The 40,917-nt window shown below is 60.1% G+C and carries 42 protein-coding genes and 2 pseudogenes (1 of these 44 running past the window's edge); 20 read left to right on the top strand and 24 right to left on the bottom strand.

The genetic code is table 11. The features are described 5' to 3' along the window. Positions 1-27: 27 nt before the first annotated feature. The 8 genes from BM70_RS0119580 to BM70_RS0119545 all read right to left on the bottom strand — a co-directional run bounded on the left by BM70_RS0119580 (position 28) and on the right by BM70_RS0119545 (position 6,639). Positions 28-936, bottom strand: coding sequence for a sugar kinase (locus tag BM70_RS0119580; RefSeq protein ID WP_025857553.1), 909 nt, complete (start codon positions 934-936; stop codon positions 28-30). Between the two features lie 104 nt (positions 937-1,040). Beyond that, the gene (locus BM70_RS0119575; RefSeq protein ID WP_025857551.1) at positions 1,041-2,249 is read right to left on the bottom strand and encodes an amino acid deaminase; all 1,209 of its coding nucleotides are present in this window, start codon (positions 2,247-2,249) and stop codon (positions 1,041-1,043) included. A gap of 9 nt (positions 2,250-2,258) precedes the next feature. Further along, entirely contained in the window at positions 2,259-3,023 is a 765-nt protein-coding gene (locus BM70_RS0119570; RefSeq protein WP_025857550.1) for an IclR family transcriptional regulator, read from the bottom strand. A gap of 194 nt (positions 3,024-3,217) precedes the next feature. After that, positions 3,218-3,607 carry a RidA family protein gene (locus tag BM70_RS0119565; protein ID WP_010210958.1) on the bottom strand — a complete coding sequence of 130 codons (390 nt, stop codon included), beginning with the start codon at positions 3,605-3,607 and terminating at the stop codon, positions 3,218-3,220. A 16-nt stretch (positions 3,608-3,623) separates the two neighbouring features. Beyond that, on the bottom strand, positions 3,624-4,406 hold the full coding sequence (locus BM70_RS0119560; protein WP_025857549.1) for an amino acid ABC transporter ATP-binding protein: 783 nt from the start codon (positions 4,404-4,406) through the stop codon (positions 3,624-3,626). After that, complete coding sequence (locus BM70_RS0119555; protein ID WP_025857548.1) at positions 4,403-5,065, bottom strand: amino acid ABC transporter permease; 663 nt, start codon at positions 5,063-5,065, stop codon at positions 4,403-4,405. The genes BM70_RS0119560 and BM70_RS0119555 overlap by 4 nt, the downstream gene beginning before the upstream one ends. A gap of 11 nt (positions 5,066-5,076) precedes the next feature. After that, positions 5,077-5,739 carry an amino acid ABC transporter permease gene (locus tag BM70_RS0119550; protein WP_025857547.1) on the bottom strand — a complete coding sequence of 221 codons (663 nt, stop codon included), beginning with the start codon at positions 5,737-5,739 and terminating at the stop codon, positions 5,077-5,079. Between the two features lie 51 nt (positions 5,740-5,790). Further along, a complete protein-coding gene (locus BM70_RS0119545; RefSeq protein ID WP_025857546.1) occupies positions 5,791-6,639 on the bottom strand; it encodes a transporter substrate-binding domain-containing protein in 849 nt (282 codons plus the stop codon). 452 nt (positions 6,640-7,091) lie between these two features. Between BM70_RS0119545 and BM70_RS0119540 the strand changes: the two genes are divergently transcribed. Together BM70_RS0119540 and BM70_RS0119535 are read left to right on the top strand one after the other, a co-directional pair. Beyond that, on the top strand, positions 7,092-7,340 hold the full coding sequence (locus tag BM70_RS0119540) for a hypothetical protein (protein WP_025857545.1): 249 nt from the start codon (positions 7,092-7,094) through the stop codon (positions 7,338-7,340). Between the two features lie 66 nt (positions 7,341-7,406). After that, positions 7,407-7,748 (top strand): thioredoxin domain-containing protein, encoded by a 342-nt coding sequence (locus tag BM70_RS0119535; protein ID WP_025857544.1) that lies wholly within the window; start codon positions 7,407-7,409, stop codon positions 7,746-7,748. On the opposite strand, the gene BM70_RS0119530 is transcribed toward BM70_RS0119535, so the two are convergent. From BM70_RS0119530 to rpiB, 3 genes are all read right to left on the bottom strand, one after another. Further along, positions 7,732-9,294, bottom strand: coding sequence for a TerC family protein (locus BM70_RS0119530; RefSeq protein ID WP_025857543.1), 1,563 nt, complete (start codon positions 9,292-9,294; stop codon positions 7,732-7,734). The genes BM70_RS0119535 and BM70_RS0119530 overlap by 17 nt on opposite strands. A gap of 333 nt (positions 9,295-9,627) precedes the next feature. Beyond that, a complete protein-coding gene (locus tag BM70_RS0119525; protein WP_025857542.1) occupies positions 9,628-10,608 on the bottom strand; it encodes a sugar-binding transcriptional regulator in 981 nt (326 codons plus the stop codon). A gap of 63 nt (positions 10,609-10,671) precedes the next feature. Then, positions 10,672-11,133 (bottom strand): ribose 5-phosphate isomerase B, encoded by a 462-nt coding sequence (rpiB, locus tag BM70_RS0119520; protein ID WP_016969738.1) that lies wholly within the window; start codon positions 11,131-11,133, stop codon positions 10,672-10,674. 283 nt (positions 11,134-11,416) lie between these two features. On the opposite strand from rpiB, the gene BM70_RS0119515 reads away from it, so the two are divergent. The 7 genes from BM70_RS0119515 to dhaL all read left to right on the top strand — a co-directional run bounded on the left by BM70_RS0119515 (position 11,417) and on the right by dhaL (position 18,689). After that, entirely contained in the window at positions 11,417-12,904 is a 1,488-nt protein-coding gene (locus BM70_RS0119515) for a sugar ABC transporter ATP-binding protein (RefSeq protein ID WP_025857541.1), read from the top strand. Continuing rightward, on the top strand, positions 12,901-13,887 hold the full coding sequence (locus BM70_RS0119510) for an ABC transporter permease (RefSeq protein ID WP_025857540.1): 987 nt from the start codon (positions 12,901-12,903) through the stop codon (positions 13,885-13,887). Before BM70_RS0119515 ends, BM70_RS0119510 begins: the two co-directional genes overlap by 4 nt. Before the next feature lie 34 nt (positions 13,888-13,921). Continuing rightward, positions 13,922-14,929, top strand: coding sequence for a substrate-binding domain-containing protein (locus BM70_RS0119505; RefSeq protein ID WP_025857539.1), 1,008 nt, complete (start codon positions 13,922-13,924; stop codon positions 14,927-14,929). A 135-nt stretch (positions 14,930-15,064) separates the two neighbouring features. Continuing rightward, positions 15,065-15,820, top strand: a complete 756-nt coding sequence (locus tag BM70_RS0119500; RefSeq protein ID WP_025857538.1) for an SDR family oxidoreductase — start codon at positions 15,065-15,067, stop codon at positions 15,818-15,820. A gap of 26 nt (positions 15,821-15,846) precedes the next feature. Then, the gene (locus BM70_RS0119495; RefSeq protein WP_025857537.1) at positions 15,847-16,962 is read left to right on the top strand and encodes a zinc-binding dehydrogenase; all 1,116 of its coding nucleotides are present in this window, start codon (positions 15,847-15,849) and stop codon (positions 16,960-16,962) included. 70 nt (positions 16,963-17,032) lie between these two features. Continuing rightward, complete coding sequence (locus BM70_RS0119490; RefSeq protein ID WP_025857536.1) at positions 17,033-18,034, top strand: dihydroxyacetone kinase subunit DhaK; 1,002 nt, start codon at positions 17,033-17,035, stop codon at positions 18,032-18,034. 7 nt (positions 18,035-18,041) lie between these two features. Next, positions 18,042-18,689, top strand: coding sequence for a dihydroxyacetone kinase subunit DhaL (gene dhaL / locus BM70_RS0119485; RefSeq protein ID WP_025857535.1), 648 nt, complete (start codon positions 18,042-18,044; stop codon positions 18,687-18,689). On the opposite strand, the gene BM70_RS0119480 is transcribed toward dhaL, so the two are convergent. Then, on the bottom strand, positions 18,646-19,542 hold the full coding sequence (locus BM70_RS0119480) for a LysR family transcriptional regulator (protein WP_025857534.1): 897 nt from the start codon (positions 19,540-19,542) through the stop codon (positions 18,646-18,648). The two genes, dhaL and BM70_RS0119480, sit on opposite strands and share 44 nt — an antisense overlap. A 150-nt stretch (positions 19,543-19,692) precedes the next feature. Between BM70_RS0119480 and BM70_RS0119475 the strand changes: the two genes are divergently transcribed. After that, positions 19,693-21,228, top strand: a complete 1,536-nt coding sequence (locus tag BM70_RS0119475) for an MFS transporter (RefSeq protein WP_025857533.1) — start codon at positions 19,693-19,695, stop codon at positions 21,226-21,228. Between the two features lie 55 nt (positions 21,229-21,283). Here the strand turns inward: BM70_RS0119475 and sohB are convergent, their stop codons facing one another. Beyond that, positions 21,284-22,309, bottom strand: coding sequence for a protease SohB (gene sohB, locus BM70_RS0119470; RefSeq protein ID WP_025857532.1), 1,026 nt, complete (start codon positions 22,307-22,309; stop codon positions 21,284-21,286). A gap of 195 nt (positions 22,310-22,504) precedes the next feature. On the opposite strand from sohB, the gene BM70_RS0119465 reads away from it, so the two are divergent. Both BM70_RS0119465 and BM70_RS0119460 read left to right on the top strand, forming a co-directional pair. Continuing rightward, complete coding sequence (locus BM70_RS0119465; protein WP_016977112.1) at positions 22,505-23,215, top strand: histidine phosphatase family protein; 711 nt, start codon at positions 22,505-22,507, stop codon at positions 23,213-23,215. A 56-nt stretch (positions 23,216-23,271) separates the two neighbouring features. Continuing rightward, positions 23,272-23,586 carry an SCP2 sterol-binding domain-containing protein gene (locus tag BM70_RS0119460; RefSeq protein ID WP_025857531.1) on the top strand — a complete coding sequence of 105 codons (315 nt, stop codon included), beginning with the start codon at positions 23,272-23,274 and terminating at the stop codon, positions 23,584-23,586. Between the two features lie 57 nt (positions 23,587-23,643). Here BM70_RS0119460 and BM70_RS0119455 read toward each other — a convergent pair whose 3' ends face one another. From BM70_RS0119455 to BM70_RS0119440, 4 genes are read right to left on the bottom strand one after another with little or no spacing between them, the layout of a single operon-like run. Beyond that, on the bottom strand, positions 23,644-24,132 hold the full coding sequence (locus BM70_RS0119455) for a periplasmic heavy metal sensor (RefSeq protein ID WP_025857530.1): 489 nt from the start codon (positions 24,130-24,132) through the stop codon (positions 23,644-23,646). Continuing rightward, a complete protein-coding gene (locus BM70_RS0119450; RefSeq protein WP_025857529.1) occupies positions 24,129-24,557 on the bottom strand; it encodes a hypothetical protein in 429 nt (142 codons plus the stop codon). The genes BM70_RS0119455 and BM70_RS0119450 overlap by 4 nt, the downstream gene beginning before the upstream one ends. Further along, complete coding sequence (locus BM70_RS0119445) at positions 24,557-25,132, bottom strand: RNA polymerase sigma factor (RefSeq protein WP_025857528.1); 576 nt, start codon at positions 25,130-25,132, stop codon at positions 24,557-24,559. The genes BM70_RS0119450 and BM70_RS0119445 overlap by 1 nt, the downstream gene beginning before the upstream one ends. Before the next feature lie 23 nt (positions 25,133-25,155). Further along, positions 25,156-25,467: a YXWGXW repeat-containing protein gene (locus BM70_RS0119440; RefSeq protein ID WP_025857527.1), complete on the bottom strand. Its 312-nt coding sequence runs from the start codon at positions 25,465-25,467 to the stop codon at positions 25,156-25,158. Positions 25,468-25,705: 238 nt separating this feature from the next. Here BM70_RS0119440 and BM70_RS33360 point away from each other — a divergent pair, with 238 nt between their 5' ends. Then, a complete protein-coding gene (locus tag BM70_RS33360) occupies positions 25,706-25,846 on the top strand; it encodes a hypothetical protein (RefSeq protein WP_177326568.1) in 141 nt (46 codons plus the stop codon). Here BM70_RS33360 and BM70_RS0119430 read toward each other — a convergent pair. Beyond that, positions 25,843-26,091, bottom strand: a complete 249-nt coding sequence (locus BM70_RS0119430; protein ID WP_025857526.1) for a DUF1652 domain-containing protein — start codon at positions 26,089-26,091, stop codon at positions 25,843-25,845. The genes BM70_RS33360 and BM70_RS0119430 overlap by 4 nt on opposite strands. Before the next feature lie 247 nt (positions 26,092-26,338). On the opposite strand from BM70_RS0119430, the gene BM70_RS0119425 reads away from it, so the two are divergent. Then, a complete protein-coding gene (locus BM70_RS0119425) occupies positions 26,339-27,283 on the top strand; it encodes a diguanylate cyclase (protein WP_025857525.1) in 945 nt (314 codons plus the stop codon). A gap of 531 nt (positions 27,284-27,814) precedes the next feature. Here the strand turns inward: BM70_RS0119425 and BM70_RS0119420 are convergent. The 5 genes from BM70_RS0119420 to BM70_RS0119400 form a co-directional block, all read right to left on the bottom strand. Further along, the gene (locus BM70_RS0119420; protein WP_025857524.1) at positions 27,815-28,261 is read right to left on the bottom strand and encodes a GNAT family N-acetyltransferase; all 447 of its coding nucleotides are present in this window, start codon (positions 28,259-28,261) and stop codon (positions 27,815-27,817) included. A 74-nt stretch (positions 28,262-28,335) separates the two neighbouring features. Beyond that, on the bottom strand, positions 28,336-29,244 hold the full coding sequence (locus tag BM70_RS0119415) for an AraC family transcriptional regulator (protein ID WP_025857523.1): 909 nt from the start codon (positions 29,242-29,244) through the stop codon (positions 28,336-28,338). A 36-nt stretch (positions 29,245-29,280) separates the two neighbouring features. After that, complete coding sequence (locus tag BM70_RS0119410; protein ID WP_025857522.1) at positions 29,281-29,976, bottom strand: fumarylacetoacetate hydrolase family protein; 696 nt, start codon at positions 29,974-29,976, stop codon at positions 29,281-29,283. 162 nt (positions 29,977-30,138) lie between these two features. Further along, a complete protein-coding gene (locus BM70_RS0119405) occupies positions 30,139-30,468 on the bottom strand; it encodes a hypothetical protein (protein WP_034104451.1) in 330 nt (109 codons plus the stop codon). A 140-nt stretch (positions 30,469-30,608) separates the two neighbouring features. Beyond that, positions 30,609-33,110, bottom strand: coding sequence for a TonB-dependent siderophore receptor (locus BM70_RS0119400; RefSeq protein ID WP_025857520.1), 2,502 nt, complete (start codon positions 33,108-33,110; stop codon positions 30,609-30,611). 254 nt (positions 33,111-33,364) lie between these two features. On the opposite strand from BM70_RS0119400, the gene BM70_RS0119395 reads away from it, so the two are divergent. From BM70_RS0119395 to BM70_RS32565, 6 genes and pseudogenes are all read left to right on the top strand, one after another. Then, positions 33,365-38,062, top strand: coding sequence for an RHS repeat-associated core domain-containing protein (locus BM70_RS0119395; protein WP_025857519.1), 4,698 nt, complete (start codon positions 33,365-33,367; stop codon positions 38,060-38,062). Then, entirely contained in the window at positions 38,059-38,445 is a 387-nt protein-coding gene (locus tag BM70_RS0119390; protein ID WP_025857518.1) for a hypothetical protein, read from the top strand. The genes BM70_RS0119395 and BM70_RS0119390 overlap by 4 nt, the downstream gene beginning before the upstream one ends. A gap of 128 nt (positions 38,446-38,573) precedes the next feature. Next, a pseudogene (locus BM70_RS32570) lies at positions 38,574-39,380 on the top strand (RHS repeat-associated core domain-containing protein); the annotation flags it as partial. Next, positions 39,377-39,679, top strand: coding sequence for a contact-dependent growth inhibition system immunity protein (locus tag BM70_RS0119375; RefSeq protein WP_025857517.1), 303 nt, complete (start codon positions 39,377-39,379; stop codon positions 39,677-39,679). The pseudogene BM70_RS32570 and the gene BM70_RS0119375, both read left to right, overlap by 4 nt. Positions 39,680-39,834: 155 nt before the next feature. Further along, positions 39,835-40,158, top strand: a pseudogene (locus tag BM70_RS33960) (hypothetical protein); the annotation flags it as partial. Between the two features lies 1 nt (position 40,159). Next, positions 40,160-40,591, top strand: coding sequence for a hypothetical protein (locus tag BM70_RS32565; RefSeq protein ID WP_081782100.1), 432 nt, complete (start codon positions 40,160-40,162; stop codon positions 40,589-40,591). A 90-nt stretch (positions 40,592-40,681) separates the two neighbouring features. On the opposite strand, the gene BM70_RS0119370 is transcribed toward BM70_RS32565, so the two are convergent. Next, positions 40,682-40,917, bottom strand: partial view of an NUDIX domain-containing protein gene (locus BM70_RS0119370; protein WP_025857516.1) — the final stretch only. The gene runs 352 nt beyond the window's last position; the window shows 236 of its 588 coding nt (coding positions 353-588); its start codon lies beyond the right edge, outside the window; it ends in the stop codon at positions 40,682-40,684.

Here is a 40,917-nt window from a genome sequence, read left to right as displayed (position 1 = left end):
CAAGCCCGCTCACTACAAAAGGTCGGTTTACAGGCGGGGAATGAGTGCGCCGGGCACCTGGATGACCCGGCTTGCCAACCGATGCCCGGCCAATGCAGCCTGCTCCGGCGAGTTGCCCTTGAGCCGACTGGCCAGATAGGCGGCACTGAATGAATCCCCCGCCGCCGTCGTATCCACCACCTTTTCCACCTTCAGCGCCGGCACGGCAAAGCGCTCGCCCTTGCAGCGGATCAGGCATTCATCCGCGCCACGCTTGAGCACCACGTCTTCAATCGCCGGATACGCCGCGAACACCTGCTCACTGTCTCCATACCCAAACAACGCACGCTCGTCATCCTCGGTCAGCAAGGCGATGTCCACTTCGGCCAACACCGTGCGATACGCAGCGCGAGCCGCCTCGACACTGGCCCACAGACACGGCCGGTAGTTGTTGTCGAACACCACCTTGCCCCCGCGGCGACGGGTTTCGATCAGCGCTTGCAGCAACCGCCCGCGACCGATTTCGCCCAACACCGCCAGGGTGATGCCACTGAAATACACCACGTCGTAGTCCGGCAAGGCCGCCAGGATCGGTTCGGCGGCAGGCGTGGTGAAACAGTCGCGCACGGCGGCTTCGTTGCGCCAGTAAAGGAATTTGCGCTCGCCATTGGAATCGGTCTGGATGCAATACAAACCCGGCAAACGTCCGGGCAGGCGCTGGACCATGCCCAGGCCGAGGTCTTCATCCGCCCATTGCTGGCACATGGCATCACTGAAACTGTCATCGCCCAGGGCGGTGACGTAGTCGACACTGCCGGTGTCGCCCAGCTCGCGGCGCAGGTACACCGCCGCGTTCAGGGTGTCGCCGCCGAAGCTCTGGTGCAGGCTGCCGTCGGCGCGGTGTTGCAGTTCGATCATGCATTCGCCGATGAGGGCGATGCGAGGGGCTGTGTTCATGCCTTTTAATCTCTGGTGTTCTTTAGGGCCTTATCGCCGGCAAGCCGGCTCCTACGGGGTTACGAATGTAGGAGCCGGCTTGCCGGCGATGGCCGCGACGCGGTCTAGAAGCAGGTATTCAAAGACTCGATCACCTGCAACTGCTCATCCACCAGGCAACCGACCTGCCACTTGTCGAAGGTCAGGCATGGGTGGGAAGTGCCGAACGAAATGATGTCGCCGATACGCAGCTCAACCCCTGGCGCCACGGTCATGAACGCATGCTGGTCCATCACCGCCGTGACCTTGCACGCGCCCACATCATCACCTTCGGCCGGCACAATACCGGCCTTGTAGCGCTTGAGCGGCACCGGCAGGCCGGCGTCGTAGGCCACGTCACGCTTGCCCAGGGCAATCACCGCAAAGCCAGGCTCGGGCAGCGATTGCACATGGGCCCAGACTTCCAGGGCTGGGCGCAGGCCTTCGTTGAGGTCGCTGCGGCGGTCGAGCACGCAGCATTGCGCGTCTTTGTAGATACCGTGGTCATGGGCCACGTAGCTGCCGGGGCGCAGCACGCTGAGGAAACGTCCGGCGGCGTTTTGCTCCTCGAACGACTCGGCAATCAAGTCATACCACGCCGAACCCGAGGCCGTCACGATAGGCTTGGGCAGGTCGAAAGAGCCGTTGTTCTGCAGGTCCACCGCCAGGCGCACCAGGCTGGCGGCGAAATCACGAATGCCGCTGATGGCGTGTTCACCGTGGATCACGCCTTCATAGCCTTCGATACCGGTGAGGGCCAGGGCCGGCTGGGCCTTGATCGCCGTGGCCAGGTCGCGCACTTCCTGCTCGCTGCGGCAACCGCAACGGCCGCCGACCACGCCGTACTCGATCATGACGTTCAGGCGCAAGCCACGGGCAGCGAAGAACAGGCCCAGGTCAGCGACGTTGTCGGGGTGATCGACCATGCAGTGGAAGTCGAAATCCTTGTCGGCCAGCAGGTCGGCGATCAGCGCCATGTTCGGCGCGCCCACCAGCTGGTTGGCCATCAGCACACGGCGCACACCGCCGGCGTAGGCGGCGCGGGTCTGCACCGCGTTGGCCAGGGTGATGCCCCAGGCGCCCTGGGCGATCTGGCGCTGGAACAGCGCCGGCATCATGCTGGTCTTGCCGTGGGGCGCCAGTTCGGCGCCGCTCTTGCTGACAAAGTCCTGCATCCAGCGGATGTTGTGTTCCAGGGCGTCGCGGTGCAGCACCAGGGCCGGCAAGCTGACGTCGCGGACCAAATGGGCACCGACGGCGGCGGCGCCTTTTTCAACGGCGTTGAGGGCAGACATGGAAAACTCCTATTCGTTGATGCGCCGGGCCAGGTTGTTGGCGCTTTCGATCAACACCCGGCGATAGTCGTTGTAGTTTTTGCTGGCATCGGCACGTGGGGCCACGATGCACAGGGTCGCAATGCTGATGCCTTGCGCGTCCCGCACCGGGGCGGCAAAGCAATGGGTAAAGGTGTCGGCCACACTGTCGAAGGAAAAGAACCCCTCGAGGGTCGCCTGGCGGATTTGTGCCAGGAAAGTCTCCAGCGGCAGCCGCTGGCCGTCCGGCAGGATGAAGTCGTCGCGGTCGATCAGGTCGATGATCTGCTGATCACTCAAGTGCCCGAGCAACAGGCGCCCGGAAGCGGTCCACGGGATCGGCGCGTTTTCGCCGATGTCCGAGGAAATACGGAAATGCCGCTCGCCCTCGCGCATCAGCGCCACCGTGTATTTGCGCCCGTTGAGCAGGCACATCTGCGCGGTTTCGTGGGTCTGGCTGACGATCTCCTGCAAGGCGTGGTCGGCCTCGCGGGTCAGGTCGAAATGGCGCAGGTGCGCCTGGCCCAGAAAATACAGCTGGCGGCCGAGGTAGACGTGGCCGTCCTTGCCCACCGTCTCCAGGATGCGCCGCTCAAGCAGGGACGCAACCAGTTCGTAGACGGTGGACTTGGGGCTGCCGATGCCGCTGGCAATATCATTCGGGCGCAGGGGCTGGCCGATTTCCTTGAGGAAATCGAGGATATCGAATGCACGGTCCAGGCCTTTGGCGCGGCGTTTGATGGTGTCTTCGGTCATGGCGGTGTCTGGTCCCATTATTTTTAAAGCCTGTGATCAACCTGTGGTGAGCGAGCTTCTGTGGTGAGCGAGCTTGCTCGCGCTGGGCTGCGAAGCGGCCCCAAACAGGCAGGAGCGCTGCGCACTCCAGCGGGGGACAAGCCCCCTCACCACAAAAGCACCCACAACGGGTCAATCAACTACAAGCCGGGCATTTAGCCTTTTTTCTTGTAGGCCACGCAATCGATCTCCACCTTGCAATCGACCATCATGTTGGCCTGCACACAGGCGCGCGCCGGGGCGTGTTCCGGAGTGAAGTATTCGCCGAATACCTTGTTGAAACTCCAGAAGTCCCGCGGGTCTTCCAGCCATACACCGACGCGCACCACGTCTTTGAGCTCGTAGCCGGCCTCTTCGAGGATCGCCACCACGTTGCGCATGGTCTGCCGGGTTTGCTCGATGATCCCGCCGGTGATGATTTCGCCGTCCACTGCAGGCACTTGGCCTGAGACGTACAACCAACCGTCCGCTTCCACGGCGCGGGCGAAAGGACGAGGTTGGCCGCCGCCGGCAGTGCTGCCGGCACCGTAACGAGTGATGCTCATAAAAATATGCTCCTGATTAAAAACGAATGTTCTTGAGAAATTCCGCCAGGCGCGGCGATTGCGGGCGTTCGAAGATGTCCTTCGCGGTGCCCTGCTCTTCAATGCGCCCCTGGTTCATGAAAACGATCTTGTCCGAGACTTCATAGGCAAAGCGCATTTCGTGGGTAACCAGCAACATGGTCATGCCCTCCTCCGCCAGGCCCTTGATCACGCTGAGCACTTCGCCCACCAGCTCCGGGTCGAGGGCCGAGGTGACTTCGTCGAACAGCATCAGGCTGGGGTTCATGGCAATCGCACGGGCAATCGCCACGCGCTGTTGCTGGCCGCCGGACAGCTGGCCGGGGAAGTGATTGCGACGTTCCAGCAACCCGACGCGGTCCAGCCACTTTTCCGCCAGGGCGACGGCTTCGTCCTTGCCCATCTTCTTGACCTTGAGCAGGCCGAGGGTGACGTTCTGCAACGCGGTCAAATGCGGAAACAGGTTGAACTGCTGGAACGCCATGCCGGTCATCGCACGGTGCTGGGCAATCACGCGCTCGGGATGACGCACGCGTTTGCCGGCGATTTCGCTGTAGCCGATGGACTCGCCATCCAGGGTGATCTGCCCGCCCTGGAACTCTTCCAGCAGGTTGACGCAGCGCAACAACGTGGTCTTGCCCGAGCCGCTGGAGCCGATCAAGGTCACCACGTTGCCGCGCTGCATGGACAGGTCGACGCCCTTGAGCACTTCCACCTGGCCGTATTGCTTGCGCAGGCCGCGAATATTCAGCAGCGGTGGGTTGGTTTGAGGTTGGTTCATGGCAAGGCCACCCGCTTTTCAATGTAGCGCCCGAATAACTCGATGGCGTAGTTGATGACAAAGAACAAAAACCCGGCGAACAGGTAGAACTCCAGGGTCATGAAGGTGCGCGCGATGACTTGTTGGGTACTGAGCAGCAACTCGGCCACGCCGATCACCGACAGCAAGGTCGAGGCCTTGACGATTTCCGTGGAGGAATTGACCCAGGTCGGCAGGATCTGCCGCAGCGCCTGGGGCAACAGCACGTAGCCCAGGGATTGGTAGAACGTCAGGCCGATCGCCTTGCCCGCTTCCAGTTGCCCACGGGGAATGGCTTGCAGCGCGCCGCGCACGATTTCCGAGACGTGGGAGCCGCAGAACAGCGTGAGCCCGACCGCACCGGCCTGGAACGCGGTGATCTGCCAACCGAGTGCCGGGAGCATGTAGAAACACGCCAATACCAGCACAAACACCGGCGTACCGCGAATCAGATCGACGTACAGCCGGAACGGCGCACGCATCCAGAACTTGCCGTAGGTGAGGATCAACCCGGCGACGATACCGATCAGCGTGCCAAAGATAATCGCCAGCGCCGAGACATACACACTGGCCTGGAAGCCCGCCCAGAGGGTGTCCCGGGCGATCCACAACTCATGCAACCAGCTGGGGGATTCGTACATGGAAACCTTCCTTAACGACGGATCGCCAGACGCTGCTCCAGGTAACGGAGCAGCATGGCAATGAGGTAACAGGCAGCCACGTAGAGCGCGGTCGTGACCAGCCAGGTTTCAATCACCCGGTAGCTTTCGACGTTGATCTTGCGGGCGTAATAGGTCAGCTCCGGCACCGCGATGGCGGCGGCGAGCGAGGTGTCCTTGAACAGCGAAATGAAGTTGTTCGACAGCGCGGGCAGCACGTTGCGCAGCATCACCGGCACGGTGATGTAGGCACGGATACGCCACTCGCCCAAACCGATGGCCAACCCGGCTTCGCGCAAGCCCTTGGGAATGTTCAGCAGCCCGGCGCGGAATACTTCGGTCAGGTAGGCACCGGCGTACAACGACAGGGTGATGATGAACGACGGGATCTTGTCCAGACGGATGCCCAGGCTGGGCAAGGCGAAGTAGATCAACAGGATCAGCACGAGGATCGGCGTATTGCGGATCACCGTCACATACACCGAGGCGAGCACGCGCAATGCCTTGTGTTTGGACAGCATGGCAAATGCCATCATCAAGCCGATCACGCAGCCAATCGCGATCGACAGCAGCGCCAGCTCAAGGCCCAGACCGAGCCCCGCCAGCAAGCTGGGGAAGTCGCGCCACACGGCGGCAAAGTTCAACTGATAGTTCATGGTCAGCAGTACCTGATCGGGGCGCCGTCAGCGACGCCCCAGGTTTTCGATTTACTTGAACTCAACCGGGAAGCCGATCGCAGGTTCCGGCAGGTCCACACCGAACCATTGCTTGAACGAGGCCTTGTAGGTCGGGAACTCCACGCCGGTCATGGCTTCATGCAGCGCGGTGTTGACGAAGTTCAGCCAGTCCTGGTCGCCACGCTTGACGGCGCACGCGTAGGTTTGCGGGCTCCAGGCGTACGCCGGGCTGCGGTAGCGGCCTGGGTTCTGCACCATCAAGTACTTGACCGAGGACTGGTCGGTGGCGGCGGCATCGGCGCGACCGGAGTTCACGGCCTGGTACATCAGGTCGACGCTGTCGTACTGGTCGACCTTGGCCTTGGGCAATGCCTGGTGCACCAGCTCTTCGGCGTAGACGTTCTGCAGCACGGCCACGGTGACACCGTCGCCGGCGGCCTGCAGGTCTTCGATTTCCTTGTACTTACTGTTGTTCGGCAGCAGCAGGCCCACGCCTTCGCGGTAGTACGGCAGGGTGAAGGCCACCTGCTGCGCACGGCTGGCGGTGACGGTGATGAACTGGCAACTCATGTCGACCTTGTCGGTCAGCAGGTTGGGAATCCGTGCGTCAGACGACTGCACCACGAACTCGACCTTGCTCGGGTCGTTGAACAACCCCTTGGCCACCATGCGGCCGATGTCGATATCAAACCCCTGCAACTTGCCATCCGCTCCCTGGAAGTGCCACGGCGCATTGGTACTGCCTGTACCCACGATCAGGTGCCCACGCTTGAGCACATCATCGAGCTTGCTGTCCGCCGCTTGCACTACGCTGGCGAGGGAAGCCGATGCGGCGAAGAGAAAAACACACGCTTTGAACACGGAAGGTCGGTGATGCATGACAAGCACTCCAAGAGTTGTGTATTCCGCTATACCGGAACTTAGTATGTAACAACGGAATAGACAGCAGAAAGTGTGCCACACGCGGTAACAGAAAAACATGCAGTGAATAAAATCGTTTGAAATCAGCTGGATAGATATGAGTGATAGATGAGGCGTTGCGCCATTACCTGAAATCGATTTGCTACCCAAGGCCCCACAGGGCGGTGACAGGCCCCCATTGCACGCCCTGCAACGGTGTTACTGCGCACTGTTGCAGTGCGAGAGGCACGTGGAAAAAACGCGATGCCGGGCTAGCCTCAATCTAAATTTTACGCGTTACCTGTAAGAGCCGGCTTGCCGGCGAAGGTCGCCAAGGATGACGCGGGGCAGCAGGAGAGACGCGGCGCCCGGGGATTTTTCGCCGGCAAGCCGGCTCCTACAGGGGGCGGTGCCATGAGGGAAGTAATTTGATGAAGTTCAGCGTTACCCTGTTAGTGTTTTCCCTTCTGGTGGCCGGCAATGCTTCGGCCAGTAATGATCGGCGTGAGTGCAAGGAAGAACTGCGCAAGCTCAATGAGGCCTTGAGCACCCACTACACCGGCCAGAATCATCATGGCTACCGACAGGCGAAAGCCTCCAGGGATAATCTGGAATACAAGAAATGCGCGAGCCAGGCACGCAAGGCGCGGGAACGGGTGGAGCGTGACGACAACCTGTGAAGGTTGACAGTAGACCGGGACGATTTCCCGCCTTAGCGTGAGCCAGGGTTCTAGAGGGAAATGTCGATGAACTACGTCAATGCCGTGATTGCAGACAAGGCTGCGTTTGAGCACGAGCTGGATACGGCACAGCCCGTCTTTGTGGTGTTCATGTCACATGACTGCACCGCGTGCAATGATGCCATGCCGCGATTCATGCGAATCAGCGAGCGCTACAAGGACCAAGTCAAAATCTTGATCCTTGATTGTGTCGACACCCCCCGGCATCCAAGTGTCGACCGTATCCCGATGCTGCTGATCTACCACAATCGTGCGTTGCTCGAAGCCCTTCCCGGCCTTGGCGAGCAAGCGCTGGGACAAGCCTTCGAGCAGTACACCCGACGACCTGCGGTTACGCCTGGGGTATAGGCGCCAGGCACACCTGCGTCACCCGACGTTCCTCAACGGCTGCCACCGTCAGTTGCCAACCCTCATGTTCCAGGCTATCGCCCACCACCGGCAGGCGATCCAGCAGGCTTATGACCAGGCCGGCCAACGTCTGGTAGTCCTCGGTCGCAGTCGCCTTGAAGCCGGTGCGCTGACGCACCTGATTGAGGTTCAGCGCGCCATTGGCGCGAAAGCCAGCGCCCTCTTCGACGATATCCGGGCCCGCGATTTCACTGGCGTCCGGCAGTTCGCCGGCAATGGACTCAAGAATGTCGGTCATGCTCAACACACCCATGAAGTCACCGAATTCGTTGATCACGAACGCAATGTGGGTCGACTCCTGGCGCATCTGTTCCAGGGCATTGAGGATCGAAAAGCTCTCCAGCAGGTTGATCGCCCGACGTGCCAGGTGCTCCAGGTTCGGCTCGTTGCCGGCCAGGTATTCCTTGAGCAACTCCTTCTTGTGCACAAAACCCAGCGGCTCATCGACAGCACCGTTGCGGATCAACGGCAGCCGTGAGTAGGACGAATGCATCAGTTTCAGACGGATACTGTCGGGGTCGTCCGCCAGGTCGATGCAGTCGACCTTGGCCCTCGGCGTCATCAGCGTGCGGATCGGCCGCTCGGCCAGTTGCAGCACACCGCTGATCATCACGCGTTCACGTCGGTCGAACAGCGGTCCTTGCGCCGCATCCGGCTTACCGAGCAAATCGGCGACCTCTTCACCCACCTCTTCTACCGCCAGGCTGCGACCACCCAGCAAGCGCATCACCGCATGAGCGGTGCGCTCACGCACCGGCAACACGCCTTGCGCCGATTTCTTGCGGCGCGCCCGGGCAATCTGGTTGAACACTTCGATCAGGATCGAGAAACCAATGGCCGCGTACAGGTAACCCTTCGGAATATGGAAGCCCAGGCCTTCGGCGGTCAGGGCGAAACCGATCATCATCAGGAAGCCCAGGCACAGCATGATCACAGTGGGATGCGCGTTGACGAAACGGGTCAACGGCTTGCTCGCCACGATCATCAGGCCGATGGACACGATCACCGCAATCATCATCACCGCCAGTTCATCCACCATACCCACGGCAGCGATCACCGCGTCGAGGGAGAACACCGCGTCGAGCACCACGATCTGCGCCACGATCGGCCAGAACATCGCGTAGGCCGCATTACCGGAACGCTGGGCCACATGGCCTTCCAGGCGTTCGTGCAACTCCATGGTGGCCTTGAACAGCAGGAACACGCCACCGAACAGCATGATCAGGTCACGGCCGGAAAAGCTCTTGTCGAACACTTCGAACAGCGGCTGGGTGAGGGTCACCAACCAGGAAATACTCGCCAACAGGCCCAAGCGCATGAGCAACGCCAGGGACAAGCCGATCAGGCGCGCGCGGTCACGCTGCTCCGGTGGCAGCTTGTCCGCCAGGATCGCGATAAACACCAGGTTGTCGATGCCGAGCACCAACTCCAGCACAATCAAGGTCAACAGGCCGAGCCAGGCCGTTGGATCCGCTAACCATTCCATTTAATAGAGTCTCTTATTTATAGATTTCAGAATGCCAGACACGGCAAGGCGCGGTCAGTGGACCGGGACAAGGTTAGCAGTCGGAATACGGGATGTTTCAGAGGGAACAGCGGCAGCAAATGTCTTGGGGAAAGACGACTGGGAGGCTCCGAGAGGGTGTTCATGCAAGTCCTGAATCAACAAAAGGACTTGAATCCTACAGCCGAAGCCAAAACTTCCTACAGCGCAAAACTATTACAAAACCTGTCACAGCAAGCCCGACTTGCCGGCGATGGCAGCCCCAGGATCGCCATCGCCGGCGAGCCGGGCTCCTGCAAATGGATCACTACATCATCAGGATTTTCGCGTCGCATCATCCAGCGCCAAAATCGTGTGGGCATTAGTCACCGTGGTTGCGAGGGTGTTAATCACCCCCGACCGCAACGCCCCCAGCGTCGCCGCCGCCTTGGTGTTCTCGCTGGCAATCGCCACCACGTCAGGAATCCGAAACAGCTCCTGCACCGTCAACCCGATCACCCGCCCCTGGATCGCGTTGACTGCCGGCTGGCCATGGATGTCGATAAAGTCATAGCCCATCATGTCGCCCACGGTGCCGGACAACCGCGCCTGGGCAATTTCCTGGGGCGAGAACCAGCCCATGCGCACCATGTTGCTGTTCTCGCTCATGTCGCCAATACCGATCAAGGCGATATCGGCACGCCGCGCCCGGTCAAGGGTCGAGCGCACCGTGTCGTTATTGATCAACACCCCGCGCAGTTCCGGGTTGGCCACCAGGGCCGGGGCGTACAGGCTTTCGCTTTCTCCGCCAAAGCGCAGGGCCAGGCGCCGGCAGATATGGTCGGGGTTCATGTATTCGCCCGCCTTGAGCGAACCGCCGATCGCACAGACAAACGTGCAGTTGCGCGTCACCGGCAGGAACACGTTATCGGCCACCGCACCGACATTGCGGCCCATGCCCACGGCGACAATCATGCCGTCGCTGAGTGTCTTGTTCAGGTAGTTGGCCACCAGGCTGGCGACGGCCGAGCGCTGGGTGTCGGGCTCACTGTGATCGACCGCGATCAACGCGCGATCCAGCTTGAAGCGCTTGACCAGGGCCTGCTCCAGCTCGTTGTTCATGGCCGGATGCTGCAACACGCGCACCTCGACAATGCCCTCATCGCGTGCACGCTTGAGCAGGCGGCTGACCTTTGCGCGCGACAGGTCGAAGCGCTTGGCAATGGCTTCCTGAGTGACGTTCTCGAGGTAATAGAGCATCGCCACTTCGGTCATCTGATCGATATCGCTGGCTATGCGCTGGGTACTGTCACTCATGGGGACGGGCTTCCGTTTCGGCGTCAAAGGCGCATTCTCCCGACTCTTGCCCCGTTTAGTCCACTACTGATGCCCATCGCGCTCGATCGCATTGATGCGCTCGACCTTGGCCCCGGAACGCGCCGCTTCGAACTCCGACTCCAGGAACGATTTGACGATGCTCTTGGCCAGCTCCGCACCGATTACCCGCGCACCGATGGACAGGATCTGCGCATCGTTGCTCTTGCGCGCCCGCTCCGCCGAATAGGTGTCATGGGCCTGGGCCGCACGAATGCCCAGCACCTTGTTGGCGGAAATGGCCATGCCGATCCCGGTGCCGCACACCAGCACGCCCAGCCGCTGCTGCCCGGCATTGATCGCAGTGGCCACGGCCAGGGCGATGTCCGGGTAAAGCACGGGCGCGGTGGAATGGGTGCCGAAGTCGGTCACCGGATAGCCCAGCGCCTCGATATGGCGCTTCAACAGCTCTTTGAGCTCAAAACCCGCTTCATCGCATCCGATAGCCACCGGGAAAGGTGTGTTCATGGCGTCTGGCTCCGCTGCCGTGATCGTACTTACGACTGATCAAATGATCATTCGGTGAAATTCCGCTCAGACATTTCGCAGTCATCGCCCCCTCCGTGTCAAGCCTGATTTAACTGACTTGCCAGTCAAAGGCGTCTAAAAAGGCCTTATCGACGAAAAAGATGAGAATCATCGCTTTTACATGAAAGAGATTGACTGATCAGAATTTCATTTGATACACATATGATCACAGCGAAACATGACTGTGCGACCTAATAAGAATTCACAGCACGAGGACACGCCGATGGCCACGCCATTACTGCTCCAGGCTGAACACGTCGCCAAGGCTTACGCCGGGGTCCCTGCCCTGCGTGACGGGCGCCTCTCTCTGCGGGCCGGCAGCGTCCATGCCCTGTGCGGCGGCAATGGCGCAGGCAAATCGACATTTCTGAGCATCCTGATGGGCATCACCCAGCGTGACGCCGGGAGCATCCTGCTCAACGGCGCACCGGTGCAGTTCAACCGCCCGAGTGAAGCGCTGGCGGCGGGGATCGCGATGATCACCCAAGAGCTGGAACCCATCCCCTACATGACCGTCGCCGAAAACATCTGGCTGGGCCGTGAACCGCGCCGCGCCGGTTGCATCGTTGACAACAAGACCCTGAACCGCCGCACCCGCGAGTTGCTCGACAGCCTGGAGTTCGAGGTCGACGCCACCAGCCCCATGCACCGCCTGAGCGTCGCGCAGATCCAACTGGTGGAAATCGCCAAGGCCTTCAGCCATGACTGCCAGGTGATGATCATGGATGAGCCCACTTCGGCCATCGGCGAACGCGAGGCAGAAACCCTGTTCAAAGCCATCCGCCGCCTGACTGCCCGGGGCGCCGGCATCGTGTATGTGTCGCACCGCCTGAGCGAACTGGCGCAGATCGCCGATGACTACAGCATCTTTCGCGACGGCGCCTTTGTCGAAAGCGGGCGCATGGCCGATATCGACCGCAACCACCTGGTGCGCGGCATCGTCGGCCAGGAACTGACCCGCATCGACCACAAGGTCGGCCGCGAATGCGCCGCCGACACCTGCCTGCAGGTCGACAACCTGAGCCGCGCCGGTGAGTTCCACGACATCAGCCTGCAACTGCGCCAGGGTGAAATCCTCGGCATCTACGGCTTGATGGGGTCGGGGCGCAGCGAATTCCTCAACTGCATCTACGGCCTCACCGTCGCGGACTCCGGCAGCGTCACCCTGCAAGGCAGGCCCATGCCGATCGGGCTGCCCAAGGCGACCATCAATGCCGGCATGTCCCTCGTCACCGAAGACCGCAAGGACAGCGGCCTGGTGCTCACCGGCAGCATTCTTTCCAACATTGCCCTGTCGGCCTACAAACGCCTGTCGAGCTGGTCGCTGATCAATGCGCGCAAGGAAACCCAACTGGCCCAGGACATGGTCAAGCGCCTGCAGATCAAGACCACTTCCCTGGAATTGCCGGTGGCGTCCATGAGCGGTGGCAACCAGCAGAAAGTGGTACTCGCCAAATGCCTGTCCACCGAGCCGGTGTGCCTGCTGTGTGACGAACCGACCCGAGGCATCGACGAGGGCGCCAAGCAGGAGATCTACCACCTGCTCGACCAGTTCGTACGGGCCGGTGGCGCGGCCATCGTGGTGTCGTCGGAAGCGCCGGAGCTGCTGCATTTGAGTGATCGCATCGCCGTATTCAAGGGCGGTCGGCTGGTGACCATCAGCACCGACACCGCCCTTTCCCAGGAAGCCTTGTTGAGTCTTGCCTCATGAATGCCAAAACACTGTCTACACCCGCCGCCGCACCTATTGCCACGCCACGCAATCGCCTGCGCCTGTCCCTCGACCGTTTCGGCCTGCCGCTGGTATTCATCCTGCTGTGCGTGGTGATGGCGTTCTCCAGCGAGTACTTCATGACCTGGCGCAACTGGATGGACATCCTGCGCCAGACCTCCATCAACGGCATCCTCGCGGTGGGCATGACCTACGTGATCCTGACCAAGGGCATCGACTTGTCGGTGGGCTCGATCCTAGCCTTTGCCGGGCTGTGCAGCGCCATGGTCGCCACCCAGGGTTACGGCCTGCTCGCGGCGGTCAGCGCCGGGATGTTTGCCGGTGCGATGCTCGGCGTGGTGAACGGTTTCATGGTCGCCAACCTGTCGATCCCGCCGTTCGTGGCCACCCTGGGCATGCTCAGCATTGCGCGGGGCATGACCTTCATCCTCAACGATGGCAGCCCGATCACCGACCTGCCCGACGCCTACCTGGCGCTGGGCATCGGCAAGATCGGCCCGATCGGCGTGCCGATCATCATCTTCGCGGTGGTCGCGCTGATCTTCTGGATGGTGCTGCGCTACACCACTTACGGCCGCTATGTGTACGCGGTGGGCGGCAACGAAAAGAGCGCACGCACCTCAGGCATCGGCGTGCGCAAGGTGATGTTTTCGGTGTACGTGGTCTCGGGCCTGCTCGCCGGACTGGCCGGCGTGGTGCTGTCCGCCCGCACCACCTCCGCCCTGCCCCAGGCTGGGGTTTCCTACGAACTGGACGCGATTGCCGCCGTGGTGATCGGCGGTACGAGCTTGTCGGGCGGCACCGGCAGCATTGTCGGCACGCTGTTCGGCGCACTGTTGATCGGCGTGATCAACAACGGGCTGAACCTGCTCGGCGTGTCCTCTTATTACCAGCAGGTCGCCAAGGGCCTGATCATCGTGTTCGCAGTACTGATCGACGTGTGGCGCAAGAAAAAACGCTAGAGAACGACCCACAACAATAACCGGAGTTCTACTCATGAAACTTGGTACCACCTTGGCCGCCACAGCGGCTCTCTCCCTGCTCGCCTGCAGTATCGCAATGGCCGCCGATGGCAAGACCTACAAGGTCGGCGCAGCCGTCTACGGCCTCAAGGGCCAGTTCATGCAGAACTGGGTCCGCGAGCTCAAGGAACACCCGGCGGTCAAGGACGGCACCGTGCAGTTGACCGTGTTCGACGGCAACTACGACGCCCTGACCCAGAACAACCAGATCGAAAACATGGTGACCCAGCACTACGACGCCATCCTGTTCGTGCCCATCGACACCAAGGCCGGTGTCGGTACCGTCAAGGCCGCCATGGGCAACGACGTGGTGGTCATCGCCTCCAATACGAAAGTAGCCGATGCTTCCGTGCCTTACGTCGGTAACGATGACGTGGAAGGCGGCCGCCTGCAGGCCCAGGCCATGGTCGACAAGCTCAATGGCAAGGGCAACGTGGTGATCATTCAGGGACCGATTGGCCAGTCGGCGCAGATCGACCGGGAAAAAGGCGAGCTGGAAGTGCTGGGCAAGCACCCGGACATCAAGATCATCGAGAAAAAGACCGCCAACTGGGACCGCGCCCAGGCCCTGGCGCTCACCGAAGACTGGCTGAATGCCCACCCCAAAGGCATCAACGGCGTGATCGCGCAGAACGACGACATGGCCCTCGGCGCCGTGCAGGCCTTGAAGTCCCACGGGCTGACCTCCAAGGACGTACCGGTCACCTCGATCGATGGCATGCCGGACGCGATCCAGGCGGCGAAAAAAGACGAAGTCACCACCTTCCTGCAAGACGCCCAGGCACAGTCCCAGGGCGCGCTGGACGTGGCGTTGCGCGCACTGGCCGGCAAGGACTACAAGCCGCAGTCGGTGATCTGGGAGCGTTATGCCAAGGACGTGAAATGGGGTGACGGCACGGCGAAGAACTACATCCTGCCGTGGGTGCCGGTGACCAATGCGAATGCGGATGCGCTGTACAAACAGGTCAGCGGCTCCAAGTAGTACACGATCAAAATGTGGGAGCTGGCTTGCCTGCGATGGCATCAACGGGTTGCGACTGACACACCGAGGTGCCTGCATCGCAGGCAAGCCAGCTCCCACATTGGATCTTCAACACCTTTGAAAATGGAGTCATTCATGTCTGGATTCTGGAACCAAGCCTTCGACCTCACCGGCCGTTGTGCGCTGATTACCGGCGGCGCCGCCGGGATCGGCCTGGCCTGCGCCAGCCTGCTGGCCGAACGCGGAGCCCGCGTGGCCCTGCTCGACCGCGACCCCGCCGTGGTCGAAGTGGCCGCCAGCCTCGGTGCCGAGCATCTGGGCATAGCCGTCGACCTCGGCCAGATCGGCCAGATACAACACACCATCGACACGGTTTTCGAACACTTCCAACGCCTGGATTACCTGATCAACAGCGCCGGCGTGGTGCTGCTGGACAAGGCCGTCGATGTCAGCGAAAGCGCCTGGGACACCACCCTGGACATCAACCTCAAGGCCAGCTTCTTCGTGGCCCAGGCCTGCGCCCGGCACATGCTCGCCCAAGGCAGCGGACGCATCGTCAACCTCGCCTCCCAGGCCGCCGTGATTGGCCTGGACCGGCACGTCGCCTACTGCGCAAGCAAGGCCGCCATTGTCGGCATGACCAAGGTGCTGGCCATGGAATGGGCACCCCGGATCACCGTCAACGCCATCTCCCCGACCATCGTCGAAACAGCCCTGGGCAAGAAAGCCTGGGCCGGCGAAGTGGGTGAAAAGGCCAAATTGCAGATTCCGGCAGGCCGTTTCGCCCAGCCGGAAGAAATCGCCGAGCTGGCGTTGTACCTGCTCAGCGATGCGGCACAGATGATCACCGGCGCCAACATGGTGATCGACGGCGGCTACAGCATTCAGTAATTCATTTTTTGTCGTGAGGTTTTGTCATGTCCACCGTCACCGAACGCACACCCGAACAACTGTCCCCGGTCATCCCGAAAACCATGCAGGCCGTGGTCTGTCATGGCCCCGAAGATTACCGCCTGGAAACCGTCGACGTGCCCACGCCCGGCCCCGACGAGATCCTTACCAAAGTCGAGCTGTGCGGCATCTGCATGGGCGATATCAAGACCTATCGCGGCGCCCCCTCGTTCTGGGGTGACGCCGAGCAACCGCGCTATGTGAAACCGCCGATGATTCCCGGCCACGAATTCGTCTGCCGTGTGGTTGCCCTGGGCCCAGGCGCGGAGAAACGTGGCGTCAACGTCGGCGACCGGGTGATCTCCGAGCAGATCGTGCCGTGCTGGGGCTGTCGCTTCTGCAACCACGGCCAATACTGGATGTGCCAGAAGCATGACCTCTATGGCTTCCAGAACAATGTACAGGGCGCCATGGCCCAGTACATGATCTTCACCAAGGAGGGCATCATCCACAAAGTGCCGGACTCCATCGCCCCGGACGAAGCAATCCTGATCGAACCGCTGGCGTGTTCGCTGCACGCGGCGGAACGCGCCAATGTGGATTTCGACGATGTGGTGGTGGTCGCAGGCGCCGGCACCCTGGGCCTGGGGATCATCGGTGCGGTGCGCATGCGCAACCCGAAAAAGCTTATCGTGCTGGACATGAAGCCCGAACGCGCTGCCCTTGCCTTGCGCATGGGCGCCGACGAGGTCTGGAACCCGGCCGAGGTCGATGTATTGGCGAAGATCCGCGAGATCACCGAAGGCTACGGTTGCGACATTTACATCGAGGCCACCGGGCACCACAAGGCGGTGAACCAGGGCCTGGCGATGCTGCGCAAGCTGGGGCGTTTCGTGGAGTTCAGCGTGTTCAATGACGAAGCCACGGTGGACTGGTCGATCATTGGCGACCGCAAGGAGCTGGACGTGCTGGGCTCGCACCTGGGCCCGTACATGTACCCGCGCGCCATCGACTTCATCGGCAACCGCAAGATCGACATGCGCGACGTGGTGACCCACAAGTTTGCCCTGGCAGACTTCAAGGAAGCGTTCGCAGTGATGGAGCGCGGCGACAAGTCGCTGAAGGTCGTCCTGGAACCCTGACCCACAGGCGACACACACCCTGCCATTGATCCATGCTGCCCACTAGAACAAGAACACAGGAAACCGCGTTATGAATCGAGTCATCAACGATCCGGACCAAGTGGTCGAGGACATGCTGCGCGGTATTCTGGTCGCGCACCCCGAACTGCGCCAATACGAGGCCAACCCACGGGTCATCGTCAAGGCCAGGCCTTCGGCCCAAGGCAGCGTCGGCATTGTCACCGGCGGCGGCTCGGGCCATGAACCGGCCTTCCTCGGTTATGTCGGCCCAGGCCTGGTGGATGCGGTAGCCGTCGGCGAGATCTTCTCCTCACCCACGGCCAAGAGTTTTTTCGACGCGTTCCGCGCCGCTGACCAGGGCGCCGGCGTGGCCTGCCTCTACGGCAACTATGCCGGCGACAACATGAACGTGAAGCTGGCGATGAAAATGGCCGCCAGCAAAGACATGCGTATCCGCACCGTGGTCGCCAACGATGACGTGGCATCCGCGCCCAAGGCCGAAATTGCCAAGCGCCGTGGCGTGGCCGGGGAGATCTTCATGTGGAAGATCGGCGGCGCCGCTGCCGCCCGGCACTATGACCTGGACGGCGTGATCCGGGTCGCGCAGAAAACCGTCGACCACTGCCGCTCGATTGGTATCGGCCTCACGCCGTGCACCATTGCGGCGGTGGGCAAGCCGAACTTCCAGATCCCCGACGGCCAGATGGAACTGGGCATCGGCCATCATGGCGAACCGGGTATCGAGGTGGTGCCGATCGAACCGGCCGCCGCCATGGCCGAACGCATGCTCGCGCCGATCCTTGCCGACCGCGACTTCAGCCAGGACGACAGCGTGGTGGTGCTGGTCTCGGGCCTGGGCGCCACGCCGGTCATGGAGTTGTATATTTTCTACGCCGAGGTCGAAAAGCAGCTCAAGGCCAAAGGCTTGAAGATTCACCGCTGCTATGTCGGCAACTACTTCACGTCCCTGGAAATGATGGGCGTGACCCTGACCTTGCTCGGCCTCGACGCCGAGTTGAAAACCCTGATCGACCAACCCTGCCGCTCCATCGGCATGACCCAGGCGGAGTGAACCAACCATGAGCCAGCATTTTTCCACCCGTGACGGCAGCGCCATCGTCGCCGACCTGGTCAGCGTGATCGTGGCCAACCGCGAATACCTCAGCGAAGTCGACGGCGCCATTGGCGATGGCGACCATGGCATCAACATGGCCAAGGGTTTCGCCCATTGCGGGCGCACCATCGAAGGCCGCCAACTGACCCTGGCCGAAGCACTCGACGAGCTGACCCTCAGCCTGATGGAAGGCATCGGCGGCTCCATGGGCCCGTTGTATGGCAGCCTGTTCATCGGCATGGCCGATGAAGTGCGCAACAGCGACGACATCGACGCGGCGACCTTTGCGCATTTGCTGCGCGGCGGCTTGACCTCGTTGCAGGACATTACCGAAGCGGGTGTGGGCGACAAATGCCTGATGGACACCTTGATCCCGGCCGTCGAAGCGTTCGAGCGGGCGCATGCCTCGGGGGCCGTCTTCAGCGACGCACTGGACGCGATGAAAGCCGCCGCATCACAGGGCCGCGACTCGACCAAGGACCTGGTGGCGAAGATCGGCCGCGCCAGTCGCCTGGGCGAACGCTCCCTCGGCGTGCTGGATGCCGGGGCCGTGTCGTGCTGCCTGATCCTTACGCGCCTGGCCGATTCGGTGCAGCCGCGACTGTCTGCTTGACCTGCTGGATATACCGCGCCACCGCCGGCGCTTTTTCGAAGCGCCGGTGAATCAGCGACAGCCACGACGACGCGTCACTGCCCTGAATGCTGCGGTACACCACGCCTGGCAAACTCACATGCCCGACCATTGACGCCGGCACCACCGCCACGCCCTGCCCGAGTGACACCAGCGCCACCACCGCCACCAATCCGCCAGGCTGCGGCCCCAGGCGCGGCGCATAGCCGCCTTGCGCCGCCACATGCAAGGTGCCGCTGATCTGTTCCGGCAAGATGAACGTCTCGTTTTGCAGGTGCTCGCAACCGATGGCCTTGAGCCCCAGCAGCCAGGAGTCCTGCGGCAGCGCCAATACAAACCCTTCACTGTCCAGGCGCACCGCCTCGACACCCTCCGGCAGGGTCATGGGCGAGCGGATATAACCGATATCGACACGCCCGTCCGCCACCGCACCAGGCAACGTCGCCATCGCACATTCGCGCACATTCACACTCACATCCGGAAACGCCTGGCTGAACGCCTGCATTTGCCGCTGCAACAGGCCCGAATACACCGCCGACGCGACATAGCCCAATTCGATATGACCGATCTCGCCACGGCCGGCGCGCTGGGCATTGCGCTGGGCGAACTCGAACTGGCGCACGGTGGCTTCGGCTTCGATCAGCAAGGCGGCACCGGCTTCGGTCAGGCTGACTTCGCGTTGCTGGCGGACGAACAAACGCGCCCCCAACATCGCCTCCATGTCCTGGATCTGGCGGCTCAACGTCGGTGGCGCAATGCCCAATTGCTCCGCGGCGCGCGTGAAATTGCGCTGCCGGGCAACGGCCAGGAAGTAGCGAAAATGGCGGATTTCCATAACAGCATGAGCTCAAAGGTAATGAAGTGCTTCACGCCGGCTAACAAAGACATTGCCCGCCGGGAATAAGCTCGCAGTACTTGAACACTAGAGAGCCCTTGCGATGTCCGTCAACTGCCTTTTCCGTATTGCTTGCAAGGTAATTCAACCATGAGCCGGGTCAGCCCACGCCTCACCCTGCTGACGGCGTCCGGTGTTTGTTCGCTGATCGTGCTCGACACCAACATCGTCGCCGTGACGTTGCCCAGCATCGCCCGCGACCTGGGGGCGAACTTTGCCGATATCGAGTGGGTCGTCAGCGCCTATATGCTGGCCTTTGCCGCACTGTTATTACCCGCCGGCAGCATTGCCGATCGCTTCGGCCGCAAGAAGACGCTGGTATGGGGCCTGAGCATTTTCATCCTCGCGTCCCTGGGTTGCGGCGCCGCGCCCAGCGCCTTGTTCCTGGACATTGCTCGCGCCGTCAAAGGCGTCGGTGCGGCATTGCTATTGACCTCGGCGCTCGCGTCCATCGGCCACACCTTCCACGACGACGTGGAGCGTGCAAAAGCCTGGGCCTTCTGGGGCGCGTGCATGGGTGTGGCGATGACCACCGCGCCGACCCTGGGCGGCCTGATCACCGAGTACCTGGGCTGGCGCTGGATTTTCTATCTCAACCTGCCGGTGGGCCTGGGGCTGATGGCGCTGGTACTGCACGCGATTCCGGAATCCCGCGATACCCAGTCCGCGCGCCTCGACCCGTGGGGCAGCCTGGCCTTCAGCGCCGCCCTGCTGTGCCTGATCTGGGGTTTGATCGAAGCCAATCGCATCGGCTGGGACAGCCCGCTGACCTACGCCCGTCTCACCGGCGGAGCGGTGTTGCTCGGTGTCTTTGTCCTCGTCGAACGTGTGCAGCAGCGGCCCATGGTCGACCTGCAACTGTTCCGTCACCCACGCTTTATCGGGGCCTTGCTGGGGATGTTTGCCTACGCCGGTTGCGCTCAGGTGATGATGACGCTGTTGCCGTTCTACCTGCAGAACGGCCTGGGCTTCTCCGCGATTGCCTCGGGCCTGGGCATGTTGCCGTTTGCGCTGACCATGCTGATCTGCCCGCGCATCGGCGCGCGGTTGGCCGGACGTTTCGCGCCCGCAACCATGATGGCGACCGGCTTGACCCTCGTAGGCTGCGGCAATCTCTTGAGCGCCTGGGCGGTCAATGTCGGCGGCTACCTGCCCTTTGCCCTGGCGATTGCCGTCACCGGTGCGGGCGCCGGCCTGCTCAATGGAGACACCCAGAAAAACATCATGGCCTGCGTGCCACGTGACCGTGCGGGCATGGCCTCGGGCATGAGCACGACGATGCGTTTCAGCGCGATCATGCTGGCGATTGGTGTGTATGGCGCCTTGTTGAGCAGCCATAGCGAGCAGTTGCTGAGCGCGAGTATCGACACCGCGTGGCAGGCGCAGGTGGCGGGGATTGCATCACGCGTAGTTGCAGGTGATATGCCGGCGGCGATGGGCTTGTTGCCGGAATCGGCACGGGCGTTGGTGCAGCCGCTGGCACGGCAGGCGTTTGTGGGTGGGTTCAGCGGTGTGTTGTGGGTGGCGGGGTTGTTGGGATTACTCGGGGCGTTGGTGGTGGGTACGTTGATGCGTAACCCGATACCCTCAGCACCACAACAACGCCCCCTGCGGTCACAGAACTAAATGTGAGCGGGCAAGCCCGCTCCCACAGGAGATCGTCTACCTTCTGGAGGTTGGGTTACCAGAAGCGTTGCTGGGTCAGGCGGCTCCACCAGGTCAGCAGCACGCGGTCCACCGAACCGCTGGCTGCCAGGCCTACGCGCTCCTGCAAGCTCTTGCGCTCGGCATAGTGCAGGTGGAACACCTCGGCGGTCTTGGCCTTGGTCGCCAGGTATTCGTCACTGGTTTGCAGCTCATCGACCAATTGCTTGTCGAGGGCTGCAACACCCAGCCACACTTCTCCGGTCGCCACATCGTCAATCGCCAGCTGCGGACGGTAGCGCGACACGAAGTTCTTGAACAGTTGATGGGTGATGTCCAGGTCTTCCTGGAACTTCTCGCGGCCTTTCTCGGTGTTTTCGCCAAACACCGTGAGGGTGCGTTTGTATTCACCGGCCGTGAGCACTTCGAAGTCGATATCGTGCTTCTTCAGCAGGCGGTTGACGTTGGGCAACTGCGCCACCACGCCAATGGAGCCGAGGATGGCAAACGGGGCACTGATGATCTTCTCGCCAATGCACGCCATCATGTAGCCGCCGCTGGCCGCGACCTTGTCGATGCACACGGTCAATGGCACGCCCGCCTGACGGATACGCGCCAGTTGCGACGAGGCCAGGCCATAGCTGTGGACCATGCCGCCGCCGCTTTCCAGGCGCAACACCACTTCATCCTTGGGCGTGGCCAGGCTCAACAACGCGGTGATTTCATGACGCAGGCTCTCGGTGGCGGAGGCCTTGATATCGCCGTCGAAATCCAGCACGAACACACGTGGCTTGGCCTCGGCTTTCTGCTTGCCCTTCTTCTTTTCGGCCTTGCCTTCGGACTTGCGCAGGGCCTTGAGCTGGTCCTTGTCGAGCAGGCTCGACTCCAGGCGCTCACGCAGGCCCTTGTAGAAATCATTCAGTTTGCTGACCTGCAATTGGCCGGCGGATTTGCGACGGCCCTTGCTGCGCAGCGCGGCAAAGCTGACCAGTACCACCAGAATAGCGACCACCAGGGTGACGGTCTTCGCCAGAAAGCTCGCGTATTCGGCCAAAAAATCCATAGTTCTCCTTACAAGTGCGGTGCGCCAGGCGCGGATTGCCCCAGCATACCGGCGGTATCGCGTTCGAGCCAGTGATCAAACGGCCAGCAGCGACGGGCTCTAACGGGCTTTTAAAACAAGCGTATGTTTTTTCATTGACAGCTCGCAGGCATCCTCATAACCTCGCCAGACTTTCAACGTACCGGGAAAACGGACGTGGGCAGCATTTATCTCATTCGACATGGCCAGGCCTCCTTCGGTGCAGACGACTACGACGTCCTGTCGCCCGTCGGCGTGGAGCAGGCGCAAGTGCTCGGTCGCCACCTGGCGGACATGGGCCTGGTGTTCGACCGCTGCGTGGCCGGCGACCTGCGCCGCCAGCAGCACACCGCCACTGCCGCCTTCGATCAGTACAGCGCCCTCGGCCTGCCGGTGCCGGCATTGGAAATCGACAGCGCGTTCAACGAGTTCGACGCCGACGCAATCATCCGCGCCCTGCTCCCCGACCTGCTCACCACCGAACCCGAAGCCCTGGAGATCCTGCGCAATGCCGCGCAGAACCGCAGCGAATTCCAGCGCATCTTCGCCCTGATCATCGAGCGCTGGCTGGCCGGTACGTATGATCCACCCGGGCTGGAAAGCTGGCTGGGGTTCGTGGAACGGGTCCAGGGCGGCCTGCAACGCATTCTTGAAGCGGCGGACAACACGCAGAAGATCGCGGTGTTCACCTCTGGCGGCACCATCACCGCCCTGCTCCACCTGATCACCCGAATGCCCGCCGCCCAGGCCTTCGAGCTGAACTGGCAAATTGTCAACACCTCGCTCAACCAGCTGAAATTCCGCGGGCGCGAGGTGGCACTGGCTTCCTTCAACAGCCATACCCACTTGCAACTGTTGAAGGCGCCGCAGCTCATCACCTTCCGGTGAACTGCGGCCAACCGTGACCCCAAGGTCACTGGACTCTACCCTAAAGGATCGAAACCATGACTGACGTAGCCAAAGCTGTAGAAGCAATGAAAGCCAAATTCAACCCAGCCGCCGCTGACGGCCTGGACCTGGTGTTCGGTTTCCGTATCGACGACACCCAGAACTTCTCGCTGGTGGTGAAGAACAACACCTGCGAACTGCTGGAAGGCGAAAACCCTGACGCCCAAGTGACCCTGGTGACCGACGGCGAAACCATGGAAGGCATCGTCAGCGGCGAGACCGACGGCATGCAGGCCTTCATGAGCGGCAAGCTGAGCACCGAAGGCGACATGATGCTGGCCATGAAGCTGAGCGAGCTGTTCCCGGCTTGATTCACGGGCAACCCTGAATCCCGATCCCGCCCTTCCCGGCGGGATTTTTTTTGCCCGCTATCTTGAATCCGCTGCCGGCTCCTTGAGCTTTTCTTTGGGTTTGCCCTGCCCCCGCAGGTACAACGCCTCCACCAGCTTCTGCCGCTCGACCTGGGGCAAGGAGCTGGCGAACTGCGCCAGTGCAGTGTCCACCAATGCACGAAGTGCCATATCCGCCTCGCGAGCCTTGGCCAATTCGGTGACCAGCACATCCCGATCCAGCGTCGGCGCTTCCAACTGCTTGATCACCCCCAGGCGCGCTGCACGGCCGGCCATGATCAATGGCTGGCTGTCGGCGCTGTTATGGCGCAACAGTTGGCGCAGCTCTCGGCGCCGCTCCGGCGGTAACTTGACCATGGCTTGGCGCAAACCGTGCTGGTTGACCACCGCTTCGGCAGGCTTGGCATTGGCGATCCAGTGATACAGGCCACCGCCCACCCCGCCGATCAAAAACACATTGAGCAATACCGAGACAAGCAACCACGGTTTCAGGGATTGGGCGGTCATTGCTCGGTGTCCTCGGCGTTGACGGTAAAGACGACTTCCGCATCGCCCTGATCGAAGACGCTAGGCAGCACCTCGGAGGACAACAATGGCAACGGCACGCTCATCGACGCCACCAGCATGCCGGTGACGACCCCGGCAATGCCCACGCCCACCAGGCCTGCGGGAGACAGCCAGCTGGCGTAGCGCGACCAGAACGATGTGCGGCGCGGCGCTGACAGGCGGATCTGGCGGGCCAGTGCCGGGTCGGCGAAGGCCGGTTGATGGCTGTCCAGCTGGGCGTCCAGCCAGCCAGCTTGTTCGAGGGCTTCGCGGGCCCGCGGGTCGCTGTCGAGCAGCGCCCGGGCCGCGCCTCGCTCGGCCAGCGGCCAGCGCTTTAAATCGGCGCCGTAGGCGTCGGCCAGATACGCAAATCGTTCAGGTGTCATCACTTTCCCCTTCCTGGGCGGGCAAGCCCGGGTGTGTCGGCAAGTTGGCTGCGCAACTGGCGTCGGGCCCGCGACAGCAGGCTCTCCAGTGCCTCGACGCTGATATTCATCAGGGCCGCGGCGTCGATGTTCGACAGCTCCTGGTAGTACTGCAACACAATGGCCTCGCGCTGGCGCTCGGGCAAAGCCGCCAGGGCAGCGGCCATGCGTGCGCTACGGTCGGCGGTTTCCAGCTGCTCATCCGGGGATGGGGCGCTGTCGGCCAGCTCAAGCGCCTCTTCCTCGGTCAACGGACGCTCCTTGCGCCGACGCAAACGGTCGTGGCACAGGTTGAGTGCCACCCGGTGCAGCCACGTGTCGAAGCGCGCTTCGCCACTGCGCCAACTGGCAGCCTGGCGCCAGATACGCAGGAAGCTTTCCTGGGCCACGTCCCTGGCCTCGTCGGCATCCCCCAGTACCCGGCTGGCAAGCGCCAACAGGCGCGGTAGTTTGCGTGTCACCATTTCGTTGACGGCTGCAGGTTCGTTGTTACCGATACGCGCCAGCAGTTCAACGTCCGGATCAGTGTCTTTCAATCGGGCAGTTCTCGGCTAAGGGTTCAGCGGATCCAATGCCCTTCACGCCAGTACCAGTTGGGGCCATGCGCTTCCCAATGACCGGGTTCCCAACGCGCGTTGCGCATCACCGGCTGCCAGTGACCGGGCACCCAGCCGTAGCCGCGCCCTTCCCAACGCCAGTGCCCACGGTCCCAGGCGTAGCCCGGGCGCTCCACGGGGATCACTTCCACGCGCTCCGGTGGCGGCGCCTGGCGAATGATGATTTCGGGCTGGGCAAACACAGGGGTACTGACAAACGCGGCAAGGGCCAGCGGAGCCAGCCAGGCAAAACGCAATTTGGCCAGGGTTCTCATGGCAACTCCTTCATGCTGCCCGCGAAAGTGTGGGTGGCTGATGGGTTGAACGGCGGGTGGTGGAAAATCCGTCGCCACGGCGCGCAATTATTTCCGGGCCGTTATTAAAGGACAGTGGACGCGGGCAGTATTGCCCAGGGAATGGCGGGGCTTGATGAAATGTTTGAAAGCTTCGCGACGGATTTATGCGGGTGGCGGCGTTGAAGGATTAACGCTGATCAACCCAAGAGGAAACACCATGTACCGCCGACTTTACATGCTGGTTGCCGCACTGCTGATCGTCAGCCTCAGTGGCTGCGTGATCCTGCCGGAACACCGCCATTGCTGCTGGCGCTATTACGGCGCGCTCGATACGCCGACCCACACCGTCAACGGCTAACCCACCACAGCAAACCCGCGACGCCCGGCCTGGATCTCGGTACGCAACTCGCCAATCAGGTTTGAGATGGAACGGATGCTGTCCAAACCTTCGGGGGACACACCAGTCAGCAGCAGGTCGACCCGGCCGGACACCGGTTCGAAGATGTTGATGCGCAACGAGCCGTCGCTGTTCACGGTGCAAACGCACTCCAGCGGCAGAAAGCCGGAGGCCATGATGCTATTGAATTCATCGAATGAAATCATGATATGTCCCCTTCCCTGGACCTCACCCAGTAGTTGTGATGGAAACAGAGTAGATGAGGTTTTGCGAGGCATGTGGCTATTCGTGGAAAAGTGTTAGCCATGCCTCATTTCGTGTCGGAAACGTCGATTGGCTGGCGCCAGAAAACCCTTCACGCAACCTCTCGTCTGCTGTTGCGGCGAGCACTTGACTCCGTGCGTCGATCAAAAGAGGCTCTTGGCTTTTCGCCATCATCTTGAGCAGCCCACCATGAGCATCGACCCACCGAGCCAGCCCGACAGTGATGTGTACAAGACCTTGCTGGAGTCGACCAAAGCCATCCCCTGGCGCATCGACTGGCAGACCATGACCTTCAGCTATATCGGCCCGCAGATCGAGGCGTTGCTGGGCTGGACCCCGCAAAGCTGGATCAGCGTCGACGATTGGGTCGAGCGCATGCACCCGGACGATCGCGAATACGTGGTGAATTTCTGCGTATCGCAATCCCGCGCCGGGGTGGACCATGAGGCGGATTACCGGGCGCTGACCGTGAAAGGCGACTACGTATGGATTCGCGACGTGGTGCATGTGGTGCGCAAGGACGGCGAGGTCGAGGCGCTGATCGGTTTCATGTTCGACATCAGCGAGCGCAAGAAGACCGAAGAACACTTGGTGCGCCTGCAAAAACAACTCGAGGAATATTCCTACCAGGACGGCCTGACCGGCATCGCCAACCGGCGCATGTTCGACACCGTGCTGGAACGGGAATGGGCCAGCGCCCAGCGCAGCCAGTTGCCCCTGTCGTTGATCATTCTGGATATCGATTTCTTCAAGCAGTACAACGACCACTACGGGCATATCAAGGGTGACGAGTGCTTGCGCCAAGTCGCGCATACCCTGTCACGGGCGGCCAACCGGCCACGGGATTTCATTGCACGCATAGGCGGCGAAGAATTTGTGTGGCTGCTGCCGGAAACCGATGCGGCGTCGGCCCGGCAAGTGGCGCAACGCTGCCTGCATCTGATCCGTCAGCAGCAGATCGTACATGATTTTTCGGCGGTATCGAGCCTGCTGACCTTGAGCCTGGGCGTCGGCACCCGAATGGTAAAACCCGATAGCCCGATGCTGGAGTTTGTCGAAGAAGTCGACAAATTGCTGTACCAGGCCAAACGCAATGGGCGGATGCGTGCAGAGTTCGCCGAAGGTGAAGTTTGACGCTTTGGTCAAATGACAGGCAAAAAAAATCCCAAGTAGCTGATGGAAACTTGGGATTTAAAAATGCATAAACCGTGGGAGGTGAACGCCCGGCTATAGTACCGATTGGAAAAAGCTGTAACAAGATTATTTTTATCCTTTCGTCGGATTAAAAGTGTTGTAAGTCATTCAATAACCACACCTTTTTTAAGGTGGCGAGGTATATAAATGCCACTTTTTGGTGCAACTACCCCTTATATTTCCCTGTATAAGAAAGGGTTATTGAATTAAGGCGGCGTCACACTTTTCGATATACGCCCGTTCAATCGTTCGCAAGTGTCTCGGGTTTCAGGGTTATCGGGCAGTACCGAACGCGCCACACTTTCCACCTGCCGGCAGAGTGCCAAACGCTGGTTGGCGGCTTCCCGCGCGCGATCTACCTGAGCGTTCAGCCAAACAAAATAAACTCCCAGCAAGACCGCGACGCAGAGCACGCCGAACACAAAGTAGCGAAAGCTGTTGGAGGATGACGGCTCGGGTGGACGCATGGCCTTACTGCGCCCTGCTCTTCTCGTAACGGACGTCGTCGCCCTCGACCTGTCCTGTCCGCGTCCAGCCCAGGCGTCGATAAAACCCGTTGGCACGGATTTCGTCGCGCCCGTCGGTCATCAGGAACAACGTGGCATGGTGTTCAAACAACGCAGCTTCGGCCACCGCCATGAGTTGACGGCCAAGGCCCAGGTTCTCATGGGTCGGTAACACGAACAGCGCGAACACCTCGCCCGTGGCCAGGTCGACCATGCTGAAGGCCGCGGGCTGGCCATCCACGTCGGCGATCCATGCGCAGGGCGCTTCGCGGATGCTATCGGCCAGTACCTGCGGCGTGATGCCCAAGTCGGCCATTTGCTCGACACTCAAGTGGTTTTGCACCACTGAAGTGCGGATGTCGAACAGCGTATCGACATCGTCCTGCGTCGCTGCGCGGATTAGCGTTTGCATACTGGCCTCCCTGATAAAGGACGCAATTGTATGCAAATAGAAACACAGTGAATGTCGTGGATTTGTAAAGCGCCCTATACCGCCTCGCCATGCTGCTGGCGACGGAACTGCCCCGGCGTCACCCCATGCGCTTTGCGGAAACAACGGGAAAAGTACGCGTCATCGGTAAACCCGCATCGGTGCGCGATGGTGCCAATCAATTGCGCACTGTTGAGCAACAAGGTGCGCGCCAACTGCAGGCGACGGTCGAGCACCAGTTGGGAAAAGGGTTTGCCGGTTTCCTTGCGCAACAGGTGGGTGAGGTAATTGGGTGACAGGAACGCAGCGGCGGCCGTGTCAGTAAGGTTGAGGCTCGGCTCGTGCAGATGCTCGCGGATGTAGCCCTGCACGCGCGCCAATGCATCCTTGCGCCCGCGCCGCGTGGCATGGTTGGCGGCGAGGGCTTGCAGGGGCTCGGCGTACTGTTCGCAGACCAGGCCGATGAGCTGGAACAGGTAACCCTTGAGCCGTTCACGGGCGCCGAAGGTGCGGTGGGCGTCCAGCTCGCGCATATGCGCGAGCCAGGTTTTCACTTGGTCGAACGCCGCGTCGTCAAGGACGAAATCCAACTGTTCCTGAAAGCGAAACGGTGAGAGTTCGGGGGCTTGCCCGATGGGGATATCTTCGAGGTCCAACGGATCGCAGGTCAGCTGCGGCAGGAGAAACGCCTGGCTGAAGTTGATCAACATGAACTCGCCGTCCTCGGGATGGGGAATCACGTGCAACCGATGGGGCAGGATGAACGCCAGGGCCTTGTGCGGAAACGGCCGCACCGCGCCGCCGATATGCTGCACGGTGTCGCCGCCGAGGTTGATCTGGATCTGGAAATACTCATGGCGATGCGGACGGGTCAGCGCCGCCCTTCCGCGCTTGTCACGGATATAGAAGTCAGGGCGGTCGCTGCGCTGTGCCATGCCGTAGGTGGTGATGCGGGTGCCGGGCATAAGGGTCTCTCGGGTGGCCTGGGCACCACTGTAGCCTCAACCCTGGCCGAGGGTGAAACGCAACTCACCGATACCGTCGATACCGGCAGTGACCACATCCCCCGGCTGCAAAGCCCCGACGCCCGCAGGCGTACCGGTGAAGATCAGGTCGCCGGCCTTCAGCGCGACGGATCTGGAGGCATGGCTGACCACCTCGCTGACAGACCAGATCTGGTCGGCAAGGTCGCCCACCTGCCGTTGTTCGCCATTGACCTCGAGCCAGATTCTGCCGCTGGACGGGTGCCCAACCGCGCTCACTGGATGCAACGCGGTGCTTGGCGCGGATTCATCAAAGGCCTTGGCCCATTCCCACGGGCGCGAGAGCTTTTTCGCCTGGGCCTGCAGGTCGCGGCGCGTCAGGTCGATGCCGACGCCATACCCCCAGATGTGGGAAAACGCCTGTTCCGGGCTGATATCCACGCCGTCCTTGCCGATGGCCACCACCAGCTCCACTTCATGGTGCAGGTCGGCGGTCAATGGCGGATACGCGATCACGCCTTCAGCCGGGACTACCGCGTCAGCGGGCTTCATGAAAAAGAATGGCGGTTCACGCTCCGGGTCATGGCCCATCTCGCGCGCATGTTCGCTGTAGTTACGACCCACGCAGAACACACGGCGCAGCGGGAAGCGTGCAGCGCTGCTCTGCACAGCCAGCGATGGGGTGGGTGCGGGGGTGAACACGTAATCAGTCATGGCCTGTACCTCTTCGTTTACCTGGCGCCAGTATGGCCAGGGTTGCCGGCACGAAGTTGGACAGGCTTACGCAGATTTTGCACTGGCCGGTGCTTGCACCTGCGGGCGCAGATCCAGCAACCAACGCCAGGCATGGCCGGCGTGTGCATAGCAAGGTCCGCTTTATTTGCGCGCGACTTTATAACGCACGCAATCCTGGTAGAAACCCTGGCGAATCGCCTCGGGCTTGAGCCGTGAACGGCTGTCGTAGGTTTGTTCGGTGATGCCCATGGCCATCATGCGCATCCACGATTTGTTGAATTTCATCGTCTGGATCTTCTGCCGTGCCGCGTACAGCGACACGCCCGACAACTTGAGTTCCTGGGCCCTGGCGGCCGTGCCAGCGCCCCAACTGCACATGTACTTGTCACCCTCGCGCAGCTCCCGTGCCTGCACGGCAGCCGCGCCGCCGGCCAGGGAGCAGGCGATCAGCATGATTCCAACAGTGCGCATTTGCATCCCCACCTAACCACCTGAAAATAAAAGCGATTCTGGCGAGGATTTGATCACAGGGGGGCCATTAAATTGCCTTATTGCGCAATGTTTCAGCTGGCTGCCACAGCGCGCAGCGAGGCCGCTGACCGTTCTTCACTTCACCACTGGTAGGTCGCACTCGCCTGCACAGTGCGCTGCGAGCCGTACCAGCACCACGAATAGGAGTAGCAGGAAGCGACATACTCTTTGTTCGCGAGGTTGGTGGCGTTGAGCGCCAGGCGCAGGTTGTCCTTCAGGCTGGTGATGTTCGGGATGTCGTAGTGCACGGCCGCATCGAACAAGGTGTAGCCCGGGACCTTCAGGGTATTGGCGGTATCACCCCAGGAGGACCCGACATAACGTGCGCCCGCGCCCGCGCCAAAGCCCTTGAGGTGGCCGTCGTGGAAGGTGTAGTCGGCCCACGCCGAGGCGGTGTGGCGGGGTACCGCGTAAGTGCTGGTGCCTTCGGCGGCAATGGCCGGGCCTACGCCAATGTCGCTGATGGGCGCATAACGCACGGTGTTGTTGGACTTGCTGATGCGGTTGTCCAGGTAGGCGTAGGCCGCAGTGATATCGAGGTTATCGTTGAGGCTGGCCTTGCCTTCCAGCTCAAAGCCACGCGATTGCACTTCACCGTCCTGGCTCTGGCAGCGCCCGGTGCCACACAGGTGGGTAGGATCCGGGTCGGTGGTCAGCACGTTGGTCTGGCGCAGGTCGAAGATCGCCGCGGTGATAAAGCTGTTGCTGCCCGGTGGCTGGTACTTGATGCCGATTTCATACTGCTTGCCTTCGGTCGGCTTGAACACCGAACCGCCGTAACCGGTCCCCGATTGCGGGTTGAAGGACTCCGCGTAGCTGGCATACGGCGCCAGCCCATTATCAAAGAGGTAGACCAGGCCGATACGCCCGGTAAACGCCTTGCTGTCCAGGGACGACTTGCTCTTGACGCCGCTGCTGATGGTCTGGGTGCTGTTATCGGTGCTGGCCCAGTCATAGCGACCGCCCAGCAGTAGCACCCACTTGTCCCACTTCATCTGTTCCTGCAGGTACACGCCGGTCTGCTCGCTGCGCGATGTACCGTCGGTGGTGTAGGCCGGCACCGGGACTGCCGCGCCGTAGACCGGATCGAAAATATCCAGGGTCGGGCCTGCGGTATACACGCCCGAACCCGATTTGGTGTCGGTGCTGTTGTTCTGGTAGTCGAGCCCCATCAACAAGGTGTGCTGCAAGGGGCCGGTATCGAATTTGGCCTGCAGTTGGTTGTCGAGGGTGTAGGCATCCATGTCGACATCGCTGGCGATGGTCGAGCGGCGGATGGTGCGGTAGTCCGTCAGCAGGTAGTTGTTGTAGAGGCTACGATACTGGCCTTCGCTGCGCAGGTAGCGCGCATTCTGGCGCACCGTCCATACATCATCGAAGTGATGTTCGAAGGCCCAGCCGATCGAGTAATACTCGCGGTCGCTTTTCTCGAAGTTCTTTTCGCCATCATAGAAATCCACATCGATGCTGCGCCCGGTCGGGCTGTGCAGCACCGAACCCCAGGCCGGCACCGAGCCGTAGGACGCGCCTTTGGGGTCCTTCTGGAAATGCCCCAGCAATGTCAGCGAGGTGGCATCGTCCGGGCGCCAGGTAAAGGCGCTGGACAGCGACTGGCGGCGCGTCTCGGTGTGCTCTACCTGGCCATCCGCATCGTCGAAAAGCCCCGCGACACGGTAGGAATACACGCCCTGGTCATCCAGCGGGCCGCTCAAGTCGAAGGTGGTGCGCTTCTTGTTGAAGGTGCCGTATTCCACACCCACTTCATGAAACGGTGTGTCCAGCGGGCGCTTGCTGACCATGTTGATCACCCCGCTCGGCGTGCCCTGCCCGTACAGCACCGACGCCGGGCCGCGCAGCACTTCCACGCGCTCCAGGTCGAAGGCGTCTTTCTGCGGCAAGGCATCACGGCTCGACGGCATGCGCAGGCCATCGAGGTAGGTCGCCGGGGCGAAACCGCGGATGGTCAACTGATCGAGACGCGACGCCGTGGCACCACGGGTTTCCGGGATGACGGCGGCGCTGTAGCGCAGGATCTGGTTGAGACTCTCGGCGTTCTGCGCGCGCATCTGGTCTTTGGTGACGATGGAAATCGACTGCGGGGTTTCGATCAGCGCGGTGTCGGTCTTGGTGCCCGACAAACTGCGCGTGGCCACATAGCCGGCGACCGGCCCGGTCGGGCTTTCGGCCTGGTACGCGCCGCTGATGGTGGTGGCCTGCAGCTCCATGGCGCCACCGTTATCCGGGATGGCTTCCAGACGGTAGCGGTCGCCGGAGATCTTCAGCGCTTGCAGGCCGCTGCCGGCGAGCAATTGGTTCAGCGCCACGTCAGTGTCGTATTGCCCACTCAGCCCCTTGCTGCGCTTGCCTCGGGTCAAGCTTGCATCGAAGGCCAGCACCAGGCCCGCCTGCTCGGCCAGGCTATTGAGTGCCTGGCTCAAGTCACCGGCAGGAATCGAGAAGCGGCGCACAGCGCTGCTGCTCTCTTCGGCATAGGAGGACTGGACAGTCAGTAACGGCACGGCGGCAAAAGCCATCGCCACCGACAAGGTCAGTGGATGCAAGGGACGAGCAAGGCGCGACATGGGAAATCCTGCGTAATGGAGGTTCTATTAACCATGACGGCCATGTCGGGAAATCGGGCAAGGATGAGAGCGATTTTTATTTGAGAAGCAATGCTGCAATCAGGTTTGTCGTTTTTTTGTGTAGCCCTTCGGGTTGGTTTCTCACGGTTTTTCCCCCTGTGTAGTCGGCCTTTTCTGAATTTCCCAACCGTTCATCCAGGCGCTTTTTGCTGCGGCATGCTCCGACGCCTTGCCCTTTTGCCGAGACGTCACGGATGACCCACGCTGCCCACATTGCCCTGATCGAACATGAACTGAATGGCTTTCATCAGAGCCTGGCGATTTATCGCCAGCAGATGGGCGCGTGGTATTCGCGTGCGCTGGATTCAGTGAGCCATGGGCTGGACATGCCGTCGCTGCTGGGGATGGACCGGGTGTTGCGGGTAGGCGATTCGCAGCGCTCGGTGAGCCTTTCGGATGCTGACTTTTCCACCATAGCCCAGTGCCCGATGGGCGGCGAGCTGAAGATCGAGAGCCTGTTCGAGTCGGTGTATGACGTGCCGATCGGCGATATCCCGGTCGAGGTCATCGGCCTGGATGACGGCAGCTCCACCGTGATCATGCTGGATGAACAGGGTAAGGGTTCGCACCACTGCGCAGCGGGTGGGCGCTATCAAGTGCGGGTGCAGGGTGGCGTATCCGAGGAACAGGTCGACGCGTTGTTTGCCTCTTACTCCGGGCTGACCGGAGACCTGGAGCAATGGCTTCGGGAGCAATGGTCAGGCTTTAAACCGCACTGGGAACGTTCAACCGTCAGTGCGATTGGCAGCGGCGTGTTGGCGGGCAGTTGGGCGGCGATTCGCGATGTATGGGACAGCATCAAGCTGGTGCAGGCGATGCTTGAAGACCCGCTGACGTTCGTCGAACAACTGGGGGCCGAAGCAGCCAAGTTGGCACAGATCGCCACCGACGCACCCAAGGTCATGGAACAGGCGATGTTACTCGCCAGTGATGAGGCGGCGCTGTACCTGATGCTGCGCACGGCGATGATCTGGCTGGACGCATTGCCGCCCAGCGAGATTGCCGAAGTGGCGGCTGGGTTTCTGGTGTCGCTGCTGGTTGACCTGGTGATTGGCGCAGTGTTGACCATCGCCTTGCCGGCGGCGGGTGTGGCGTATTTGAGCTTGCGGTTGATCAAGTATGGGGCGCGGATTCTTGATGCGGCGGTGGGCTTTGTTAAGGGTCTTTTGGCGATTCTGACCAAGTTCATGCAGGCGGTGGATCGCTACAAGGCGGTGGCGGTTCGCGGGGTGGTCGGCGGGCTCAAGCAAGGCACGATGCAGATGCGCTGGAAGGCGCGGCAGAACGCGGTGCTGAAGCAGAAAGAGCATGTGGATGACGTGCCAGCTGTTGCGAAAAATCCGGCTGGGGATGCGGCTGCATCTTCGGACAAGACCGCTACCAACGGCTGCCCGGTGTCGATGGTCACGGGCGAAGAACTGCTGACCCTCACCGATGGGGCGCTGGACGGGTTTCTGCCGTTTGAGTGGACACGGTTGTACCGCACCAGTGCGGTGGAAGTGGATTGTGGGTTGGGGTTTGGCTGGAGTCACTCGCTGGCGCATCGGCTGGTGGTTGAGGGTGATTCGGTGGTGTGGACCGATCATGAAAACCGCTCGACCACCCTGCCCTTGCCTTCCGTTTCTCGTCCAGCAATCACCAATAGCCTGGCTGAAGCGGCGATCTATTTAGGGTCGTTGCCCGATGAACTGGTGCTGGCTCAGGCGTCACGTTTCTACCACTTCCGCGACGGTGTGCTAACGGCGATCAGCGATGCGTATGACAACCGGCTGCGTATTTGTCGGGATGTTTTGGGGCGTATCGAGCGGTTGGATAACGGCGTGGGGCGTTCGCTGTTGTTGCACTATGCGTCGGGCCGGATCGTGGCGGTGGACTACCAGATTCAGCGCATCGTGGATGAGGGGCCGTATGTTTGGGTGACGGAACAGACCGTTGTTTCCTACACCTATGATGACCTCGGACGACTGATTTCGGCGACCAACGCAGTCGGCGAAAGCGAGGTTTATCGGTACGACCAACAGCACGTGATTCTTGAACGCGGCTTGGCCGGTGGGGCGAGTTTCTTCTGGGAGTGGGAACGGTCTGGCAAGGCGGCGCGGTGTGTGCGGCATTGGGCCAGTTTTTCGCAGATGGACACGCGCTATGCCTGGGATGACAACGGGCAGGTCAGGGTGTTTAACGCCGATGGCAGCCAGGAAGTCTACGTGCATGACCAGCGGGCGCGGCTGGTGCAGCGTGTGGATCCTGACGGGGCCGAGCACTTCAAGTCCTACGATGACAAAGGCCGGCTGACGGTTGAGCAGGACCCTCTCGGGGCGATCACGGCCTACCAGTACGACGAAGCCGGGCGTCTGGTGGCGTTGTTTCCGGGGGATGATGAGCCGACGACCTACGAGCATGACAATGGATTCGTACGGGTGGTGCGGCGTGGTGAAGCCGTCTGGAAGTATGAGCGCAATGATCAGGGCGATGTCACTCGTAAGACCGATCCTGATGGTCACGCTACGGACTACAGCTACAACAAATATGGGCAGCTGATTGGGGTTTGTTACCCGGATCACAGTTGTCAGCGGCTGGTGTGGAATGAGCGTGGGCAGTTGCTTGAGGAGCAGTTGCCGAATGGTGGGATCAAGCGTTATCGCTATGACGATCTGGGGCGACAAATTGCGCGTGAGGATGAGCATGGGGCGCTGACCCAGTATCAGTGGGACAGCGTGGGTCGGTTGACTCGTGTAGTGCTGCCAGGCGGCGCGCACAGAGAATACAGCTACAACGCTTACGGAAAAATCACCTCCGAACGCGATGAACTGGGGCACGTCACCCGCTACGAGTACGCGGACGGTTTGCACCTGATCAGCCGCCGCATCAACGCCGATGGTAGCCAAGTCAACTACCGCTACGACAACGTCCGACTGCTGCTGACCGAGATTGAAAACGAGGTCGGCGAAACCTATCGACTTCAGTACCACAGCAACGGCCTTATCCAGCAGGAAACCGGGTTTGACGGCCAGCGCACGGCCTACGTGTATGACCTTAACGGCAACCTGAGTGAGAAAACCGAACACGGCGATGACGGCAGTCGGCTGGTTACCCGCTACGAGCGCGACCATGCCGGTCGACTCGTAAGAAAAACACTGCCTGATGGTGGTGCTGTCGACTATGGCTACGACCGCCAAGGCAATCTCCTAAGCGTCGAAGACGGCCACTGGGCGCTGGCCTACGAATACGACACCCAAAACCGCCTCACCGCCGAACACCAGGGCTGGGGCACCCTGCGCTACGGCTACGACGCCTGCGGCCAACTGCATAACCTGCGCCTGCCGGACAACAACCGCCTCACCTTCAATCACGACAAAGGCGGTCACCTCGCCACCGTCGAACTGAACGGCGCAGTACTCACCTCACACCTGTTCAACGCCGGCCGCGAACAGCAACGCCAACAAGGCCAACTGCTCAGCACTTACCAACACGACCACCAGGGACGCCTGTTCAACCAGAGCATCAACGACGCCGAAGGCCCGGTGTACCGCCGCCACTACGACTACGACAAATCCGGCAACCTCACCCGCCTGCTCGACACCCGCAAAGGCGACCACCGCTACCACTACGACCCACTCAACCGCCTCACCCGCGCCGACCACACCCAAGGCGAGCAGGAACGCTTCGGCCACGACCCCGCCGGCAACCTGCTCATGCAAGACCGTCCCGGCCCCGACATCGTCGCCGGCAACCGCCTGATGATCCAAGGCGACCACCATTACGACTACGACGCCTACGGCAACCTGATCCGCGAACGCCGCGGCAAAGGCCATCAACTCGTCACCGAATACCGCTACGACTGCCAGCACCGCCTGATCGGCATTAAAACGCCCAACGGCCAGACCGCCAGCTACCGCTATGACCCGTTTGGGCGGCGTATCAGCAAAACCGTTGATGGCATTACGACCGAGTTCTTCTGGCAAGGCGACACACTCATCGCCGAACACCACGAAAACCGCCACCACAGCTACCTTTATGAACCCGACACCTTCCGTCCACTTGCCTTACTGGACGGTTTTGGTCCAAAGGAAACCAAGCCCTACCACTACCAACTCGACCACCTGGGCACCCCACAAGAACTCACCGACCCCGACGGCGAAATCGTCTGGTCCGCGCATTACCGCGCCTACGGCGAAATCAGCCGCCTCGACATCGGAAAAATCGACAACCCGCTGCGCTTCCAGGGCCAGTACTTTGATCAAGAAAGCGGACTGCACTACAACCGCCATCGCTACTACAATCCGGAGGTTGGTCGATACCTGACGCCGGATCCGGTGAAGCTGGCGGGTGGGATCAATGCGTACCAGTACGTACCTAATCCTACGGGATGGGTTGATCCGTTAGGGTTAAGCTCATGCCCAGGCGGAGACGGATGCAAGCCGCAGTCAAAGGTAGAAAGCCAAACTGAACACGTGAAGGTTGATGAACAAGCGCCTTCACCGCCATCATCACGGCGAAAGCAGAGCTATTTATATCGCGGAGACTCAAGAGAGCCAGATGAAATATTTGAAAAGGGATTTGAAAGCAGAGGGACGAGTACAGATCTGTACCTGCACGCCTTAAACAACGCTAGTCCTCCTAGCAATTACGTCCCTACTTCAACCTCAAGGAAGCAGGCATTGGTATTTGCGTCAAGTTATGGATTTGAAGAAGGGTTTCTCTACACGCTTAAAAAAATTCCTGGAAGAGACGTAAACAAAGAACTGGGACCACGCTCCAAACACAAAAACGAAGCAGAAATAGCAATTCCTGGACGTATAGACTCTAAAGACATACTTGGTGCCTCACCAGTCAATGAAGATGGCACTTTCAAGGGATACACTATATTGAACCCTAATAGGGAGCACCCATGAAATCTCGGGAAATCACCATCCTCAAAAATGGCACACGTGAAAACGCAGTGGTCGAATACGAAGGGGGCAAGCCAACCCTTAATCTACTGTTAAGTAACGGGGTGCGAAAAACCTATACAGCACTGGATCTGTACGACAGCTTCGGTCTGTTGAGAGCAGATTTAAAAGACATTAAATTCTTATGCAAGGGTGCCAAAATCAATGTTCATACATCTGGAATGTCCTCCCAGATGTCAAATGGGCTTGTCGCTTACGAACTGACGATGGGACAACCAGATGGTGAACTTGTACATATTTTTTCCTACGAAGAACACGATCTCACCAACGACATACAGGAGCAGCATGACTTTTGTCTACGCTGGGCAAAATCGGTACAAGAGTAAGTTTAGCGCAGAACCACATTAACTGATAAGACCATCACCGTTATTGCCGGCAAAGCCCACCTCTGTGGCGAGCGAGCTTGCTCGCGTTGGGCCGCGAAGCGGCCCCAATCCGCTCACCGCCACCGCGCTATCTCTACGAATCCAACACCTTCCGTCCACTTGGCTTGCTGGAAGGCTTCGGCCCAAAGGAAACCAAGGCCTACCACTACCAACTCGACCACCTGGGCACGCCGCAGGAACTCACCACCCCGGATGGCGAAATCGTCTGGTCTGCCCATTACCGCGCCTACGGCGAAATCACCCGACTAGACATAGGAAAAATCGACAACCCACTGCGCTTCCAAGGCCAGTACTTCGATCAAGAAAGCGGACTGCACTACAACCGCCATCGTTACTACAATCCAGATGTTGGTCGGTACCTGACGCCGGATCCGGTGAAGCTGGCGGGCGGGATCAATGCCTACCAGTACGTGCCTAATCCCACAGGCTGGATAGACCCCTTGGGTCTGAGTTCCAAAGATATAAACTGCCCTGAAGGACCGTATAGCGTAATAGTCCCAGGAGGGGGTTTACGTGCGCATGAGGCGGCCGGAGGCCACTTAATACAAAAGCATATAGGTAGAACTGATCAACAGTTGCTGAATCGTCTGAGGCAAGAACCACATATCCCAGCAGCCTCTACGTTCCACGACCGCGCAACAGCGGAGCGGGAAATATCAACGGTGATAGATGAGAACCAAGATAAAATTGATAACTTTCTAAAAGGCGAACAAAATCAAGCTGTTATTATTCAAGAAACCAAAGGACCTGTAGGCACCTGTTTTAGAAAAAATACTACAACAGCTGTTCCCGGAACGGAAATTTACCTAATTATCCGCAGAAGCCCTAATATGCACACCGGCTATCGAATTCACACTGGATATCCTAACCCATGAACCAAGACTATCCCGAACTACAGCAATTTCTCGCAGCGTACTTCAATCAAGACTGGGTTGACGACCATGAAACAGCAAACGACGTTATTGATTTATTCATATCAGAATCAAATTTAGAAACAAAAACAAAAGTACAACTGGAACTAGACAAACTAATACTCAGCAAAAAGACAGAACAAGAACTTAAAGATTATCTATTTGAAGACATCGGCTGCTACTATTACTACTGCAACGAATGGAAAGACGGACGAACATGGCTCAAGCATATTGCATCAGCTCTAAAACACTCAAAACTATAAAAACAAAGTAAAAATCCACAAGGCTACCTCGATGAAATTAACCAACTTACTGGCGAGGGAATGGTGACTGGAACCTTAGGAGTGCTAGCACCGAATACCTATATCGCGGAGACGACAAAACTCCAGACCATGTCTTTCAATATGGATTCAAAAGCAAGGGAGATAGCAATGACTTATACTTGCACGCACCCGACAGCAACGATCCTCCGAGCAATTTCATAAGTACCTCTCCATCGAAAATTACCGCGATCGATTTTGCGACTAGATATGGAACACGAAAAGGATTTCTTTACGTATTGAAAAAAATCCCTGGTCGAGACGTAAACAAAGAGCTTGGAAAATTAGCACCTTTTGACAACGAGGCAGAAATTGCCATACAAAGTAAAATTGACACAGAAAATATATCGGGCGCAACCCCTATGAGGCGAGACGGGGGGGCTACGTGGGCTATTCAATTCCGAACCCGAACAGGAAAGTAAAATGAAAACAAAAAAAGTCAAAGCAATAATAAATAACGTAGAACAATACGTTACGTTTCAATATGACTCTTCACATATAAAACTTAAATTCTCCGAGGCAGATAATTTCGGAAAAACATATACCGCAGACGACATGTATCTTTGCCTAGCCAAAATCAGAATTGATTTTCCTCATATAAAATTTCTTTGCAAAGGCGCCAAGATAAATGTAAGGCCTTCAAGTATGGCCTCACAAATGAGCGGAGGAATGGTTGCATATGAGTTAACACTTGGAAAACGCACAACACGCGAAGATTTGGTTCATATATTTGACCATGAGGAGTACAACCTGACAAACGACCCACGGGAACAACAAAAATTTTATGAAGAATGGATAGTGTCTATAGGTGCCAACAGACCTGAGCCCTTAGGCTCGAACGACGACACAGACTGATTCTTAGCGGGTGATTTTGGGCTGCTTCGCAGCCCAACGCAGGGCAAGCCTGCTCGCCACAGAAAAGCTTCGAAAGACAACAAAGGGGGCTCACCAACCTTCCTTGAGCATGCGCAACTCAAGATGCTGCAACAGCATGATGGTCTTCCCATCCACAATCTCGCCGTTTTGCACCATTGCCAAAGCCTCATCGAACCCCAGCTCCAGTACTTCGATATCCTCGCCCTCCTCTTCCAATCCACCACCGTTGCTCACCTGGTCGTCAGGCTGGTACTCCCCCATGAAAAAGTGAATCCGCTCGGTCACCGAGCCTGGGCTCATGAACG

Source organism: Pseudomonas sp. CHM02 (genome assembly GCF_000612585.1).
GTDB lineage: Bacteria > Pseudomonadota > Gammaproteobacteria > Pseudomonadales > Pseudomonadaceae > Aquipseudomonas.
The sequence above is the reverse complement of the archived record's forward strand: the minus strand, read 5'-3'. Positions and strand labels throughout refer to the sequence as shown.

Excerpts from the sequence above, each read along its gene's own strand:
- BM70_RS0119390 (WP_025857518.1), top strand. The coding sequence starts at position 38,059 with ATGAAATCTCGGGAAATCACCATCCTCAAAAATGGCACACGTGAAAAC.
- BM70_RS0119455 (WP_025857530.1), bottom strand. The coding sequence starts at position 24,132 with ATGACCGCCCAATCCCTGAAACCGTGGTTGCTTGTCTCGGTATTGCTC.
- BM70_RS0119375 (WP_025857517.1), top strand. The coding sequence starts at position 39,377 with ATGAACCAAGACTATCCCGAACTACAGCAATTTCTCGCAGCGTACTTC.
- BM70_RS0119570 (WP_025857550.1), bottom strand. The coding sequence starts at position 3,023 with ATGACCGAAGACACCATCAAACGCCGCGCCAAAGGCCTGGACCGTGCA.
- sohB (WP_025857532.1), bottom strand. The coding sequence starts at position 22,309 with ATGGATTTTTTGGCCGAATACGCGAGCTTTCTGGCGAAGACCGTCACC.
- BM70_RS0119425 (WP_025857525.1), top strand. The coding sequence starts at position 26,339 with ATGAGCATCGACCCACCGAGCCAGCCCGACAGTGATGTGTACAAGACC.
- BM70_RS0119500 (WP_025857538.1), top strand. The coding sequence starts at position 15,065 with ATGTCTGGATTCTGGAACCAAGCCTTCGACCTCACCGGCCGTTGTGCG.
- BM70_RS0119510 (WP_025857540.1), top strand. The coding sequence starts at position 12,901 with ATGAATGCCAAAACACTGTCTACACCCGCCGCCGCACCTATTGCCACG.
- BM70_RS33360 (WP_177326568.1), top strand. The coding sequence starts at position 25,706 with ATGTACCGCCGACTTTACATGCTGGTTGCCGCACTGCTGATCGTCAGC.
- BM70_RS0119495 (WP_025857537.1), top strand. The coding sequence starts at position 15,847 with ATGTCCACCGTCACCGAACGCACACCCGAACAACTGTCCCCGGTCATC.
- BM70_RS0119565 (WP_010210958.1), bottom strand. The coding sequence starts at position 3,607 with ATGAGCATCACTCGTTACGGTGCCGGCAGCACTGCCGGCGGCGGCCAA.
- BM70_RS0119405 (WP_034104451.1), bottom strand. The coding sequence starts at position 30,468 with ATGCGCACTGTTGGAATCATGCTGATCGCCTGCTCCCTGGCCGGCGGC.
- rpiB (WP_016969738.1), bottom strand. The coding sequence starts at position 11,133 with ATGAACACACCTTTCCCGGTGGCTATCGGATGCGATGAAGCGGGTTTT.
- BM70_RS0119400 (WP_025857520.1), bottom strand. The coding sequence starts at position 33,110 with ATGTCGCGCCTTGCTCGTCCCTTGCATCCACTGACCTTGTCGGTGGCG.
- BM70_RS0119460 (WP_025857531.1), top strand. The coding sequence starts at position 23,272 with ATGACTGACGTAGCCAAAGCTGTAGAAGCAATGAAAGCCAAATTCAAC.
- BM70_RS0119580 (WP_025857553.1), bottom strand. The coding sequence starts at position 936 with ATGAACACAGCCCCTCGCATCGCCCTCATCGGCGAATGCATGATCGAA.
- BM70_RS0119490 (WP_025857536.1), top strand. The coding sequence starts at position 17,033 with ATGAATCGAGTCATCAACGATCCGGACCAAGTGGTCGAGGACATGCTG.
- dhaL (WP_025857535.1), top strand. The coding sequence starts at position 18,042 with ATGAGCCAGCATTTTTCCACCCGTGACGGCAGCGCCATCGTCGCCGAC.
- BM70_RS0119505 (WP_025857539.1), top strand. The coding sequence starts at position 13,922 with ATGAAACTTGGTACCACCTTGGCCGCCACAGCGGCTCTCTCCCTGCTC.
- BM70_RS0119560 (WP_025857549.1), bottom strand. The coding sequence starts at position 4,406 with ATGAACCAACCTCAAACCAACCCACCGCTGCTGAATATTCGCGGCCTG.
- BM70_RS0119450 (WP_025857529.1), bottom strand. The coding sequence starts at position 24,557 with ATGACACCTGAACGATTTGCGTATCTGGCCGACGCCTACGGCGCCGAT.
- BM70_RS0119550 (WP_025857547.1), bottom strand. The coding sequence starts at position 5,739 with ATGAACTATCAGTTGAACTTTGCCGCCGTGTGGCGCGACTTCCCCAGC.
- BM70_RS0119410 (WP_025857522.1), bottom strand. The coding sequence starts at position 29,976 with ATGACTGATTACGTGTTCACCCCCGCACCCACCCCATCGCTGGCTGTG.
- BM70_RS0119540 (WP_025857545.1), top strand. The coding sequence starts at position 7,092 with ATGAAGTTCAGCGTTACCCTGTTAGTGTTTTCCCTTCTGGTGGCCGGC.
- BM70_RS0119535 (WP_025857544.1), top strand. The coding sequence starts at position 7,407 with ATGAACTACGTCAATGCCGTGATTGCAGACAAGGCTGCGTTTGAGCAC.
- BM70_RS0119515 (WP_025857541.1), top strand. The coding sequence starts at position 11,417 with ATGGCCACGCCATTACTGCTCCAGGCTGAACACGTCGCCAAGGCTTAC.
- BM70_RS0119395 (WP_025857519.1), top strand. The coding sequence starts at position 33,365 with ATGACCCACGCTGCCCACATTGCCCTGATCGAACATGAACTGAATGGC.
- BM70_RS0119555 (WP_025857548.1), bottom strand. The coding sequence starts at position 5,065 with ATGTACGAATCCCCCAGCTGGTTGCATGAGTTGTGGATCGCCCGGGAC.
- BM70_RS0119575 (WP_025857551.1), bottom strand. The coding sequence starts at position 2,249 with ATGTCTGCCCTCAACGCCGTTGAAAAAGGCGCCGCCGCCGTCGGTGCC.
- BM70_RS0119475 (WP_025857533.1), top strand. The coding sequence starts at position 19,693 with ATGAGCCGGGTCAGCCCACGCCTCACCCTGCTGACGGCGTCCGGTGTT.
- BM70_RS0119420 (WP_025857524.1), bottom strand. The coding sequence starts at position 28,261 with ATGCAAACGCTAATCCGCGCAGCGACGCAGGACGATGTCGATACGCTG.
- BM70_RS0119480 (WP_025857534.1), bottom strand. The coding sequence starts at position 19,542 with ATGGAAATCCGCCATTTTCGCTACTTCCTGGCCGTTGCCCGGCAGCGC.
- BM70_RS0119415 (WP_025857523.1), bottom strand. The coding sequence starts at position 29,244 with ATGCCCGGCACCCGCATCACCACCTACGGCATGGCACAGCGCAGCGAC.
- BM70_RS0119440 (WP_025857527.1), bottom strand. The coding sequence starts at position 25,467 with ATGAGAACCCTGGCCAAATTGCGTTTTGCCTGGCTGGCTCCGCTGGCC.
- BM70_RS32565 (WP_081782100.1), top strand. The coding sequence starts at position 40,160 with ATGAAAACAAAAAAAGTCAAAGCAATAATAAATAACGTAGAACAATAC.
- BM70_RS0119545 (WP_025857546.1), bottom strand. The coding sequence starts at position 6,639 with ATGCATCACCGACCTTCCGTGTTCAAAGCGTGTGTTTTTCTCTTCGCC.
- BM70_RS0119530 (WP_025857543.1), bottom strand. The coding sequence starts at position 9,294 with ATGGAATGGTTAGCGGATCCAACGGCCTGGCTCGGCCTGTTGACCTTG.
- BM70_RS0119430 (WP_025857526.1), bottom strand. The coding sequence starts at position 26,091 with ATGATTTCATTCGATGAATTCAATAGCATCATGGCCTCCGGCTTTCTG.
- BM70_RS0119525 (WP_025857542.1), bottom strand. The coding sequence starts at position 10,608 with ATGAGTGACAGTACCCAGCGCATAGCCAGCGATATCGATCAGATGACC.